The sequence below is a fragment of the Xanthomonas sp. 60 genome (assembly GCF_011761925.1).
The window spans coordinates 352,355-409,591 of record NZ_JAASQW010000003.1 but is presented as its reverse complement, the minus strand read 5'-3'; the positions used below and the strand labels follow the sequence as shown (position 1 = coordinate 409,591).

Below are 57,237 nucleotides of genomic sequence, written 5' to 3'. Positions count from 1 at the left end.
CGGAACACCTGCGCATGGACCTGAAAAGTGGCTACCCGTACTGGGCCATCCGCAACGGACTGATACAGGCCTTTCCGCCGCTGGAAACCGATCTGAAATGCGATGTGCTGATCGCCGGCGGTGGCATCACCGGGGCCCTCATCGCCGACGAACTCAGCGCCCACGGGCACCAGGTGGCGCTGGTCGAGCAGCGTGACATCGGCTGGGGCAGCACATCGGCGAGCACCGCGCTGCTGCAGTACGAGATCGACACGCATCTGATCGATCTGGCCCGCCAGTACGGCGAAGACAACGCCGCGCTCGCCTACACCGCCTGCGCCGAGGCGTTGCCCCTGTTGAAGGACGTCACCAGCGGCCTGCGCGGCGTGGATTTCAGACAGATGGACAGCCTCTACCTGGCCAGCAAGGCACGGCATGTCCCGGTCCTGCAGGCCGAAGGCGAGGCGCGCCGCCGGCACGGGCTCGGCGCCACCTGGCTTGACCGCGATGCACTGCGCGAGCGGATCGGCATCGAGGGCAGCGGCGCATTGCATACCCGCCAGGCCGCACGCGTGGATCCGTACTGCCTGACCTACCGCCTGCTGGAACGCGTGCGCCGACGGGGCGGGCACATCCACGACCGCACCGTGCTGGACACGCTGGAACCGAGTTCGCGCGGCGTGCTCGCACGCACGGCGCAGGGCGTGCAGATCCGTGCGCGGCACGTCGTGCTGGCCCAGGGCTATGCCAACCAGAACTGGCTCAAGCAACGCGTGGCGCGCAACCGCAGCAGCTACGCCCTCATCACCGATCCGCTCCATCCCGACGAACTGCAGGGGCTGTCACGGGCGATGGTCTGGGAGAGCGCGCGGCCTTACCTCTACCTGCGCAGCACCGGCGATAACCGCCTTCTCATCGGTGGGCTGGACGATGCCATCGACCTGCCGGCACGGCGCGACCGCCGCGTGGAAGGCAAGGCGGCCAAGCTGATGAAAGGGCTGCAGGCCTGGTTTCCACAGCTGCGTCCTACACCGGCCTATGCGTGGGCCGGAACCTTCGCCGAAACCGCCGATGGGCTGCCGTTCTTTGGTCCCCACCCGCAGTGGGGGCCCCGCGTGCACTTCGCCATGGCCTACGGCGGTAACGGCATCACCTACTCGGCCATCGGCGCGGGCTTGGTGCGTGCCCGGATCGAAAGGCGCCGGCATCCCCTGCAGACGCTGTTCGGGTTCGATCGGCTGGAGCGGTAGGGCCGCGGCAGGCCTGCCGACACCGGCTGCGGCCAGGACCCTGGCCGGCCCGTGCGGTGACAGGCATCATTCAAGGATCAGGTGCTAGCGTCGGTCCAAGGACCACCTGCCCTGCCCTGTCCGCTGTCGGAGCGCCACGCCATGATCCGCCCCCTGATCCTGCTCTGCCTGGCCGCGCTGCCGTCCATCGCGCTGGGGCAGAGCGCCGCCGGCGCCACGGGCCTGCAGTCGGCCACGTCGCTCGACCTCGGCCTGCCGCAGGCGCCGCTGCGCTACCTCAACGATCCCAGCCTGCAGCAGGATGCGCCGGGAACCTATTACGGCGACAAGACCGGCCCGCGTCCACGCGGCGACGGCGGCGTGGCCACGGTGACCGATGACAAGCTGCGCGTCTCCGGCAGCGTGAGTACCGGAATCGGTTATTCCGAAAACTACGGCAATTCGCATTACAACGCGGCCACGCTCAACCTGAGCAAGAACTACACCAACGACGAAGGCAAGACGCGCGGCGTGAACGTCAACATCCACGTCAGCGAAGGCAAGGGACCCGGTTTCATGGGCCCGTGGGGCGGGCCGTACGGCGGTGGCTTCGGCCCCGGCCCCGGTTACTGGGACCAGGCACCGCCGTTCGGCTGGTGACACCGGCGCTGCGTGGCGGTGCCGCCCACAGCCCGGGCGTGCGCCCGATCAATCCAGCCAGCCGTCACGCTCGCTGGTCAGGATGCGGCCATCATGGGCGCTCAGGCGCACGTCGACATCCTGATTGCGCGCGTTGCGGGCTTCCAGCTTCCAGGTCGCGCCATCGCGTTCCACGGCATGCACATCGCGCAGCCCCTGTTCCCTGGCCTTCGCCAGCAGCTGATCGAGGCTGAGCTGGGCACGGCCATCGAGCTCGTCGAAGATCTCGCCGGTCTTCGGATCAATGTAGACCTCGCGGAAACGACCATCCTCACGGGTCACGTCAGCTTCCCAGAGGCCGTCGTCGTTCTCGATCTCATGGATGCGGCTGTAGCCGGCCTCGCGCAGTTTCTGCTCGACCTGCGGCAGCCCCAGCGGGGCGGCGCTGGCGGCTACGGCGGCGGTACCGAGCACGGTGGCGAGGGCGGCACTGGCGATGAGGGACAGCTTCTTCATGGTGTTCTCCTGGAAGGTGGACCGCACTGGATCCGGCCAACACAGTCTGCCGGGGCTGACTAACAGCCCTTTAGCCCGCACTGTTAGCGGGCTGTTAGCCGGCTGCGGTATTCCTGTCCGCATGTGCCTGCGCCCCGCCCTTGTTCTTTCGCTCGCCCTGCTGCTGCCGGCCCTGCCGGTGGCTGCCGGCGATGACCCTGCGCAGCAGACCGCGCGCCGTGCCGTGCAGCAGGGCCGCTACGTGCCGCTGGAGAGCGTGGTGCGCGATGCCCTGCGCCGCCACCCCGGCACGCTGCTGGAGGTGGAACTGGACGATGGCGTGTACGAAGTGGAGGTGCTGCGCGGCGACGGCGCGGTGGTGGAGCTGGACTATGATGCGCGCAACGGCAAGCTGCTGAAGACCGAAGTGGACGAATGATGCGTATCCTGTTGGCGGAGGACGACCCGGCGCTGGTGGAACGGCTGCAGCCCCTGCTGGAGCAGTCCGGTTATGTGGTCGATGCCTTCCATGACGGGCGCCTGGCCGAAGCCCATGGGCAGGTGGAAGACGTGCAGGCAGCCATCGTGGACCTGGGCCTGCCCGGCCTGGATGGACTCAGCATCATCGAGCGCTGGCGCGGCAATGGCCGCACCTTCCCGGTGCTCGTGCTGACCGCCCGCGGGCGGTGGCACGACAAGCTGGCCGGCTTCGACGCCGGTGCCGACGACTACCTGACCAAGCCGTTCCAGCCCGACGAGCTGGTGCTGCGCCTGCGCGCGCTGATCCGGCGCAGCGTCGGCCATGCCAGCCCACGGCTGGAGTGCGGGCCCCTGCAGCTGGAGGTCAACGCCGGCCGCTTCACCCTGGACGGACAGCTGCTGGCGCTGAGTCCGCAGGAGTTCCGCACGCTCAGTTATTTCATGCACCACGCCGACACCGTGATCGGCCGCGAGCGGCTGGGCGAGCATGTCTTCGATGCAGGCTTCGACCCCGACTCCAATGCCCTGGACGTGCTGCTCGGACGGGTGCGGCGCAAGCTGGGCGGGCATGAGCTGATCCACACCGTGCGTGGGCAGGGCTGGCGCCTGTCAGCGAGCGCATGACGTCCACCGGCCTGCGGCAGGCCTCGCTGCGTGCCCGCCTGTGGCTCGCCGGCGGGCTGGGCCTGGTGCTGATCACGCTGCTGGCCACGGTGCTGCTGGGACAGCTGTTCGAACGGGCGGCGCGGCAGAGCCTGGATGCGCGGCTCACCCAGGATCTGATCGGGCTGGTAGCGCAGGTGGAGGCTGACGCGCAGGGACGCCCGGTGCTGCGCCAGGAACCCAATGATGCACGGTTCCAGCGTGTGTTCTCCGGGGCGTACTGGCAGCTGGCGCAGCCTGATGGCCGTGTGATGTACCAGTCGCGTTCGCTGTGGGACCAGGCGCTGCCGGCACCGGCCCGGGGCCTTGGGCGCACCGTGGCCGCACGCGATGCCATTGGCCCGCTGGACCAGCCGCTGCGCGTGCTGAGCCAGCAGATACGGCTGCCACGGGCCAGCGCACCGATCGTGGCGACCGTGGCGGCCGACCGCAGCGACCTTCAGCAGCAGGTGGCCGCGTTTCGCCGCCACAGCGCGCTGGCGCTGGCGCTGCTGGTGGCCGCCTGGCTGGCGGTGCTGGCCAGCCAGGTGCGCTTCGGGCTGCGCCCGCTCAAGCGCCTGGGCGCGCAGGTGGAACAGGTGCGGCGGGGACAGGCGCAGCGCATCGATACCGCCGGGCTGGGCGCAGAGATCGCCCCGCTCGGTGAAGAACTCAACGTCCTGCTCGACCACCACCAGCGCATGGTGGCGCGTGCCCGCACCAGTGCGCAGGACCTGGCGCACGCCTTGAAGACACCCCTCAGCGTGCTGGCGGCGGAGGCCGACGGCGATGGCAGACACTGGCGGCAGACACTGCACGAGCAGGGTGCGCGCATGCAGGCCAGCGTGGAGCGCTACCTGGCCGCCGGACTGGCCGTGGACCACCGCCAGCGCGTGGCCGTGGCCCCGGTGGTGCAGGCCCTGTGCCGGTTGATGGCGCGGGTGCACGGCGCACGCGGCGTCCGCTTCGACGCCGATGCGATCGATCCCGCGCTGACCTGCGCCGGCGATGCGGCGGACCTTGAAGAAATGCTGGGCAACCTGCTCGACAACGCGGGCAGATGGGCTGCGCAGCGGGTGCAGGTCAGCGCGCGCCAGGACGCCGAGGGCGTGCTGATCGAGGTGCGTGACGATGGTCCTGGGCTGGCCCCGTCACAGCTGGAGGCGGTGCTGGCGCGCGGCGTGCGGCTGGATGAACGCGAAAGCAGCAGCGGCCTGGGGCTGGCGATTGCCGGAGACATCGCCGCCAGCCATGGCGGCGCCCTGGCGCTGGAGAACGCCGGGCCAGGCCTGCGGGCAACGCTTCGCTTGCCGGCGGGGTGATCCGCCGGGCAAGCGCCCGGCGGCCTCCCGCACCGCCGTTACAGCGGCTCGTCGGACAGGTAGGTGTAGCCGGTCAGGCCGGTTTCCAGCGCCTGGCTCAGTTCCTGTGCACGCTCGTCCGACAGCCCCGCCGCCGCGACGCGCTCGGCGTAGGTGGCCCGCAGTTCGGCCAGGCTGTAGCCCACGTAATCGAGCATCACATCGGTGGTATCGCCACGACGCTGCTGGGTCACCGCATAGGCCTTTCCGTCGGCCACCACCTCGATCGCATCGGTATCGCCGAACAGGTTGTGGATGTCGCCCAGCACTTCCTGGTACGCGCCCACCATGAAGAAGGCGATGCGATAGCTCTCGCCGGGCCGCATCGAATGCAGCGGCAGCGAGCTGTCCAGGCTCTCGTTCTCCACGTAGGTTTCGACCATGCCGTCCGAATCGCAGGTCATGTCGGCGATGATGCCGCGGCGGTCCGGCCGCTCGTCCAGGCGTTCGATCGGCACGATCGGGAACACCTGGTCGATCGCCCACACATCCGGGATTGATTCGAACACGCTGAAGTTGACGAAGTACTTGTCCACCAGGCGCTCGTTCAACTCATCGAGCATCGGCCGATGGCTCTTCTCGTCGAAGCTCAGGCGTGCCCGCACCGCATGCGCGATGGCGTAGAACAGATCGTCGATGCGCGCACGCTGCGGCAGGTCGATCTGCCCCAGCGCGTAACTCGCCAGGCCTTCGGCATGGAAGTGCTGCGCTTCCTGGAACAGCTCGATGGCCGGGCGCTGGTCCAGCTCGTCGTGGATCTCGCGCAGGTGGCGGATCGAGGCCGGCTCGTCATCATGCTGGTCCGGCACGCGGCCTTCCATCGCCTGTTCCACCTCGGCCACGTTGGCGATCAACACCGCGTGGTGGGCGGTCATCGCGCGGCCACACTCGGTGACGATGCGCGGCGGCGTCAGGCCATGTTCCTTGCAGGCATCGGCCAGCGGCTGCACGATGTTGCTGGCATAGGCGTTGAGGCCGTAGTTGATCGAGCAGAAGCTGCGCGAACGGGTGCCTTCGTAATCCACGCCCAGCCCGCCGCCCACATCCACGTGGGTGATGTTCGCGCCCAGGCGCGACATTTCCACGAAATAACGGGTGGCCTCGCGCATGCCGTTGGCGATGTCGCGCACGTTGGAGATCTGCGAGCCCATGTGGAAATGCAGCAGGCTCAGGCACTGCGCATATTCGGTGTCGCGCAGTGATTTCCACAGGTCCAGCAGCTGCCGCGGGGACAGGCCGAACTTGGCCTTGTCGCCGCCGCTGTTCTGCCACTTGCCCGCACCGAGCGAGGCCAGCCGCATGCGCACGCCGAGGCCCGGCATGACATCCAGCGCCTTGGATTCCTCCAGCACCAGCTTCAGCTCGGACGGTTTCTCGATGACGATGTAGGTCTGCAGCCCGAGCTTGCGCCCGATCAGCGCCAGCCGGATGTACTCACGATCCTTGTAGCCATTGCAGACGATCAGCCCGCCCGGGCGCGAAAGGGCCAGCACGGCCATCAGCTCGGGCTTGCTGCCTGCTTCCAGACCAAAGCCCTCGCCGTGGTGGCTGGCCAGCGTGCCGGCCACCCCACGGTGCTGGTTGACCTTGATCGGGTAGACGGCGGTGTAGCCGCCCGGATACTCCCAATCGGCCTGCGCCTGGCGGAAGGCGGACTGCAGCTTGCCCAGGCGCTGTCCCAGGATGTCCGGGAAGCGCACCAGCAGCGGCAGCTTGGCCCCGTCGGCACGGGCCGCGTCGACCACCTCGGGCAGCGAGACCACCGGACCATCGGCCCCGGTCGGCCTCACCACCATGTGCCCGGCCTGATCCACGTCGAAATAACCGTCCGCCCAGTGCGGAATCGAGTAGGTCTTGCGGGCTTGGTCGAGGGACCAATCGGTCATTGCAGTCGGCCTGGTTGGTAAAAAAGGGGGTGCATGATAACCCCTGAGCGACGAAGGGTTCGTTATCATGCGCGCCCGCGCCCGATGCCGGTCCCCTGGACCTGAACGGGTGGCCCGGCGGTCCGCCACCGCCAGCCAGCGCACCCTACCCCTCGAACAGGACGGCTTTCATGACTGACAACAACAACTGGTACATCGAGCATTTCGAGCGCACCGGCTCGGCCATCGGCTACCGCATCACCGGCAAGCTGGACGAGGTGCAGTCGCCGTTCCAGAAGATCGAGATCTTCCAGACCACCGACTGGGGCAACCTGATGACCATCGATGGCGCCATCATGCTCACCAGCAAGGACAACTTCTTCTACCACGAGATGATCAGCCACCCGGTGCTGTTCACCCACGCCGCCCCCAAGCGCGTGGTGATCATCGGCGGCGGTGACTGCGGCACCCTGCGCGAAGTGCTCAAGCACAAGGGCGTGGAGAGCGTGACCCAGTGCGATATCGATGAACAGGTCACGGTGATGGCGCGCAAGCACTTCCCCGAGCTGTGCGATTCCAACGACGACCCGCGCGCGGAGCTGATGTTCGACGACGGCGTGGCCTACATGGCCAACTGCCCGGCCGGCAGCGTGGACGTGGTGATCGTCGATTCCACCGACCCGGTCGGCCCCGGCGAAGGCCTGTTCAACAAGGCGTTCTACGAAAGCTGCTTCAAGGCCCTGAAGGACGACGGCATCCTGGTGCAGCAGTCCGAATCGCCGTTGATGCAGCTGGACCTGATCAACGAAATGCGCGGCGAAATGGGCAAGGCCGGCTTCGGCTCGTTCAAGACGCTGCCGTTCCCGCAGCCGTGCTACCCCACTGGCTGGTGGAGCGTGACGCTGGCGCGCAAGGGCGACAGCAGCTTCGATTTCCGCCAGGCCGATGCGGCCGCGAAGTCCTTCGACACGCTGTACTACACCGCCGCGCTGCACACCGGCGTGCTGGTCACCCCGCCGTTCGTGCAGGCCGCGCTCGAGCGCTGAGTGATGCCAGCGTGCGGCCGCCAACGCGGCCCGCACGCTGGACGCAGGCAACGACGGCAACGAAGGCAGGTTGCCAGGCAGGAACCGTGGCGCAGCGGCTTCAGATCGCCCAGATACCCGCGATCACCGCCGCCACCAGGCCCCATTTGATCGCGTGGTAGGCAAAAGCACTCTTCGCACGCAGCGCCTTGGCCTTCAGGCGCACCTTGTACAGCCCGCCGAAGGCCTTGTTGACCCCACCGGTAGGGTCGCCCGGCAGGTTGGGCGAGGCGCCACCGGCCAGCAGCGTGGATGCCACGGCACGGTTGAACAGCGTCGGCAGCCCGAAGCGCAGCGGCCGTGCGATATCGCAGAACAGGATCACGCGGTCCTGCTCGGTGTCATTGTGGGCATGGTGGATGTAGGTCTCATCGAACATCATCCACTCGCCATCGCGCCAGCTCTTCTTCACCCCGTCCACTTCGATGTAGCAGCGGTCATCGTTGGGCGTGCTCAGGCCCAGGTGCAGACGCAGCGAGCCGGCGAAGGGGTCGCGGTGCGGGCGCAGTTCACTGCCCGGCGGCAGCTGCGCGAACATCGCCGCACGCACGTCGGGAATCGCTTCGATCAGCGCCACCGTGCGCGGGCACAGCTGCCTGGCCGACGGATGCGCCGGTCCGTACCAGCGCAGGTAGAAGCGCTTCCAGCCGCGGCGGAAGAACGAGTTGAAGCCGGCATCGTTGAAGCTGCTGGACGCGGCAATGTGCTGGGCATCGCGCAGGGCCAGCGCCTCGTCACGGATCACGCTCCAGTTCTGCCGCAGCGGCTCAAGCTGCGGGAATTCCTTGCCGGGGTCCAGGAACGGCGTGGTCGGCACCTTCGAGAACAGGTACATGATCACGTTGATCGGGGCCATGAAGCTGGAGTGGTCCAGCAACTGCCGCGACCAGCGTGCACGCACCTTGCCGCGGTAATGGATGTACAGCACGCAGGCGACGAACAGCGCGGCCAGCACGATCTTGATCATGGTCAACTCCCGGCTCGGCCGGACAGGGTCATAGGGGGGCCACGCGCCCGGGTAGGGGCAATTATCGATCAATCGCCACCACCGTGCTGGCAACAGAGCATTGCGCAGGGCCGCCCAACGCGGGGCGCGGCCGGTGCCGCACCGCCTGCGGCAGGTTACAGCGCGTCGCCGTCCAGCTCGCCGGTGCGGATGCGCACTACGCGGCCCAGGTCATAAACGAACACCTTGCCATCGCCGATCTTGCCGGTGCCGGCGGCTTTCACGATGGCTTCCACCACCAGCTCGGCCTGGTCATCGGTGACCGCCACTTCAAGCTTCACTTTGGGCAGGAAATCCACCACGTATTCGGCACCGCGGTAGAGCTCGGTGTGCCCTTTCTGGCGCCCGAAGCCTTTGACTTCGGTGACCGTGATCCCGGTAACGCCACGCTCGGCCAACGCCTCGCGCACGTCATCGAGCTTGAACGGCTTGATCACCGCCATGACCATCTTCATCGGAGCTGCTCCTTGGCGCGTCCATCGAAGCGGCACCTCCGCTTCCGGCGTCGAGGATAGCCGCTCACCAGCGCGCTGCAAGTGGGCCGTGCTGGGCGCGCAGCCGCTGCGGGCAGTATCCTTGGCGTCCACCCCTGCATGGGGCCGTGGGCCGGGGCCGCAAGCGCGCCGGCGATACGGTTCCGGAGTTCCCCATGATCGATCTCACCCAACTCGATGACCTGGCCCGTCGCCTCAGCGACCTGGTGCCCCCGGGCCTGCGCCAGTCCCGCGAGGACCTGCAGTCCACCTTCAAGAGCGCCCTGCAGGCGGGCCTGGGCAAGCTGGACCTGGTCACGCGCGAAGAGTTCGACGTGCAGCGCGCGGTGCTGCTGAAGACGCGCGAGAAGGTCGATGCACTGGAAAAAACCCTGGCCGAACTGGAAGGCCGCAACAGCGTCGGTTGATCCGCGCGGTGGCAGCACGGCGGCTGACCGCAGGCACCGGCCTGCGGGTGGCGCGCATCGAGGGGACCCATGCGCACCTGCAGAGGGCCATCGGCCGACGCGCCAACAACGTGCTCGGTAATTACTGAGAACCACGTCTCATTATCTTCGCATTGTGTCAGGAGTGCGCGTGGTGACATGCGCAGATCGCACGAATTCGCCGTAAAAAGCGTCATCAAACGACGTGGTCCGCCTGTAGACTGTGGCCCGCCCGCATGGCAGCGGAAGCCTCGGGTTGACGGGCATTGCCGGGAACAGACATCGCACGGCCTGCCTGCATGCCGGTGCGTCAACGCCCGCGCTCCACGGAATTCCGATGCCTCGTACGCTGCTGGCCACGCTTCTCGATACGTCCCAGCGGCGCGCCCGGCTGCTCGTGGCCATCACCTCCGGCCTGGGCCTGCTGGCCACGCTCTCGGTGGCGCAGTACGCGGTGGACCAGCGCGCACGCGACCGGGTGAACCAGCGCAACCTCACCGTGCTCAACCGTGCCGCGGACATCGCCGAGCGCTCCACCGATGTGCTGGCCCGCGCGCTGGCGCTGCGCGTGCGCCCGTGCAGCCGCGAGGACCTGCTGGAGCTGCGCATCATGGCGTTCGAGTCGCGGTTCGTGCGCGACGTGGCGCGCATCCAGCGCGGTGCCGTGCGCTGCACGGCGGCGTGGGGCGTGCTCGATACGCCCATGGCGCTGCCGCCGCCGCACAACGCGCGCGGTGCCTATCGCTTCTGGAAGGACATGCCGACCTCGCAGACCCCGCGCATCCGCGCCGATCTGATGGCCACCGGCGATGTGATGGTCACCACCGCGCCGGGGGCATTTGATGGCATCGACGCGGTGGGCGAAGCAGCGGCTTCGCTGGTGGTCAATGGCGAGGGCACTTACGTGTTCCAGCAGTTCGGCCAGGGCCAGGCGCTGCTGCAGCAGTGGCGCGCCCATCAGGGGGGCGGACCCGAGGCCTACACCGCCTCGCGCTGCGATGCACGGCACGACCTCTGCGCCATCTCCAGCAACCCGCGCGCGTACGTCTGGCAGGAGCCGTGGTGGCTGCTGCTGGGGCTGACCCTGCTCGGCACGCTCTCCGGTGCGGCCATCGGCCTGCTGCTGCGCGGTTACCTGGAACGGCGCCGGCTGCTGCCCGCGCAGCTGGCGCGTGCCATCCGCAGCGAAACCCTGGGCGTGGTGTACCAGCCGATCCGCCGCCTGGGCGACCGTGGGCTGGTGGGCGTGGAAGCCCTGGCACGCTGGCGCAACGAAGACGATGAGCCGGTGACACCGCTGGAGTTCATCCCCATCGCCGAGCGCAAGGGCCTGCTCGATGCCCTCACCCGGCTGGTGCTGCGCCGCGTGATGGCGGAGCTCGGGCCGCGCCTGCGCGCGCAGACCCCGTTCTACACCAGCGTCAACGTGGCCCCGGCGCAGCTGGCCGACCCGCGCTTCCGGGCCTTCCTGCTGGCGCTGGTGCAACGCCACGGCGTGGCGCCCAGCCGGATCGCGCTGGAGATCACCGAACGCTCCACCACCGAGTTTTCCACCCTGGCCGAACCGCTGGCCGACCTGCGCCGGCTCGGCTTCCGGATCATGGTGGACGACTTCGGCACCGGTTATTCCAACTTCGCCTACCTCACCGAACTGCCGCTGGATGCCATCAAGATGGACCGCGCCTTCACCCGCGCCATCGGGGCGCGCTCGGTGGCCAGCCAGGTGATCCAGGGCATCACCACGATGGCCACGGCGCTGGACGTGCAACTGATCGTGGAAGGGATCGAGACGGAAGAAGAAGGCGAGTTCATCCTGGCGCTGGCGCCTGCGGCCAATGGCCAGGGCTGGCTGCTCGGCCGGCCGGTGGCGGCGGCGGAACTGGCGCTGGACTGAGCCTGCGGCGGCCTTCAGACGTCGCGCAGGCTGAGCGGCAGCGCATCGTCCACCAGCAGCCGCGCGGCGGTGATCAGGCCCTCCACGAGGCGGTCGGCCAGCAGTGGTTCGGTTGGCGTACTGCGTTCATCCAGATGGGCGGCGTGCAGGATCTCCAGGATGCAGGCGATGGCCTCCTCGCGGCGGGTCACGCTGCAACGGCGCAGATCCCCTGCGGGCGGACAGGACGGCGCAGCGCCGTCAGCGCCGCCGGTTGCGCTCGTGAGCAGGTACAGGTGTGGTGCGCTGAAGGGAGGTTTTGGCATCGGCAGCCTCGCGGGCGTAAGAGCCACCCACGCCGGAGCGCGGGGTGGCGGGCGATGCGGGTTGGCGTACCGGCAGAAGTGTCACGGTGAAAAACCGGCGGATCGGGAGATCCCCGCGCATCGCCCGCCGTATGACCGGCAAGACGATGCATTCTCCGCCGTACCCAGAGGGCAACAACAGCGGACCGTGACACTTCAGTTCGGGACGCCAATCCCGGCTGGCGCGGGTTACGCCAGCGGGACACATGGTGGCGCGGGTGGGACGGTGCTGACCATCAGGAAAACTGCATTCAACGGGGCAGCCGGGCGCGCGTTGTCACGCCCGTGGAGTACGCCATAGGCGACATCCCCAAGCGTGCAGGGTATGCGCCAGATAGCCATTCAAAGGGCCTATCGAAACAACCATAAAGTGATGAACATCACACTTCAGGCCGTAGCCGTGGCGCCGATATCCCGGTTGACCCTTCCACGGATTCCCCCTCATGAAAACCTCGTCCGGCACGCCGGCGCGCGCCCTGAGCCTGCAGTTCAAGCTGCTCGGCGCCCTCACGCTGGGCCTGCTCGTCGTCCTGCTGTGCGCGCTGGCAGGCCTCGGCTCGGCCTGGCTCAACCTCTCCACCGAGGTCCCGGCGGAGGTCGCCCGAAACGGGCACGCCGAGGCCCTGCAGCGCGAGTTCCGCATGCAGGTGCAGGAGTGGAAGAACGTGCTCATCCGCGGCAGCGACGATGCCCTGCGCGAGCGCCATCTCACCGCGTTCGACAGCCAGGGGGCGAAGGCGCAGGCGCTGGCCAGGGAACTCGCCGGGGCCAGCGATGCCGAAACCGCGCGCCTTGCCCGGCAGTTCGCGGCCCAGCACGACACCCTCAACGCCGAATACCACGCCGCGCTGGCGGTGTTCGCCGCCGGTGGCTACCAGCCGCTGGAAGGCGACGCGCTGGTGCGCGGCAAGGACCGTGCGCTCGGCACCACGCTCGATGCCCTCGGCGCGCGCACGGCGCGGGTGGCCGAACAGGCCGTGACCGCGCGCTCGGAAGACGCGCGCCACACGCTGATGGTCAGCGCAGTGCTGACGGCCGTTTCGGCGGTGGTGCTGCTGGCGCTGCTGGCGGTGTGGCTGCGGCGCTCGGTGATCGCGCCGGTGGTGGCCGTTGAAGCCGCTGCGCGGGCGGTGGCACGGGGCGATCTGGAGCACCCGGTGCAGGTGCGCAGTCGCGATGAGATCGGGCGCCTCGGCCAGGCCATGATCGATGTGACGCAGACGTTGAAGAACGTGCTTACCGCGCAGGCCACGATGGCCGAACGCCACGAGGCCGGCCAGCTCAGCTACCGCATGGACGACAGCGCCTTCCCCGGCGGCTACGGGCAGATGGTGCGCGACAGCAACGGGCTGGTGGATGCGCACATCGGCGTGATGCTGCGTTCGGTGGACATCATGGGCCGCTACGCCACCGGCGAGCTCTCGCAGGACATGGAGCGCCTGCCCGGCGAGAAGGCGGTGATCACCGATTCGCTGGACCGGGTGAAAGCCAACCTCGGCGCCATCAACAGCGAGATCCGGCAGCTGGCCAGCGCGGCAGCGGCCGGTGACTTCAGCCAGCGCGGTGACGAGGCGCGTTACCAGCACGATTTCCGCGACATGGTCAGTGGCCTCAACCGCCTCATGCAGACCACCGAACACAACCTCGATGAAGTCTCCAACGTACTGCAGGCCATCGCCCGCGGTGACCTGAGCGCACGCATGCACGGCCAGTTCCACGGTGTGTTCGCGCGCATGCGTGACGATGTCACACTCACCACCGAACAACTGACCGCCATCGTGGGTGACATCAAGCGCGCTGCGCAGTCCATCCAGACCGCGGCCGGTGAGATCGCCGCGGGCAACAGCGATCTTTCGCAGCGCACCGAACAGCAGGCCGCCAACCTGGAAGAAACCGCCGCGTCCATGGAGGAGCTGACCTCCACCGTTTGCCAGAATGCCGACCACGCGCGCCAGGCCAACCAGCTTGCGATCCATGCCCACCAGGTGGCCTCGCAGGGCGGCCAGGTGGTGGATGAGGTGGTGCAGACAATGGGCGCGATCGAGGTGTCGTCCAAGCGCATCGGCGAGATCATTTCAGTGATTGATGGCATCGCCTTCCAGACCAACATCCTGGCGCTGAACGCGGCCGTGGAAGCGGCCCGTGCCGGCGAACAGGGCCGCGGTTTCGCCGTGGTGGCCAGTGAGGTGCGCACACTCGCGCAGCGTTCGGCCGGCGCGGCGAAGGAAATCACCGCACTGATCAGTGCTTCGGTGGCCGACGTGGCGACCGGCGCACGGCTGGTCCAACAGGCCGGCCAGACCATGGGCGAGATCGTCGAGGGGGTGCAGCAGGTCACCGACATCATGGCCGAGATTTCCGCCGCCTCGCAGGAACAGTCGGCCGGCATCGAGCAGGTGAACCAGACCGTGGTGCACATGGACGAGGCCACCCAGCAGAATGCCGCGCTGGTGGAAGAAGCCACGGCGGCGGCGCGCAGCATGGAGGATCAGTCGATCGCGCTGAACGCAGCGGTGGATGTGTTCGTGCTGGCGCCGGTGGCAGCGCGCGGGGCGGCGTGGGAGCGGGCTGCGGCGTGATGGGGGTCTGATCACTGAAATCCGTCGGCGCACGCAACGGTGTGGGGAACATGAAATCCTCACGATGATCAGGATTTCGTTCACGGACAGTGGGGAACAGGGCTAATCCTTACGACCTGAAGGAATTGACGAACCGGCCGCCGCCTGCGGGGTAATCCTCACAAACTTGAGGGTTCTGCCGTAGTCTCATGTCTTGACGTAAAAATCCGCACCACCGTAAGGATTGGCATGAAGTTCATCCTCAAAAGACCGGACGAATTGGGACCACTGGTCCGTGCCACCCGAAAACAACAGGGCATGCGTCAGGACGACACCGCAGAAGGCCTGGGTGTCAGCGAAAATTTCCTGGCCAAGGTCGAGCGCGGCGGTGGAACGGTGCAGTGGGAAAAGCTCTTCCACGTACTCACCGAACTGGGGTTGCGCGTTGAAATCGACGTGCCGGACGCCGCCGCAGCACTGCTCAGCGAACAATCAAAGAAACGAAGGGGCCGCCGATGAACCCCGACGTATTCAACACCACGCCTCCGAAAGCCCTGGAAGTTTCACTGGACGGGTTGGACTATCCAGCGCGATCGTTGCTGGCCACGATGCATGTTCAGCCGATCGGTACGCTGCAGGAACATCGCAACCTGTGGCGATTCGACTATGCAGCGGCCTGGCTTGAGCAGCCCGCAAGTTTTGATCTCTCGCCCTGGCTTCCGCGCGCCAGCGGCAGCATTCTGGATGGCAGCACATCACGTCCAGTCCAGTGGTACTTCGACAACCTGCTTCCCGAAGCGCAGCAACGGACCCGCATGGCCCAGGACGCAGGGATCCGCGGCAGCGACGACTTCGCGCTTCTGGCCTGTTACGGCGCGGAGTCCGCAGGCTCCCTTACCCTGATGCCTGAGAATGCGGCACCCAGCCCAGCCCACCGGGTACCCCTGACAGATGCTGCCTTGTCCGAGCGGATCGGGCGCCTGCCCCGTCACTCGCTGGCAGCGGGTGCGGAGAAGCGGATGTCACTGGCCGGCGCGCAGCACAAGCTGGCGGTCATTGCGGATCAGCAGACGCTGTACGAGCCGGTCGGCGAGGAGGCTTCAACCCATATTCTGAAGCCCGACAGTACCGACCCTGACTTTCCACACACGGTCATCAACGAATATTTCATCATGCGCTTGGCCGCGACGCTATGTACCCGAGCCTGTTTTTCTGATCGAACGCTTCGACCGCAAGGCAGCCCCCGATGGCACGCGACGCCTGCACGCCCTGGATGCCTGCCAGCTCCTCAACCTCCGGCCCCTCGACAAGTACGCAGCGGGAAGCATCGAAGCACTGGACACCGCAGCACGGTGCTGCCGCGAAAAGCTCAATGCGCGTAAACGCCTGCTCGATTGGCTGGTATTCAACGTCCTCACCGGCAATGACGACGCCCATCTGAAGAACCTGAGCTTCCTTGTCACTGCAGACAGCATCGATCTGGCGCCACATTACGACCTGCTCAGCACGGTGTCGGGACGAAGCCGGGCCTATAGACAGGACGGCGCAATCTGGCCGCACGCTGCCACGCTCGCCTGGCCACTGCTGGGCGTACACCAGTTCGCAGCAATCACGCCCAGCCTGCTGGTACACACCGGTGTTGCGCTGGGGCTGCCGAAGTCAATCGCACAGCGCAGGCTGTCCAAGATGGTCTCGCGCATTGTTCCGACGGCAGAGTCGGTGATGAGTGAGCTGGAGGCCGAGAACGAGCACTGGGCCGCAATCGCGGGGGTGACACTGGACGGCGAGATGCGCATGGTGCGCACGGTCCTTGAGCTGGTGATCAAGCACATGGCACAACAGCTGACCGCTTGACCTGGACGTCAACAGATCACGCGCGGGGCCTCGATAGATCACGTTGTTCAAGGATCAGCCGACGAGCTGTAGCTTCCGGCTGGGGAAGCAGCGGGCAGAATCCCGACAGACGCCGTATGCCGGCGCCCCCACACTGCTCGCCTGTCCGCTTCAAAGGCCACATCGCATGGCGCTGGCACTGGTCCACAGCCGCGCGCGTACGGGCGCCGATGCACCGCTGGTGCGCGTGGAGGTCCATCTCTCCGGCGGCCTGCCGGTCACGCAGATCGTCGGCCTGCCCGAAACCACCGTCCATGAATCCCGCGAACGCGTCCGCGCCGCATTGATGTGCGCCCGCTTCGACTACCCGCAGCGCCGCATCACCATCAACCTCGCCCCTGCCGACCTGCCCAAGGAAGGCGGCCGCTTCGACCTCGCCATCGCCCTGGGCATCCTTGCCGCAAGCGGCCAGATCGATGCGGCAGAGACCAGTCGCCATGAGTTCATCGGCGAGCTGGCCCTGACCGGGGAACTGCGCCCCGTGGAGGGCGTGCTGCCGGCCGCCATCGCGGCCGCCGAGGCCGGGCGCACGCTGATCGTGCCGCCAGCCAACGCGGCCGAAGCTGCCCTGGCCGAGAGTGCCGATGTACGCGTGGCGCGCACGCTGCTGGAAGCCTGCTCCGCCGTGGGTGATCCGCGCCGCCTGCCGCGCGCCGAACGGGTGACGGTAGAGAGCGACCCCTGCCCCGACCTGGCCGACGTGCGCGGACAGGCGCATGCGCGCCGCGCACTGGAAGTCGCCGCTGCCGGTGGGCACCACCTGCTGCTGATCGGCAGCCCCGGCTGCGGCAAGACCCTGCTGGCCTCGCGCCTGCCGGGCATCCTGCCCGAGGCCACCGAAGCGGAGGCGTTGCAGACCGCTGCGATCGCCTCCATCAGCGGCAGCGGGCTGGACGTGCGGCGCTGGCGACAGCGCGCCTTCCGGGCACCGCACCACAGCGCCAGCCCGGCCGCGCTGGCCGGTGGCGGCAACCCGCCCCACCCTGGCGAGATCTCGCTGGCGCACCACGGCGTGCTGTTCCTGGATGAGTTGCCGGAGTGGTCGCGCAACGCGCTGGAGGTCCTGCGTGAGCCGCTCGAATCCGGCCATATCCGCATCAGCCGCGCCGCGCGCAGTGCGGTGTTCCCGGCGCGCTTCCAGCTGGTCACGGCGATGAACCCCTGCCCCTGCGCACGTAACATGCTAGTGTGTTCGCGCCAACGTAACACGCTAGGATGGACGAGTGGCCGTTTTGGAGCGTGTGGGACGCCCGTCCTGCGCAGAAGCGGGACGCACTAAGACGTACTCAGGACCTCTGCCGGCGATCTTCTGGCGAGACAATACCCCCTGGCGAGAAGTCAATTTATGGATCGCCCAGAAGAATAATGTTGATGGTGCGACACTAAAGTCTTTAATCACTCATCTCCTCGCATATGCCAAGTGGCTTGAGGAGACAGATACGAGCTGGTGGCACTTTCCAGCAGAGAAGGAAAAGAGGAGCCTGTTTCTCTACCGATCATTTCTAATCCGGGAGATAGGTGCCGGCGGCATCAACCGGCGAACAGCGGCATCTAGAATTCGCGCCATCGTCCAATTCTACCGCTGAGCGAACACTCGCCGCCTCATTTCCCCTGAGTGACCAATGTGGGAAAACAGGCATATCGGTGTACGTGTCTCAACAAACTTCGGCTTTGAAAGAACTATCCTGAAGCTAAGTACGGACCTTCGTATTCCAGCTAGGCCCGCACCCTGTTCCATAGCCCTGGAAGACAACCTGGTCCCCGTTTCTGCAGACGACCAAGAATCAATCCAGGCATACGCGCGGCAGCACGGAACGGAGGAGCTCCAGCTGTTCCTGAGCCTCGGATTCCGCACAGGACTTCGGCTCGGAACAATATCGGACCTCAAGATCCAGACACTGTACAGAGCTACGCCAGATCCGAACATGACTGGATTCATGAGGATCAGCGTTGGTCCACGAGCGCAACCGCCCGTCGCGACCAAGCACGGTGCGAATGGCACCATACCCATACACAAGAGTTATCTAGATGTGCTGATCGCGTATGCGACGAGCACCAAGCGACTGAGAAGATCCGCAAGCACCAGCTCGGAACACCGCGATCTCCTTTTTCTCACTAGGTCGGGCAAGCCGTACGCGGGAAAATCCGGAGAGAAAGAGTACCGCGCAATAGAAATGGAAATATCAAGACTCCGATCTCGCGCGAGGAAAGATCACTTTGTCGCATTGAGCGATTTCAAATTCCACAGGACCCGCGCCACCTTTGGAACCAGTACTGCGCGCCTGTTTTTGAAGCACCTCAAGGTCGCTGATGCTCTATCACTACTAAGAGACTTGATGCTGCACTCAGACGTTGCCACAACACTGAAGTATGTGAAGTTTATTGAGACAGGAGACTAATATCCTCTCTCGCAGATGAGTACACGCGAAGCTATTTGAAACTCACCCATGCCCTCCAGGATGCCTAGGACAAAAGCGTCTCGAGCTGGAGGGCGCGGTGGCTGAAGATGCCCCTCTGTTTCCTCGGGCGTACGAGCCGTGGCAGGCGAGGCGGTCATCAGAGCAATCCCATTATTGGGATCTCAACATGATCAAGGACCCACAGGAACTTACGAGGGAACTGGCGAGACATCCAAAGCTCCTGCCGTCGTCTTCAATGATTATTACTGAGACGGACATGGTCGTGAGCCGACACCTAAATCCAATGGCTCTCGCTACGAGAATTGAGGCCGGGCTCCCTTGGTGCCTCGGGTGGCACCAGTTCCGCAGAACTGGTGCAGTGAACATGCTTTCGTCGGGCATGGTCAGCGATCTCAGCCTTCAGTATCAACTTAAGCACACTGGTCTTACGATGTCCCGATACTACGGAAGAGGCCACCTCCTCCTGGGTGCCAGGATGAATGATAGTGCTCGGAGTGATTATGTTCGGAATATATATTTGATCCTCGCTCATGAATTCTCCAACCTGCGAAGCGATAAGTTCGTCAGTCCTTACGGTGAGCAGCACAAGGATCGATTGATCAGTATTGTGTCCGTGCACGATCATAAGGCGTTAGTCGCCGCAGGAAAGTCAGGGAAGATCCAGTACCGACAACACCTCCTAGGCGGGTGCGCTACACCCAAACCATGCAGCTTTGGTGGCTTTGAGAATGTTGTCGCGTGTAGCCTCCTCAAACCTTGCGAGTACCTTCTGTACGACAAGACGCGCCTTGAAAAGTTTCGCCACCTCTTGGATGACGCACTGCGCAGACTCGCAGCAGCAGCTCCTGACACTCCGCTCCATGAGGCCCTGTCGGGCCAAGTGAAGGCGCTAGAGATTGCCATCAACCAATGTGATTCAATAAATGAGAACTAACCAAGCAGAAATGGCATTCATCGAGGCATTTGAGCGCCTCAAGGCAGGTGAGCCGCTGATATGCTCTATTGGTACGCCAGTTTCCCAGGCTAATGTCGCTCGAGAGGCCGGCGTCACTCCATCCGCACTGCGGAAGTCTCGTTTCCCGCAGGTGGTTGCAATGATCCAGCAGTGGATCGATGCTCACCAACTACAAGATAGGCCGACCACTGGCTCGAGACTACTCCAGCGACAGAAGGCGCGCAGCCATCGTCAGCGGATAGAAGACCTCACTCAACAACGCGATGAGATGGCAAGGCTCCTCGTGGCGGCCGACGCGCAGATAGTCCAACTCACCCTAGAGTGCGACAGACTTCGGGCTCTTGCGCCCGAAAGTAACGTGACCTTCTTTCCTCAAAAGAAATCGGCTGGCAGGGACGTCTGAGCCTCTCTTGGACCTCTTGCAGCTCCGCCTTGCGGCTACAGCTCTGCAGCATCCAACAATGTGGACGCCGACAGCCCCAGAGCGTCGGCGAGCCTGATTAGGGTTGTGAGACGGCAATCTTTCTTGCCTTGCTCTATGTGCCCTAGCTGGGTCCGGTGCATCCCCAGCCGCTCGGCAAAGTCCTCCTGAGACACCCCCAATGCCATCCGTCTCGCCTTAACGGCGGCGCCAAGGGCCAACTGGGGCGTGGGAGTGGTCACGCCCTAAGCCTTCGTTTCGCAGTACTTTTGGTCTACAGTACTTACGGTAGCATCGTGACGGGTACTGGCCGAGCTTTGAACGACCAGAACTACCTAGAGACCCTGGCAGGATCGCGAGCATGAGATTCTTCCTAGTAGATGCTGATTCTGAGTTCACCCTCGAGCTTTCACTGGGCCCAGAGTCCGAAGTGGACCTGCGTCGCCAGATTGAGAAGCTCCAACAGGGTGCTGACGCAGGCAATCTGTCGAAACGGCTTGCCACCGAGCTCTCTCGATTGATTCCCGAGCTGCTCGACTGAGACATCAAGCGACCGACCAAGGCCCAGCTCGCCTACGCCCGATGCATTTGCTACCAACAGAAGATCGAACTTCCAGAGCAAGCGATGGAGTCCCGCCACGCGATGCACCTCTTTATCGCTTCGCGCGGCCAGTGGCCTTGAGTCACCACCGACGCGGACGATGTCTGTACAGAGGGCAGTGGCCCCTCTCCCCTAGCGAGCATCAGCTCATCTCAATTGAAGCAGCAGGCGTCGGGATGGACTTGGCGGGCGCCGCCGGACCACGACGGGCGGCAGTATGAGACAGACGTCGGCTCGGGACGACTGCAACCTCTCGTTGCCGGCCCGGAAAGCGTTCACGCGTATTGCCGAGGCCTGGTGTCTGACAGGTCAGGTGCAGTCCGCGATTCTGGGGAAGCCCATTGAAGCGGCTTTCGCCTCACTCGAGCCAACAGGTGCCGATGCCTCACATCGCGAGACCCTTGAGCGATTAAGTTTCATAATCGGAATCTACGTTGCACTCCATACGATCTTTCCAACTTTTCAGCAGGCAAACAGCTGGGTTCGTCGCAAAAGTAATGCCCCGTTTTTGAACGGCGCCACTGCTCTTGAACACATGTGCAGTGGCAAGGTCAGCGCCCTTGCCTCAGTAGGCCAGCACTTAGAATCCCAACTGCTGGCCCCCTAAGCCTAGCCGCCAGAACGCAAGTGCTAGCTGGCCGGCTCTGAAATCATGTACAGACAGACTTTGCCCTTCGGTACAGCTCTGCCTTTCCAGAACCCCGGAAGACAACCGAACATGCACTCTTCAATCGCAAGAGTGACATTTTCGACAACAGGCTGCCCCTTTCCAATTCCAACGCTAAGTGTGTTGCATACCTTTTCCAGATCAACAGACTGATTGAAGTGGGCCTTCAACTTCTCGCCGATCCAGAGCCCGAGCCAGACACAGTTTTCATCCTGCAGAAAGACATTCTCCCCGTTATGACGACTTACCATGACCTGACGGACTTTTTTTCCATCCTTATCAAGGAAAGCGATCGGCTTGTTGTCAGGAGCGCCCTCTCCCCAGAGATAGAACTGTGCCGGCCATACTTCAAGCCTGGTTGTCTTTAGTGAGGCCGGTCTAGTCATATGATTGGACGTCGCAGTCAAGAACTGACTGGCAATATCGTGGCGCAATCGACCGACGACACGCCTTTCTGACTTAACTGCAAAATCCACAAAATCGGAAACAGGCATCGATATCAGAGTACCCTTCTCCCACTTCAAATCGTACTCTTTCCCGCCGAACGCAAGGCCTCGGGCAACAAGGTCGCCGTTGTCATGCTTAGGTACAGATCGATCATGCACCTCAACAGCCTTCGCGATGCAGAAAGTAGCAGACTGGGTGGAAACGCGTGACTCGTCGGCTTGTTTTGATCGGACTGCACCGTTCAGATCGCACTGTTGCGTAATGTGAATCCAACACTGCGTACCGTTTGTAATCTCATCAGGCGACAACACTGCTCCAAAAGGCACGAGTCGATTAAAGCTATTTCTTAGAGTCTCTTTGCTGACTTTAGAAAAAACCGTGGAGATCGCAAATCCAGTCCAATTATAGTGTGATACAATGTCGCGCCCTGGCTTAGAGTCAACCTGAGGGGTCATAAATCGATCGCGAATGACGAGCTTGCCGCCTCGGGAATGTAGGCAGGATCTAAATGAATCATCCAAGGCCTCAATTGCTTCGACAACTCTCGCGGTACCCTCAACGTGCCAGATGTATTCCCTTGCCACCAATTCAGTCAGATGCTCATCGTAGGGGTCATCGTCCCTTGAAGCACTCAAGTGAATCTCCTGCATTGCCGCCGCATCAAGATTCCAGAGAGTTCTACTGGCCTGAATCTTTGCAGCATCAAGAGCGGACGTCCATTCGCGAATGAAGACGCGCATCCCTTGCGCTACATCGCGCTGTTTATTCAGCTGCTGGTAGCAGAGCCGCAAGCCAGCCGCGCCAAACTCTGCGAGACGCACGTGGCGCTTCTCTAGCAACAGCAAGCCCGCTGCGCTGATGAATGACTCAGTGCTAAACCTAAGGCGCTGGTCAACCATCTCCTCTCTGCTAGAAAGCACGATGAGAAGTGGCAGCTTTTCAGGATAGGATGAGTTACCGAGATTGTGTAAGTATTTGACGAGCTCGTCGACTGCATCTGCACTATTGGTCAAAACCAGATCCAACAAGACCAGGTCGTACGCAAGGAGATCCCTGTGAGCCGCAGGACGAGTGTTTCTAAAAACAATCGAGAAATATGGCAACGGATAGGCGGCTTCGATATGCTCCCTGAGCACGCCTACCGAATCAGATCGCTCATAAAAACCTTTCAAACTTTCTGTTCCGGCGACTTTGGCGCCTCGAAAGTTCTGAGAAAGAATTACCTCACGAACAAAGGCGTCAGAAGAGAGATACTCCTGGATGATGTCGACATCGGTGTCTTCAAAGGCCTTCTCGCCGCAGTGTTTATGGATGTACGACCAAACGGCTTCAGTCGTAGGACTTGTGAGATCCTCGATGTCAGCCACGAAGTCTGCAGCCGACTCGCGAAGATGAGCAAACGACATCCCATGCAACTCGTCATCAATGACTAGCACTCTTCGAGGCTGAATCGCTGCCGCCACGCCCGCACCTGCTGCCCCAGCCACCGCGGCCGGAGACGAGAGCGTCTCATCTGTAGTTGGCACCAACTCATCGACGAGGGCTGCAGTATTTCCGGACTCCTCTGCGCCGCCCTCCCTAGCAGAGGCGAGATCTGCTGATACCACCGCGTGCTCAGCATCTTGGGAGGATTTGCAATTGTTCATTAGGCTCCATCCTTGGGTAGTTCGAGTACGAAAGTTCTAAGACGGCCGTCGTCTTCGGGAAGGGAATCTAGATACAGGCGACCACCGTGATACTCGACGAGCTCCGATGCAATGTATAAGCCCAGCCCCTTGCCCTTCTTTCTCGTTGAGTAGTATGGCCTGAAGATTTCTTTCGCATAGTGGGGGTCGATACCAGGCCCGTTGTCTGATATGTACAGCGTCAAGGCTTTAGAGTCCAAGTTGATCCGGATCTCGCGCTTGTTAGACCCCGGCTTTAGCCCCTGTTGCAACCAATACACGGAATTGGCGAGAAGGTTCTCTAGGGCTTGCGCAATCAGCCCTTTCACCATGTAAACCTCCACACTCCAATTCTCAGCAGGCTCGTCATCTACCGTTACAAAGTGATGTATGTCGTGTCGAGCGAACCTATTCTTGAAGCCACTTACAATGCCTCTCGTCTGTGCCACGGCATCGTAATGCTCTTTACGTTGACGCCCCGATGGACTCATTGCATCAACCGTGCGTATGCGCTTGTTCGTCGCCACGATCTGCGCTCGCAAGTTGTCCACGACGTCAACCACGTTACTATTACCGTCGCGTTGAAGGTCCGCGAGCAACTCTCCCGTACGCTCCGTTAGGCGGGTCAACTCATGTATGACAATTTCGACCACCAGGCCAATGTTGGCCAGCTCAAGAAGCTCAACCCTGGTCTCCCGCGCCATGTTGAGCGAGTTCTTGATTGTCTTTACGTACTCGACCTGACCCTGGAGCGTTGCGCGGATATCGGTAAGCCCTTGACGCTGCTCTTTTGGCAACAGCTTTCCAATCCGATCAACTTCCGCCAGTGTCCTCTTGAGCGCATCTTCGGACGCTTTCAGCGACGCCGCTGTGGACTCTTCAGCGATCCCAATTTTCGCCTCCGCCTCTCTGACAGTGTTGATATGCATTCGCAGATCCCCCACCAGCACTTCACCGAGCAGTTTCTTGAGAAGCTCCTGCTCTGGACAGGCAATGAGTCGCTCGCGATTTGCAGAGTCAACCAGGCGAGGATTTGTGCTGGAAGAAATGCTCACGCTTCCGATAGTCTGATAGCGATTTAGTGCATACCCCTTGTTCTTCAGAGCGCCACTGTCCCACTCGAGCCAATCATCCTCCATCCCACCAGTTTTGCCGACGCGAAAATTGTCCCGATAAACCGCGAAACCGCCGCACCACTGATTGAGCTCCTCAGCAATCTCGGCTCGCGTTCGATCCACCTCGTTGACGGCGAGCATGCTTCGATTGAACCACAGGCACGTCGCTGTAAAAGGTCCGAGCCCCTTAAAGATCGCGGGGGCGACTTCAAGTTGGCTAACTAGTTCCTTCATCGACCAACTGCGGACTTCGGACGTACTGCTAGTCCGCCACTTGATGCTACGGCGGAAGACTTGGTCGCTCCCATCAATTCCGTCAGGATCAAATTGGATATCAGCACGAAACTGCGCCGTCTGCGTCATCCATTTCGGAAGCGCTGTAATCGACAACCGCTTTGCGTTGAGATAGATGTCTACGGGATAAGGGTGCCGCTTCTTCGCGAAGGGATCCTGAAGTCGGCGCATATATCGGTGGATGAACGACTGAACCTTCTCGGTGTTCCAGTTTGCTGTTAACTCTTTGATCTCAATTCTGGTTCCGCTCTCACTTTCTGAAGATGCGCCCGCGCGTTCGACGTCGACATCAATGTCGTCCAAGAATAGAGACGGATCATTGAACTTGCTCCACATGAAGTGGATCTCGTTCCACCGAACGGATCCTAGCTGCGTTGACCTAACCGTCGCCTGATTCCCGAGCCGCATCATTGAGAGACGGCCAATCCCCTTATCACCTAGCAGGGGCTTACCATCATCATCACCGTCTTCACGCTCTTTCAGCTTTCCAGGAGTTCCAATCACTAGGAATCGATCCGAGAGATCGGTTCTCGACATCCCTTTGCCCGTGTCGATGATCGAGATGGACTGAGCTACGCGCAAGCTTTCGATGTATTCAAGAAGCTTCAGTTTTCCAAGCGATACCGCCCTATCGAACTTTGAGAGGACTGCGCTGCGATCATCTGGGCCAAGTTCGGCGGCGAATGCCCGCACAAACATCTCCCTTGCATTGCCAGAGGTGATCTCGCCTGCACGCAGGCGCTGCTCGATCACAGCAAGAACTTGGACATCTACCATCGCGTTTATGTGCACAGCCACACGAGGAGAGCGGGCGTCGAATGCATTCTTAATAAGTTCGTTTAGCGCGACGTCATCCGACGTTATCAGCTCAGCCCCTAGCTGCCGTAGAGCTCTTGCAGCGATCCTGAATCCCTTCGCCATATCGAATCCGCCCCTCGTTAAGCTATTTGCACAGCTTATTGCAAATGCCATCCGGTGGCGACAGGGGAGCGCCGCTTGGCGATACGCCTTCGGAGCGCCCGCCAAATAATTGACAGTTGCTCCTTGTGCCCCCGGCGGCGACTTAGGCGATCAAGGCTCAATGCCCCAAAGAGGCGTGTCGAGTTGCGGGCGGATACTGCGAGTAGTCGCACAGGTTCGATTCAACCGACCGCACCTGTCCGCACGTACCGTACAGGTTGCCGCAACCTTCGCTAGACGCCTTTGCTGTGCCGACATGCGCTGGGATGGACGACCGTTTTGACAAGGTCGGTTGTTGCGGGCTGTAGGGCGCTGGTATCCGGCGAGGGCGCGCAGTTGCGCAGGTAGCTGTAGACAATGCTCCGCGCGTCGATCGTGGAGCCGTATGGACTTCTCGCCACTTTAGGAGCCGAATCGGCCTCTCAATTGCAGTCCTTTCGATGCTCTGTTCAATTGAGATCCAGGACAGCACGGACCGCATTGGCTATGTGTCCAGCCGCCTGTTGTGCTTCTCGTCGAGTGGTCAAGCGACCAAAGCTCACCCTCACCCCCTCCCCAGCGCTTTCTTCATCCATGCCTAAGGCTCGAAGGACTCTTGAGGCCCGAAGCTCGCCAGACGAGCACGCAGCCCCCGTGGACAATGCGACATGTGGAGTGAGTCTTGATAGCAAATCGGGCGCAGTGGCCCCAGGGAAACGAAGGCTGAGATGCCCCGGCAATCGCTTTGTTGGATGGCCAATGATGACTGGATCTATCCCGTTCCCGTGAAGTGCCTCCAAGAACAGAGTTGTCATCGACGCAAGATGCGCCCGGGACTCATTCATTCTGACTAGCGCAAGCTTAGCTGCTGTACCAAGCCCGACGGCTAGATAGGCAGGGACGGTGCCCGAGCGAGCGCCACCTTGTTGCCCTCCCCCATGTAGCAGTGGGAGCAGCTCATCATTGAGTTGAGCATCCATCCAAAGCGCACCGATGCCCGCGGGTCCGTAGAGCTTATGGCCGGATATGCTAAGAGTGCTGATCCGCATTTCGTGCACAGATATCGGAACATGCGCCGCTGTCTGGGATGCGTCTACATGAAACAGGTGACCTCCATCCGAGATAGCTCGCCCAATCGCGGCGACCTCTTGAATCGTACCAATCTCATTGTTTCCGTGCGCAAGCGCCACAAGCGCTCGCCCCACCCCGGAAGACAAAGACGCCTTCACCGAGTCTGGAGAGACACTCCCGTACAGGTCGTGCTGCAACTGCCCACCTCGAAATTCTCCGTTATCGTTGAGGTAACGGGCCACCTCAACGATGGAGCTGTGGTCGAGAGAGCTGACGTATAGCCCTCCAAGACAGGTTCCGGCCAGGCCCTTCAGCGCCAAATTGTTCGACTCAGTTGCACCGGAGGTGAAGATCACTCCTTCCGGGTCGGCGCCGAGGAGATCACCGATTTGCTGCCGAGCATCATCGATCGCTCTTGCGGCCCGATGCCCAGGCAAGTGATCGGCATGAGGATTCGCATGGGAGCTGCCCAACCATTCCATCATTGCCTCTACCACCTCAGGGAGCGGAGGCGCGGAAGAGGAATAGTCGGCGTAGATTGGCGGAGGGAACTTCATCGAAAATCCTTCTTACTTCTGGCAGATGACGCAAGCAGTGGTCTCGCCAAAGACCTCCTCCATCTCAACGCCTGCTGGCAGGTCAACACCCTGGCGCAGTGGATTAATCCTGCCACGGCTGACAGATTTCTCCTTTCGCCGCTCGAAATCTCGCTCAATGGCGTCCATTCGCTCCGGCTGCTCAAGGTCGGTCAATGACTCTCGATCGCTCCAGGTGAAAGGCGACCCGTGTTCCAAGGCCGTCTTCTCATACTGCTTTGCCTCCTCAAACCGCTCTGGATGCTGCTGCTTGAGCCGAACCCACTCGATCTTCTGCTGGAAGAAGCAGAAGGTGCATCCACTGCGCGATCGCCACTGGTAGTACTTGGGCAGACCGACACCAGCACCGTCAAGCAGCTCCATCACCCCGGAGTGATCGATACCCGCCTCACGAAAAGGGAGATGAACGGTCAAGTTTCGATGGCCTGAGTCATAGCCCTCTCGGTGGTTCTCATCCGATCGGATTGCCACGTAACTGTGGACTTTGTCGCCGGCCTCCAGCCAGGGCTTGATCCAATTTCGGAATGGCGTCAGCTTCAGCTGCCGAGTGCACCAACGACTCCTCGGAGACGGCAGGAAGTTGTTGTACTCCCGCAGCCAGAAGTCAAAATCGCGCTGTGGATTGAGCCTCAGAATCTCCTTTCCAAGAAATCCTTCAAGGCTTCCCAAGAAGTCGTAGACCTCTGGCAGCTCTTTGCCGGTGTCGGTGAAGAAGTACTCGAGGTCCAGCTCCGGGTGATTGAGCCGCATATACACAGCAAGCGCAGCGCTATCCTTGCCGCCGGAAATCCCTAGAACGTGATGCTCAGCCATTGTGACTCTCCGACTCCATTCCTTCTTCCAGGATTACTGCTCCTGCCTCAGCCAAAGCTGCGAGGTAAAGCTCCTTCGAGAGGCCCTCTCGCTTGGCCGCAGCTAGGATTACATCGCGAACCTGTGAGATCACGTCTCGATCTTCCTCCCCCACATCGATCGTAGCGCTGACCGTTCTCTGGCTGCCAAAGGCAACAGCGAGCGCATGACGACCCGAGGGGCGCCCTTGGACCGATGCCAACAGCTCCAGCCTGCGGAACTGGAATGCCCAGTCGGCCAGCTGAATTCCCGCACGCTCAACATCTTGATCCGTGAAATCACGGGCGGCGCGATTTGTTGCCAAGGACGCCAGGCTCTCATTCTGCGTTGTGAGTCCTTCGTACTCAGCTAACCGGGATACGAATGCGTCGATTCGGAAGTCACCGGTCCTGCCTGCGATTGCTTTAGCGCGAGATCGGATTCGCGACAAGGGCCCACTGTGAGCAAGCGCAATGAGGAGCTGATCCCCAAGCCTTTTCAGCACTTGCTCATAGGCAGAGTCAAGCTCATGGACGACGCTGATGATCACCTCGACGATCTCCTTTCCGGGCTTGAGATCAAGCGCCTCGGGGAGATCCACGAAGATTGTCTTCAGCGGGTCCGATGCACGTAGCAGCACCGAGCGCACGCTTCGAGAAGCGTCGCTGACGGACGTTGTCTTTCGACTCCAGGTCGGGAGCGAGAATGCCCAGGCTACCAACGCCCTAGCCGAATCGAGGGGATCAGCCTGCACAGGCCTACCAGCAATGGGCTCCATGCGGCGAGCGAGCTGCCGGAGCATCTTACGGGAACTATCATCGATGTGAAGCCACTTCCAACCAATTCGCGAGGCATCTTGGAGCCATGCATCCGAGTCGGCGTCGCTCATCTCAGGCGTGAACATGCCATCGATATACAGAGTAATCTCACTGCGATGAGCTAGGAAGAAGGCCAGAGCGAAAATGGGAAGCAATCCATTGCGTACGCCGTAAGGTGCGCGCCGAGCCGTATCGAATAGGGACGAAAGACGAACCTCCGATCGCGACTGGACCAGTTGGGCCTTCCACTCCTGCCATAGTGCCACGATGCTTGAGCTACCCATCTCCTCTAGCTGATCTAGCGTTCGAAAGCCCGCCGCACCATCACTGACTCCATGAAGCTGAAGCGGGGCCACGATGGTGTGATACAGACCAGCTTCAGCTGGGTAGCCTTCAAAGCCGAGCTCAGCTTGGCCCGCATGCGAGAGCATGCGATGCATCAGAATGCGCTGGGCCTTCGCAGCGTTTGACGAAAGAGTGTCACGGTTCACCAGCTCACTAAACACAAGAGGCGACTTGAAGAATGCCTTGTCGCATATAGCGCTCGCGATAGGTGCGAGTCCATCATCTACAGTGCTGGTCAGCACCTCGGCTCCGATATGCCAGGTCGCTGTGGAGAATGCTTCGCGCAGATTTGCATCCAGCGTATGGCGTGCGTGCTCCAATCGCGCCGACACTTCGCGCCTGGCAACAGTATCGCCATCAAGCTTCGGGGTTGCCTTTGCGACTTGTTCCAGTGCAGCAAGCTCGGTAGCTTGCTCAGCCAAGCCGAGATGAAGCTTCGGTACGCCAATGGCATTAATCGAGTCCAAGCACCGCGCAGCCAGGGCTACTGCTGCCTGGCGAAGAGCTTGCGGTGATGTGTCGTCGTCGGGAACAAGAAGGATGAAGCGTCCGGCGGTCGTCTCCCGGGATGCATCAAGCAGCGCTTCGGCGGCCTTGGGAGTGGAGACAACACGCTCAAACCAGCGCAGCGTGCCGGTGAGAAAGTAGTGCTTGCGCGCGCTCAGTGCGGGCAGTGCGCCGACCTGCTTAAACTGCTGATCGATGGATAGGGTGCGCTTGGCTTTGGCAAGCTCAACTGCCGCCTCAATGTCGAAGTCGCTACCGGCGTAGACCGCCCAAGCCGAAAGGTGCTTCCGATAGACAGCGACGCTCGATTTCACAAGATCAGACAGAGCTGCCGCGATCTCTTTGGCACCGTGACCAGGAACGCTCTGCTGCAGAACATCATTGGTTGCCGCAACGCCAGACCCGTTCCTGAACATGTCGATCAATGCGATCGTCTTGATCAGAGCAACGTGGGGCTCCTGGAAGCGCGCCTCCACCCGTTCAATTGCATCGCTGGCGACCGCCCACCGATGGCCATCAGCCGAAGCAAGAATCGCCGGCTCAAAGTTAACTCGCAGGTAGTCCCAGAAGCGAGCAGGGCTGTAGACCGCAGAGATCTCGCCCGCCTGGCCTCGCAAGAACTCCTGAAATCCCATCGGCTCAGCTGAGCTCAGGAAGCCAAAAACGCTGCGCTCGTTCTGGCCGAAACGCCTGCGCGAGCAGGGACCGAGCAGGGCCGCAGTCACGGGATGAAGCGGCCAGCACGCATCCAGGGAGGCGGCAAGTGTCGGGGGGGAGGAGGGGCGCCGCAGCCGGATCTGATCTGCGATTAGTCGACTGACTTTGAGGGACTTGGGATGCTCCTGTGCGGACTCGATTGCGCCACCAATCAGCCCAATCACTTCGTCCGTACCAGCGACGACCGGGATGTCAACAAAGCGGCCCTGCACCTTGGCCCATTCGGCTTGAATGCCTCGGTGCGACCTGCCTACGTACTGCTCAAAGGCCTGATGCAGTACGCCCACAATGACCAGACGCCCTTCACAGCGACTCGCAGCCTCGGCGAGCTCCTGCAAAAGGTAGATGTCCTCGCCGGCAGCGGCAGCGGCTTCGAGCAATTTGCCCATTTCATCAAGCAGGACCAAGACCCCGCCAACGTCAGGGTTCTCGGCACGCTTTGTCAGCTCGCCAATGACGTCACGCACGCCGTCGCGCATACGCTTAGCTCCGCGCATGGGAGCGTATTTGTCGATTGCCTGGCCCAGAGTAGACTCTAGCGACTGCCGCCTTCCCACGAGCGGAATCACGGTCCACGGCTTGCGGCCGCCGAATGTGCGAGCAACGTCGCCGGCTCCATCGAGCCTCAGCACCGCCTTCGCGCGCTTACGTGCGCTTGGTGAACCACCAGCAAGTTGTGCCAGCGCCAATGCAAGGGTCGACTTACCCCCGCCATATGGCCCGGTCCAAGTGAAGGCGCGCTGCTGAGATGTACCCACATAGCGCGCTGTCGTCTCAAGAGCGAGCTGACCGCTGCCATGAAGTACATACCCGTCCAGAGCATCCTCTCGGCCTAGATCGGACTCCAGCTGCACAGAGCGCTGGAAGCGCGAGGCAACCTGAACCGACGGACGCACATTACTTGCCATAAGCCTTCCTGAAAAGGTCGACATGAAGCTCGTCTTGAGCTCCACGAATCTGCCGGCTGACCTGTCGTACGCCGGCAGTATCAGTCCACCGAAGCTGACCATCTGTCAGCGATTCAAGCCCAGAGAGTCGATCCTCGATCCCCCTTTCATCGAGCTTGAATACTCTTCCAGGAGATCCGTACTCGTGCGCAATCGCCTCAAATGAAAGTGTGGCTTGCCCGGTGCTCAGGCGAGCCTCACGCTCCGTCCAGAACTCCATCAGAGCCATCGCGAAGATTCCTTCAGGTAGTGAGCTCTGAGGGCCTCGCAAGAAGGAGAATGTCGCTCCGCTTCCTTCGTTCAGAAGACCCAATTCAGACAAAAGCGGCTCAGCCGCATCATCTCCACCTCGACCATCACGCTTGGCCGCGTAGCAACGGACGCAGACCTCAACATCACGCTTCAAGGTCACTCTGGAGGTTTTGTGCCCAGCCAGCTCAACGGCGGCTTTGAGCGAGTCCGTCAGCAGTTCCACGTCAAATGACTGTTGAGCACCCTGATTGAAGACCCACCACCACGAAGTCGAGCGTCGCGCTCTCCCTGCTAGCAGCCAATGAATCCACCAAGCGGATGCAGGACGCTCGAGGAATGGGTCTAGTCCAACATTACCGAACAGGGCCTTGCCGGTAGGAGCGATGGAAATGCGTCCATCGCGGGACTCCGAGATGATGTCGCACGCCATCGCCCAATGGCGAATGGCTGCGACCATGTTCTTTCCCACTCCAAAGCGGCGAATGCCTACTTCTGGCGCAAAGACTTCCTTGGCGGGCCGCCCCACGCCGTCGGCGGCAGCATCGTAAGCCTTTCGCAGCCATAGTTGACGCAGAGGGAAGGTTTCGTGGCCTGAAAACTGAACAGGGGCTGGAAGCGAGATCGAGGTCATAGAGGGGAGTCTACTGGCGACACCCACCAGTTCAAAGTTGCTGCTGGCAACAGTCGCCAGCCACCGCAGGCCCCACAGAAGATTCGTGCCATAACCTATTGATTGTACTGCTATTTTTGAAATGGCTGTCGGACGATGTCCTATGCCTATCTCGCTAGATGCCCTGTCTAAGTTACAAATTCCCCCCGAAATGCCGCAGAGGGGGGTGACCGTAGGGTCTGCGAGGAGGCTTTCTAGCCACGCGCTGCACCTGCCCATGAGAACGTATCGCCCCCTTGACGCAGTCATTCGCCCGCCCTAGTCGCCGCCACATGTAGCGCCAACCGTGCGAGCAGGTCCTCAAGCAGCATCGACAGTGCCCGGAAGGGCTCAGGGCACGGGCTGCGCTGAGAACACGTCGCATGCCTGGCTCAGGATGTCACGTACGTCCACAGCAATTTTTCATTAAGGATTCTGCCCCGCCACGCATTACGGATGCTCCAAGCGAGTCCACACGCCTTGTCATATGCGGTGCACGGCGACCCCAGCGGGCTCTGTCCCTCATCAACCACTTCGCCTTTATGCGGCGGGATCAACCCCCAGCCCCGTCGCGTACCCACGATGTATCCCCATGGGTGCATTACAGCTAAAGGCGCCCTGCTAGGTACGCAAGCAGGGCACCTCTGGTTCGTCAGGCGGTGTGCTCAACCTCGCGGGTGTAGCGCGCCCGGGTGACCTCGAGTAGCTTCTTCGGAGCAAGCTTCCAGCTTACAAAGCCAACCTGGAGAGACCCAAAGTCATAACCATAGTTGCTCGGAACCAGCGACTCAAAATAGTCAGCCAGCAGCCCATCATTTCCAAGGTAGCGATCGAGGTCTGAAGTCGAGATCTGATCGCCATCCCAAACGCGATAGTTGGTCTCATCCGCTGAGACTACGCCTCGAAGCAGTACGTTGATGAACTCATGAGCTTGGCGAACAGGATGGCCCTCAACGGTTGCACCGGTAAACACGCGGTTGGCAATGAGAATTCCTGTACGGATAGCGGTGGGCGCCGGCACGGTCCAGCCAAGCCTCGCCCAGATCTGGTCGCGATGGGAGTCCTCTGCGAACTTCTTCATGCGCAGGGTCAGCTGCTTCGCTCCCTTCTCAATATGCATGTAGCTGTTGCGCATCTCATGCACGTTACAAGGGACATAGGCGTTCTTGCACTCAAAGAGATAGAGCACACCATCCTTGTATGCAACGATGTCCGTATCGCCAATTTTACTAGCCTGGGAACTGACCACCTCTTCCTCAACCAGGAAGCCAGCCTCTCGCAGTGCACCGGCAACGGCTGTCTGCATGGGATCCTTGCCTTTGATCCGAGTTGCGTTCAGTCCATTAAGCACGGCGAGATTGCGAACCAAGTTGGAGTGTGCAATCAACGATGGCGTAAGCAGGTAGGAGTCACCCGCCTTGATAAAGGGGGTGTACTGAAGGTCTACAACCGCTCTCGACTCGTTCATCTCCAACAGCTCTAACACCTTCTCTGCCTTGTCGCGTGGCAGAACGAATCCTAGGATCAAAAGCAGCTGCTCTCGCTTCAGCGGGAAGACCGAAGAGTGAACGATGACGCGCTGCCGCTCTTGGGCATCCTCGATCTTGGCGAACTCCCGCCTGAAGACGTAAGAGATGAGCGCGAACAGACGATTAACCTTCAAGACGTCAAAGGCGAGCAGACCAGGAGCGACCTCGACAGGATCTGCACCTGCGTCTCCGTAGTGCTCTACGCTCAGCTGCGCAAGAAAGAGACGGTCCTCTTTGAAGAGACGCTCTTGCGCGAGTGTCGCGAAATCATCGTGGTTGCCCGTCAGCGTGAAGGTTACACGCCGGTTCACTCCCCCCTTGATTTCAGCGAAATCCGAGAACTTCTCGTCATAGTATTGCTCAAACAGCTCAAAGATCGAAGGCGGCGATAGGTCACCATCCGCCCAGCTACTCAAAAGGTGATGCTGACGGAGAGCGACCTGCGACTCCATTTGGATGTACCCAAGTCGAACAGATTTTTCCAGATCGGGGTCAATTGAGCTTATAACCACCCCACCGACATGATCCTCCGCGCGATAAGGCAGGCCGTCGATCATTGTCTCCGCGGTATGCAGCACCTCAATGCAGCGAGCGTCCTCATAGGCTCGCTCGTATGTCCCGTTGAACTTGCTAACAACATCCGAGTCAGCCAGCCTGAGATCTTGCGGTCGAAGCCCGCCCTCTTCCTGGACCAGCGAGATGATCCGCGAGACGATCGTAGCCTGATCTGATGCACCATTTCCTAGTGCACAAGTGTCGGAACTGTCCATTATCCCACTTGCGAAGGCGTCGTCCACCACCGCCAGCAGGCTCTTTAGGGCCTTGCCTCGGCGATCTTCCAGGCGGGTAAGTAATGAGTTCCTCATACGCTTGGCTTCGGGCGCAAGCTTGTAGAGAGCAGCAACGGAGGCCAGGTATTCTGACCACGTCTTCTCAAGCCCGAGATCATCTCGAAGCGCCTGCAGGACGCTGACAAGCTCCCGGATTGGTCCCACGTTGAAGCCATAGCGTGAGCTGCGGAAGTATCCGAGTCGTCGCAACTCGACTACGAGCTCGTTCACCCCACTAGTTACAGCCATAGCAAGTGCAAGAGCGAATGCCGGCTGCCTCTGCTTGCTCTTGAGCAAGTCATGCAGTCGAGCGGCATCTGCTTTGGAGATCGCAAGCTTCGGACCCGCACTTGCTTGCGTGCGAACCCAAGCGACCTTTGCTGCGGTGGTGACATACGACTGTAGTTGTTGCTCTACTGCTTCCACGCTCATGCTTGTGACTCCGTTCTTTGAATTTATAGAGTTGGGACGGCATAGCTTAGATCAGGACCTTGACTGCTCCGACGATGGTTGAAGGACTGAGATTGCCGTCAGACTGACTCGACAATCTGATCGATTCATGATTGGCAGAAATTCTCGAGAGAGTTCATGCCAGTCCGATAGCGAAACCTATGCCTGTCGTTTAGTCGTTCCCACAGACTCTTCTTCAGGAGCCTTGAGTTGCCGCGTATAGCAAAAGACCCGCTGCGCTGCAGCTTACGCACTCAGAACTTCCGCTTGGAACCACCACCGCGCCATCCAATGAGCTCGCAAGGTCGCCATCGCCTCACCTGGCCGGAGACCGTACCAGTAGGCTCACACCTTCACCGGTAGTAGGCGTACCAGTAGGGTCACGATGTAGACAAAGTCAATTCCTGCGAGCAAGGTATGTGCTCTTCTCCAGTCGTCGAGTTTTCCCCGTGCGTCCAACCATCCTTGCATTGGATCTTGAGGGAACGCTGATCTCCAATGCCATCAGCCAGATCCCAAGGCCTGGACTCAAGACTTTTCTAGAGGACATGCGAGCCAGAGAGCCACTCGCGCTGCGCTGCGGCGTCTATCAGGATCTGCTGGCTTGGGCCAACGTTCTCTATCCTAGCTAAGCCTGTGCGGACAGCAGCGCCTGGATCCATATGCGCAACCTTCAATGCTCCATCGCGGCGCAGAATATGGTTGGCCAAGCCGTCGCGCAAACGGATATAGGACGGTTCAATGTCGGGAGCATTCGCAGTCGCCGCTGCCGGCGGCGGACCTTGTAGCTCAATCAATACACACTCCTCATTAGTCCCACTCCTCTGCAGCCAAACTGCGAAGCTTTCGGTAAGCGAGAGACCCTCTAGCCTTTGCAGAGCTCCCTCCTGCCACAGTGCTACTGAGGGGCCAGGCACACCTTGCTCTTCGCTGTTGCGGCACTTTGCGAGCTGCTCGAAGCTGGACAGAACCACAAGTTGCAGGAGCGCTCGGACGCTTGGTGGCACACTAGACACACCATTGCCGGTCTGCGCGAACAAACGGCAGCAAATCACTTCCCCTTTCGTGGATCGAAGCGGCCACGCAGTTGCCTCGGCGAAAGTGACGACAACTAGCTGCTCCAGAACGTCGCTGTTGGCATGCTGGGTCAACTCAAGCAGGGCTATTGCCATGGCATCCTCCGGCTCTGAGGAAAAGTTCTTGCGTCATGCTCCTCGCATGATATTCCCCTGAAAGGATCATGGGGAACAAATAGCCGCCGCGCCCCTGTTGAGCAGAGCATCCGGAAGGACCGCTGACACGGGGGAAGCGGGCCTGTACGGCACCGTATGCAGAGTGGATCCACCAAGAGACGCTTCCGACAACGCTCCAACCTGTTGCCACGTCGGAAGGAGTAAGTGTGGCTTCCTATGGAACTGTCGGTAGCCAGCAGAGATACTAGCCGCTCACAGGGGGCAGAGAGAATAATATGAATATGGCATGGCAATTGGTGATGGGACTGGCGCTCTCAAGTTCACCAGCGCTACATGCTTCCGGCGGGCACGCGCTAGCGTCTGACCGCTTGAGCACATCAGAAACAGAAGCACCTACTGTAGCAACAGCAATTATCCGTCGCGGCACACCGGCGCTGCAGGCCGGGTTGCCCGAAGCCAGCAGAACGTTGACTACAACGGATGTCAGCGCCAGCGAACTCAGGTTGATGCAGGCGATTCGTGACAACAAGCCCAGTTGGCTGGAGAGGCTCTTACCAGCAATACTGGGATTTGCAGGTGTCTTCGTTGGTAGTGCGATAAATGCTCGATCCCAGAGCAAGCTACGTGCTTCAGCAGAAAGGGCGAATCGGGCCGATGCTGCATTTGGAGCGCAGACAAAGATCATTGAGTATCGATCCCAACAGGCCCATGAGTTCTATTACCCACTATTTCTAAGCCTACAGAGAAGTTCTGGCATCCGGCGCCAGCTCTGTGATCACCTGAACGCCAAGGACCCTCTTCGCTTTGACTTTCGACACGAAGACGATGGAAAGGATCATCTTTTCATTTACGATGCCGGGTCATCATCACCGATCCGGTTCAGGCTGATTGAGGCAATGCACGAGCTTGCCACACAACACCCAGAAACCCTGCCGATGGTCAATGACATCGTTGATATTGGCGAACAGATGTCCACGCTAATTCATGAGAAAGGCGGGCTAGTTCTCGCTACGAGCGAGACGCTCACTCAGGTCTTAGGACGCTATCTGGCGCACTTCAGCATTCTTCGAGAAGTATCAAAGAAGGCAAAGGTTCCGCATACATTGGTCGGCATACGATACAACGTTCTATACCCAAATAATCTTGAAGAGCTTTTACAAACGGATATCGCATTTCTTCAGATGAGCATCGCGCGGTGGTCTGAATTTTCCGCTGAGCTCTGGGACGCAAATATGCCCGACGTTAAGATGCCAGTTCTAACGCCATCTCCGAACCTACCTCCACAGAGTTGACGAATGCACGACACCAAGAGCAGGTGCTGCTTTGTCGTGCGCACCCTGGCGGCAACGGACGTGCCCTTGGCCTGACTGCCTCTGCCCAGTGGCCATGCCCACGGCTGGAACACCTGCGGCTGCCGGATCAGTTGCTCGTGCCGCTTGGCCAAGGCATCAGGCTGCTATCTGGCAACCAGAGATGCTGGCGCCCACAGCAGCCGAACGCCCGACTCAGACGTCTGAAACTCCGCAGACGCTGTCCATCCTCGAAAGTCATCGACAATGGACTGGGCGCGAGTAGCTAACGCATTGAATTTTATGAATATTCCTGGATGTCCACAGCGATGATGTTACATGTGCACTAGCGGCTGGGCGGGCGATCGCAGCAACCGCTGCCTGTGCACGAGCGAGCGCATCCAGCGCTATCGGGGGCGGGTGTCAGGGCCGTTGCTGGACCGGATCGATCTGCATGTAACCGTGCCGCGGCTATAGCCGGAGGAACTGCGTGACAACACACCGCTCGGCGAGCGCAGCGAGGCGGTGCGGGCACGGGTGATCGCCGCGCGGGACCGGCATTTGCAACGCGGTACGCTCAATGCACACCTGGACAGCAAGGCGTTGCGGGCGTGCACGAGGCTGTGTGAGAGCGACCAGGCGCTGCTTGCACAGGCGATCGAGCGGTTGCAGCTTTCGGCGCGGGCCATGCATCGGATCCTGCGCGTGGCCAGGACGATTGCGGATCTGGCGGGATGCGAGGCGATCGAAACGGCGCATCTCGGTGAGGCGATCGGGTATCGGCAGTTGGATCGTGGTGCGGCGGGATTGTGAGGGTGATTGACGAGTCGCTGATCCCTCGGTGACGCTCAGTCTGCGATATGCCACTGGACTGCGTACAGATGCGTGTCTTTGCAGTGTCACGGCCCCGGCAACATTCGGATCACCCGAATTAATCTTTCACAATGATCCAGTCACGACAAGAGAAAAGAAACGGACCGTTTGCTTGAGCTCTCGCTTATCGCAGATCATTGAGGGACCACGATACACATTCATGGAGAAAGACTTGAAAGGGCTCCTGCTCAACATCGCCATTTCGCTGACAGCGACCACCGTCTCCCTTGTCGCCCTGCACAAGGCAGGGCAAGCGAATGATCCATCACGCGTTGTTGAAGCCCGGGGCCTGATCGTTCGGGACGCGTCGGGTGTGCCGCGCGTTGAAATAGGCGCGCCCGTGAACGGGCCGATGATCCTTGGTAAACGCGAAGCGCGCATTGCGCCTGCAGCCGGCATTCTGCTCAATGGTCCGGACGGTAATGAGCGTGGCGGCTACCTGACCGTCGACACAGGCGATGAGGCCGTGCTGACGCTGGATGGTGCAGGTGACGGCAGTGAAGTATTCAAAGTGGTGGCCAATGAGAAAGCCGGTGCGTCTCTGTTTGTCATTCATCAGAACGGATCGGTCGCAATGCTGACGACCTACCAAGGGCATCCAGAGCTACGGTTCATCGAGCAGGACGGCGAGGTGAGCTACTCGCAGGGCGCCAAGAGATAGGGCGTACGCCAGCGTTACTGCCATGATCTATTTTGGGAGCAGCATTGGGACAGAGCTGCGTGGTTCACTGACGGCGTGCTCGAATGAAGCCGCTTGGTAATCATGCCAATGATTTGTTTAGCCGGAACGTGTTGCAAGTGCAGCATGCATTTACCCTCGGTCTGAGACATCGGACGTCTGGGTCAGTGCCCGGTGTTCCCCTGCCCCACGGCAACGGATGCCCGTCGGGCTGTGCCGATCAACGGTGTTCGCCACCGTGCCCGCGTTCCACCGTAAGCGACAGTTGGCCATTGCCTGCACTAAGCAAACCGGTGAAGCATGCGGGCTTGAAGCATCAGGCAACTACCACCGGGCCTCGAAATGAGATCTGTATCGAACCAGGAGAGATATGACTTGGCGCCCGATGATTGGCACTACGGGGACTGCTCATACGGACACTAAAGCCATGCTGAGCAAGAACGGCCAGCTCCCGTAGCGACTCAACACGAACATACTCCTGCTCGAAGCGGGTCATGCTAGCTACGTACTTGCCGTCCTCATGCAGATTCGGAGCGAGGACTGCGCCGGGCCCCGTACCCCGCGACACTGTGTAAGTCATGGATGTAACTTCTGCCACTATTGCGACTTCCTCAGAATGGGTGAAAAGCCAATATCAATCGACCCCTTTACGCGGTGACGGCTTGGGTATTGCGCGGGTTCAGAATTGGATGCTGATGTTATCTTTTTTCGCCGCCACGTGCGCCGCGTATTTGGGTGAGGTTAGGTTACAAAACGCTCGCTTGGGTACCTATCGTGATGCTCGCGCCGTCAGCTTTTGATGATGGTGCGAGCGCAACGTAGTGTGGGAAATCGCCCCTCATCTGCGCATTCGTCGCGCCGCCGTCCGTTTAAGGGTACGAGGTGCGCTTCGATTCTGTTTCGTCGCAATCGATGGCCTCGGGGCAAACCCATGGCATTCCACCCACTGGGCGCAGGTATAGTCCCGACAGACGCCGTATGCCGGCGCCCCCACACTGCTCGCCTGTCCGCTTCAAAGGCCACATCGCATGGCGCTGGCACTGGTCCACAGCCGCGCGCGTACGGGCGCCGATGCACCGCTGGTGCGCGTGGAGGTCCATCTCTCCGGCGGCCTGCCGGTCACGCAGATCGTCGGCCTGCCCGAAACCACCGTCCGTGAATCCCGCGAACGCGTCCGCGCCGCATTGATGTGCGCCCGCTTCGACTACCCGCAGCGCCGCATCACCATCAACCTCGCCCCTGCCGACCTGCCCAAGGAAGGCGGCCGCTTCGACCTCGCCATCGCCCTGGGCATCCTTGCCGCAAGCGGCCAGATCGATGCGGCGGAGACCAGTCGCCATGAGTTCATCGGCGAGCTGGCCCTGACCGGGGAACTGCGCCCCGTGGAGGGCGTGCTGCCGGCCGCCATCGCGGCCGCCGAGGCCGGGCGCACGCTGATCGTGCCGCCAGCCAACGCGGCCGAAGCTGCCCTGGCCGAAAGTGCCGATGTACGCGTGGCGCGCACGCTGCTGGAAGCCTGCTCCGCCGTGGGTGATCCGCGCCGCCTGCCGCGCGCCGAACGGGTGGCGGTAGAGAGCGACCCCTGCCCCGACCTGGCCGACGTGCGCGGACAGGCGCATGCGCGCCGCGCATTGGAAGTCGCGGCTGCCGGTGGGCACCACCTGCTGCTGATCGGCAGCCCCGGCTGCGGCAAGACCCTGCTGGCCTCACGCCTGCCGGGCATCCTGCCCGAGGCCACCGAAGCGGAGGCGTTGCAGACCGCTGCGATCGCCTCCATCAGCGGCAGCGGGCTGGACGTGCGGCGCTGGCGACAGCGCGCCTTCCGGGCACCGCACCACAGCGCCAGCCCGGCCGCGCTGGCCGGTGGCGGCAACCCGCCGCACCCCGGCGAGATCTCGCTGGCGCACCACGGTGTGCTGTTCCTGGATGAGTTGCCGGAGTGGTCGCGCAATGCGCTGGAGGTGCTGCGTGAGCCGCTCGAATCCGGCCATATCCGCATCAGCCGCGCCGCGCGCAGTGCGGTGTTCCCGGCGCGCTTCCAGCTGGTCACGGCGATGAACCCCTGCCCGTGCGGCTGGGCGGGTGATCGCAGCAACCGCTGCCTGTGCACGAGCGAGCGCATCCAGCGCTATCGGGGGCGGGTGTCAGGGCCGTTGTTGGATCGGATCGATCTGCATGTGACCGTGCCGCGGCTATCGCCGGAGGAACTGCGCGATGACACGCCGCTCGGCGAACGCAGCGAGTTGGTTCGGGCACGGGTGATCGCCGCGCGGGACCGGCAGCTGGAACGCGGCGCGCTCAATGCACACTTGGACAGCAAGGCACTGCGTGCGTGTACGCGGCTGTGTGAGAGCGATCAGGCGCTGCTTGAACAGGCGATCGAGCGGTTGCAGCTTTCGGCGCGGGCGATGCATCGGATCCTGCGCGTGGCCAGGACGATTGCGGATCTGGCGGGATGCGAGGCGATCGAGACAGCGCATCTGGGTGAGGCGATCGGGTATCGCCAGCTGGATCGCGGTGCGGGTGGAATGATGGACAGATAGGTGTCAGAACAGATAGTGGAAAATGGGGGTCATCCCGCGCCTGTGCGTGCATAGTCGGCTTTCGGGCATAGACAGGCGTAACAAGCGGCGCCCTTAAACACCGTACCGCTTGTTTCCTCCGGAGGTAATGCAGTAGCGGCCACCTCGGGGACCAATACAGATGCGGGAGCCCGAGCATGGACACCCCGCATCAACAGGGTTGCTCCGAACAGGCCGAGACCTTTCGCGTGAACGCGCCGATTTGGCAGATGGTTGGTAGCAGCCACTTCCATTGCACAGCAGCTTCGAGCTTACCCATCTGGGAGAGGTTCCCTCCGGCGAAACCCGTGTCCACTCTCCTTGACGTTCGTACACGACAACAGGGTCGCCGCCCGCCAGTTTTCCAACGACCTTTCCATTGGGAGTGGATCGCTGGTTGAGCACATTTGTTGACACAAATTTGGTCTGTGACATCTCCACAGGAGGTGTTTCACTCGGAGTTGGCATCAAACTTGGCGAGTGGACAGTGAGGGAGCGCTGCGGGCCGTGCTGCGTGTCCACGCTGCACATTGTGACAAACAGCACTAACAATCCCAGTACAACCAGCCCACCTGCTCCGGATGACTTCCCAGCCATGTTGCCTCCCTCTCCCTGTGGATTGGCTTCAACTTTTTCCGGACTTTATCAGATGGCTGCTTCAGCGAGATTCGTACTCGGCAATCGTCGGGCGCGACTCACTCATCAGTACTGAGCTTCGTGGTTTTGCGCTTCTGAACGACAATCTAGACCGTGCAGAGGTCTACTTGGCGCCATAGGTCCCACCCACACTCTCCTCACGTTACTTCCGGCATTCGCCCCGCCCTTTCTCAAGCGTCATCGTTCGCACTCCTGTACGCCAGAGGATGGCCGGTGTCTCGCAACGCGCTGTGGTCGATGCTGCTTCTGATCTCACTCTTCATGGCCACGGCATCGGAAGCGACGCCGCGCCCCTGCGCGGATGGCGCCGCCGCTCCCCTGCTGGAGGGCTCCCTGTGCGCCACGGTGAATGTGCCGCTGCGCCACGCCGACCCTGCCGGCGAGTCGCTCTCGCTGTTCGTGCGCCGCATCCCTGCCAGCCCTGCCGCAGCGCGAAAAGGCGAGGTCTGGGTGCTGTCCGGTGGCCCAGGTGAGGCCGGCGCCTCTCTGTATCCGATGATCCGGACCTACCAGCGTGCCTTTCCCGGGTTCGATCTGGTGATTCCGGATCACCGCGGCACGGGCCGTTCCTCTCGGATCTGCCCCACGCAGGAGTCACCCGGGAGTCCCGGTGGCACCGGGCTGGCAGGGCCGGAGTGGGGCCCCTGCATCGGTGCGATGTACGCCAACCTGCCACGCACTTCGGCGTTCTCCATCACCGAGGGCGCACAGGACCTGGCCGTTCTGATGTCGGGTGCGGACAAGCGCGGCCGGGTGCTGCTGTATGGCGTTTCCTACGGCACGCAGTTGGCGCTGCGTGCGCTGCAGATCAACGACCTCCCGATCGAGGCGCTGATCCTCGATGGCCTGGTACCACCGGAGGCCACCGAAAAGTGGGACCTCAGCCGACGCACCGCGCTCGTCGATGAAGTCGGTCGGCAGAGCGTGGATGCACATACCCTCGAGCGCTATCGGGCACTGTTGGCGGACGAAGACGCGGCGTGGCACCGTGAGGTGCCCGGTGGCGATCTGCGCCGGTTCTTCAGCGCTTTGCTGAGCTTCCCGGCCCTGCGTGATCGCATGCCAACGATCGTGGAAGACCTTTCCAAGGGCGACGCCCGTTCGCTGGCCGCTGCGGCAGGTGACTGGAAGACAGCAATCGGCCAGCTCGGGCAGGAGGGAAACAACCAGCCGGCCTTGCCGCTGGTCATGCTGATTGCCGCATCCGAGAACAATGCACGCCCGGAGCTCACGCTTTCGACGGTGGAAGACGAGGCCAGGGACGCGCTGTTCGTGAGCCCGATCCCCGGCCTGCTCACCGGTGGTTCGGTCCCTCGCTATGCCCGTGATGCGTGGTTCGGGAAGAGTCCGGACACGCTGCCCCGGACACTGATCCTGCAGGGCACGCTGGACCCCAACACGGCGTATGAGGGTGCGAGAGAACACGCGGCCATGCTGGGCGAGGCGGGGGACGTGACATTCCACACGGTGGATCGCGGTGCGCATCTGCTGGCGTTGGTGGCACCCACGTGCTTTGTCACGGCGGTGGGCACGTTCGTCAGCGGGGGCGGCGTAACACGGAACTGCGCGGAGCCGCCGGCTGAGTAATTGCACGGTCACCGCTCAAACGGTGGCCAGCGCTTGACGCCACGCGCACAACCTCGCCAAGCTCCCGCGCTCTTGCCGGAGGCTCGCTTGGACACACCGTTGACCGTCACGCTGGAAGCCGCCTTCGCCGGGCTCACCGTCCTTCCCTGGTTTGCCTGGGCGCACAACAGCCTCAGCCCGACGCTGGTCCTGCACGCGGACCACGTGGAGTACCGCGTCCTGCGCACCCACACCCGGGCCTACCGTGACATCGCCCGGGTGGACTACCGCAGAACGCGCGGCACCGAAAACATCGTGCTGGAATTCCATGGCACGAAGGCCACGTTCATCGCCAACACCGGCCTGGTGCGGCGAACGCGCGAAGCCATTGCCCTGCTGCACGCGCGCGGCTGCCCGCTCTCCGTACGCGCGCAGTCACTGCTGGCCTCCTCGCCGGACTGATCGGCCGAGCGCCATTCTCCGGCGCATTGCTGCCGCCCCCGGATCTCACCCGGCACTCCGGCGCGATCGATACGCCGCCACCTTCATGCGGTTGCCGCACTGGGCCATGCTGCACCAGCGCCGCTTTCGTGATTTGGTGGTGTCGTGGAAGACCAGCGAGCAATCATGCGCTTCGCACTGCCGGACATCGCCGAGATCTGCACCGGAAAGCAGCTGGGCCACGGCCGCCGCGACAGGTTCGAGCAGACTCTCGGCACTGTCGTTGCGACGGCTTTGCACAACGCGCGGGGCGGCGGTGCCGGGAGATGCGACCAACTGCAGGCGCGGCCGCCCCTCCTCCAGCACGCGGTTGACCACCGGCGCCTGGAACGCTCCACCCGCCTGCGCGGCTGAAAGCAGGTCCCGGACTTCATCACGCAAGGCCACCGCGAGCTGTGCAAGCCCTCGCGGCACATGCGTGGGCGCCGCCTCCAGCGCCCCGGCCGCCACCAGCCAATGGATCACCGAGGCATCGTCCACCAGCACCTCCACCGGGGCTGCCGGCGGCCCGTAGGCAGTATTGATGAAGTCCAGGCCCAGGTCGTGGGCGACGAACTGTGGAGCGCCAGCGATGGGATGCGTCACGTGTAACCTCCAATTATATGTTTGACAGGTTACCACGCAGGTGCGTAACCTTCAAAAACACTCTTGAACGGTTACAGGCGATCCTTATGACACTTCGCACTTCTCTTGCCTCCCTCGGGCTGACCACCGCTGCCCTGGTCAGCGGTGCGCAGGCCGCCCCGGCGGACACCACCGTGCACCATCGGTACGAACAGGTCGGCGACGTCAGGGTGTTCTATCGCGAGGCAGGTCCCCGCGCCGCCCCTACCGTCCTGCTGCTGCATGGCTTCGCCGCGTCGTCCTACATGTACCGCGACGTCATTGCCGGCCTCGCCGATACCTATCATGTGATCGCGCCCGACCTGCCCGCTTTCGGCCATACCGAAGCGCCCGGCCGCGATGCCTACCCCTACACGTTCGACACGCTGACCCGCACGATTGATCAGTTCACCCAGCAACTGAAGCTGGAGCGCTATGCGCTGATGGTGCATGACTACGGCGCGCCGGTTGGATGGCGCCTGGCCATTGCGCATCCGGAGCGTGTCACCGCGCTGATCTCGCAGAACGGAAACGCGTACGAGGAAGGGCTGGCCAAAGGCTGGGATCCCATCCGTCGGTACTGGCAGCACCCGAGTGCGGAAAACCGTGCCGCCCTGGCGGACTTCCCGACTGCCGCGTCCGTCAAATGGCAGTACCTCGAAGGTGTCAGCGACCCCACCCGCGTGGCCCCGGATGGCTACACGCTGGAAGGCCTGCGGGTCGCACAGCCGGGCAACGCGGATATCCAGCTGGATCTGCTGCTGGATTACGCCTCCAACGTGAAGCTGTACCCGGCCTTCCAGTCGTATTTCCGTGCGCACCAGCCGCCCCTGCTGGCGGTGTGGGGGCGCAACGATCCCTACTTCCTTCCCGCCGGTGCGCAGGCCTGGAAGCGCGATCTTCCCAGCGCCGAGATCCATTTCTACGACACGGGGCACTTCGCCCTGGAAACCCATTCGGCGCAGATCGTTCCGGTGGTCCGAGCGTTCCTGGACACTCACCTCCGTGGCGCCGCAGTCGAAAGCTCCGACTGACGGCCCAAGAGGCCAGGCCGCGTCAGTGCGTCCCGGTGCCCCACAGGCGCATGACCTGGGTGATCGCAGCATCCAGCGTATCGAGGCCCAGTCCATCGCGGGCAAGCGTGGTGAGACCGAGCAGGAAGCTGTCGAACATGCAGGCCAGGGCGGCGGCATCGGTCTGCGCGGGGAGCTCTCCGTTGGCAATTCCACGATCAACGCAGGCGCGCAGGCCGGCGCGCGTGCGCTCCCGGGAGCGTGTCAGCGGCGCGGTGAGGTCCAGCAGCTCGGGCGAAGGGGCGCTCATCACCCCCAGGGCCACCATGCAGCCCCGGGGGTGGCCGTCATCGCACTGCATCTTCGCCGAGCCACGCAGCGCGCGTTCCACCGCTTGCCGCGGCGCCAGCGTGGTGTCCCATAGGCATTGGGTTACCTGACCATAGGTGGACAGGTAGCGCTCCATGCATTCCCGGTAGAGCGCTTCCTTCGAGCCGAACGCGGCATAGAAGCTGGGCGCGGTGATGCCTTTGCCGATGGCGGCCTTCAGCTGGTTCAGCGATGTGGATTCATAGCCCTGTGCCCAGAAAAGGTGCAGCGCTTGTTCGACCGCCGCGTCGCGGTCGAAGCTGCGTGGCCTGCCCATCTGCGCCATGAGATCCTCCTGAGCCCACTTGAATACTAATTGATACAGAAATCATTGACAACGCGGTGTTGCCGCATAAATATACCGAACGGTACACAATGTCTCCGTGGGGGCCGTCCGAACGGTGCCTTCTTCCGCCCACTTATGTACCGAACGATATATATCACGCCATGGATGGCGTCGACCCCCGAGGACTCTCCATGCGTGCCCCCATGCCGTCTGTGCCTGCTTCGTCCACCACGCCGCTCCCCATCGCCGCCCTGCTGGCACTGGCGATGACCGGTTTCATCTGTATCGTCACCGAAACTCTGCCGGCCGGCCTGCTTCCGTTAATGTCCGATGGGCTCGGCGTCAGTCCGGCGTTGGCAGGGCAGACGGTGACCGCCTATGCCCTGGGCTCGGTGCTGGCCGCCATACCCCTGACCCTCGCCTCCCAGCACTGGCGGCGACGCAATGTGCTGCTGCTCACCATCGTCGGCTTCCTGGTGTTCAACACGGTCACGGCGCTCTCCCACGATTACACCCTCACGCTGGTTGCGCGGTTCTTCGCCGGCGCGGTGGCCGGCCTGGCGTGGAGCCTGCTGGCCGGCTATGCGCGGCGCATGGTGCAGCCGGATCAACAAGGCAAGGCCATGGCGATCGCCATGGTGGGCACGCCCGTCGCGCTGTCCCTCGGGGTGCCCTTGGGCACGTGGATGGGCAGCCTGCTCGGCTGGCGCACGGCGTTCGCGGCCATGTCGGCGCTGACGGTGGTGTTGATCGTGTGGGTGCTGCTCAAAGTGCCTGACTACGCAGGCCAGTCGGCGGCCCAGCGCGTGCCGTTGCGCCGGGTGCTCACGACGCCGGGCGTACGGCCCGTCCTGGCCACGGTGATGGCGTGGATGCTTGCACACAACATCCTCTATACGTATGTGGCGCCCTTCGCGGAGCAAGCCGGGCTCGGCCACCGTGTGGATGTGCTGCTGTTGCTTTTCGGGGCAACCGCACTGGTCGGCATCGCCGTGGCAGCCAAGCAGGTGGACCACCATCTGCGTCGCGCCGTGCTGATGTCACTGGCCATCTTTCTGATGGTTTCGGTGGTGCTGGCCCTGTTCCCGGCACAGCCCATCCTGGTGTATGCGTGTGTGGCGATATGGGGCCTGACCTTCGGCGGCGCGGCGACCCTGCTGCAGACGGCCCTGGCAGACAGTGCAGGAGACGGTGCGAACGTGGCGCTCTCGCTCAATGTCGTGGCCTGGAACAGCGTCATTGCCGGCGGCGGGATCCTCGGTGGGGTCCTGCTGGACCAATGGGGCGCGCAGACCTTCCCCATCGCCATGGCGGCCCTGCTGGCCCTCGGCCTGTCCATCGCCTGGCGCGCGCGCGCCCAGGGTTTCACCCCGGGCGCACGCCAGGGTCCAGCCGTGTCCCCGCACTGACGGCGTCCTCCGCACGCCCTGCACCGCCCCTGTGCCACCCTGCCCCCATGCGCATTCTCGAACTCACCCTTCCCGTCGCCGACGTACCCGCTGTAGCGGCCTACTTCCGCGACGTCCTGCAGCTTCCCGTCGAAGACGACCGCGTGCGGATCGGCTGGAGCACGCTCCACCTCACCGCTGCGCACGGCGCGCAGGCCGGCGGCGTGCACCTGGCCTTCAACGTGCCGGACAACCGCTTCCCCGCGGCCGAAGCGTGGCTGCGCGCGCGTGCCCCGTTGCAGCAGGACAGTGACGGCAGGACGTATTTCGCGCTTGAAAGCAGCTGGCAATCGCAATCGCTGTACTTCACCGGGCCGGACGAGCTGGTGTTGGAGCTGATCGGTCGCAGGCGCTTGCCGGCTTCTTCGCGCGAGGGGGATTTCCATGGCAGCGAACTCACCTGCCTGAGCGAAGTCGGCCTGCCGAGTACGGACGTGCCGGCCACGCAGGCGGCGGTGGAGGCCTGCTTCGGTCTGCAGCCCTTGTCTGCCCCATCGCCGCAGTTCGCGCCGATGGGCGATGACGAAGGCCTGCTGATCCTGGTGGATGCGGCCCGGCGCTGGTTCCCCGAGGGCCGCGTGCTGCCTGCCGTGGCGGGCGTGCGCGTGCGCCTGGGCAATGTGGCCACCGGTGCGGTACTGGACGCCCCTGCGCAGGGCTGGCACGTCGCCAGCCGCTGAATCAGCGCCTTGCAGCAGAAACCCCGCCGGAGCGGGGTTTCAGTTCATCTCACACCACGGCGCACGACTCACTCTTCTTCTTCGTTGCCGCCCTGCTGCTGGTTCTTCTGATCGCGCTGCTGATCCTGCTGCTGTTGCTGCTGCTGATCGCGGCCACGATCCTGCTGCTGACCGCGCTGGTTGTCCTGCTGCTGGTTCTGCTGGTTCTGATTGGCCATTTCCGTTCTCCGGTGCCGCTCGCGAAATGCGGCGGTCCGGATCAGATTCCACAGCGGCGGGTTAACACGCCGTGCGGACACGCGCAGTGCCGCGTCAAGATCATCCCCGGTGTGCCCCTAAAGGCTTGCGGCACAGGCACCTTAAGGATTAAGGAGCGATCTCATCAAGTCATCGCCGATCTGCATGATCGCTATTCAGCCACCTGACGCGGGGGGCCAACCTTCAATCGCCGCCGAACAGGTCGCGGCTGTACACCTTGTCCAGTACGTCGGAGAGCTCGTCGGTGAGCCGGTTGGCCACGATGAGATCGGCCTCGGCCTTGAACGCCCCCAGATCGTTGACCACGCGTGAATTGAAGAACTCCGCCTCGCGCAGCACCGGTTCGTACACGATGACCTGGATGCCCTTGGCCTTGATCCGTTTCATCACGCCCTGGATGGCCGAGGCGCGGAAGTTGTCCGAGCCGGCCTTCATCACCAGGCGGTAGATGCCCACCACGCGCGGTCGCCGCTTGATGACTTCATCGGCGATGAAATCCTTGCGCGTGCGGTTGGCCTCCACGATGGCGTGGATCAGGCTCTGCGGCACGTTGCTGTAGTTGGCCAGCAGCTGCTTGGTGTCCTTGGGCAGGCAGTAGCCGCCGTAGCCGAAGGACGGGTTGTTGTAGTGCCCGCCGATGCGCGGATCCAGGCTTACGCCTTCGATGATCTGCCGCGTATCAAGCCCATGCGAGGCGGCGTAGGTATCGAGCTCGTTGAAGTACGCCACGCGCATGGCCAGGTAGGTGTTGGCGAACAGCTTGATGGCCTCGGCTTCGGTGGCATCGGTGAACAGGGTCGGCACGTCCTTTTTGATGGCACCCTCCTTCAGCAGATCGGCGAACGCCTCGGCCCGGGCGGAACGTTCGCCCACGATGATGCGGCTCGGGTGCAGGTTGTCATGCAGCGCCTTGCCCTCGCGCAGGAACTCCGGCGAGAAGATGATGTTCTGGGTGCCGTACTTCTCGCGCAGGGCATTGGTGCAGCCCACCGGCACCGTGGACTTGATGACCATCACCGCCTCGGGGTTGATGGCCATGACATCGCCGATCACCGACTCGACGGAGGTAGTGTTGAAATAGTTCGACTGCGGATCGTAATCGGTCGGGGTGGCGATGATCACGAACGCCGCGCCCGCGTACGCCTGCCGCGGGTCCAGCGTGGCCACCAGGTTCAAGCGGCGCTGCGCCAGGAACTGCTCGATCTCACGATCTTCGATCGGCGCCTGGTGGGCATTGATCCCGTCCACGCGGGCTGCATCGATGTCCAGCGCCACCACCTCGTGGTTCTGGGCAAGCAGCACGGCATTGGACAGGCCCACATACCCGGTTCCGGCAACGGCGATCTTCATGCTCGACATCCTTCGTTTCAGGCACCGCGCGGCTGTGCGGACGGGCGTCTGCGGCCGGCGCGCCCGGTCCGCCGGATTCTACCGCACCGCGCCGACCGCCATCCCTGCCCTCGCGCAGGAGCAGGCTTGCCCCGTGCAGGCGGTATCCTTGGCAGATGGCATACGAACGTTTTTCCGCGCCGGTGAAACCGGCCGTACCGCGCTGGCGGCAGTACTGGTCCCTGATGCGCGCCGACCGTCCCATCGGCACGTTGCTGCTGCTCTGGCCGACCTGGTGGGCGCTGTGGCTGGCAGCCGGCGGCCTGCCGCCGTGGTGGACGCTGTTCGTGTTCACCGCAGGGGTGTGGCTGACCCGCTCGGCTGGCTGCGTCATCAACGACTACGCCGACCGCTGGCTGGATCCGCACGTGGAGCGCACCCGGGACCGTCCGCTGGCCAGCGGTGCGATCCGTGGGCGGCACGCCCTGCTGCTGTTCGCCGTGCTGATGGTGGTGGCCTTCGCGCTGGTGTTGACCTTGAATGGCCTGACGGTGGCACTGAGCGTCGTCGGCATCTTCCTGGCAGCCAGTTACCCCTACCTCAAGCGCTATACCCACCTGCCTCAGGTCTACCTCGGCATGGCGTTCGGCTGGGGCATCCCGATGGCCTTCGCCGCCGTGCAGGGCGAAGTGCCGATGCTGGCCTGGCTGTTGTATGCGGGCAACATCCTGTGGTCTACCGCGTACGACACCTGGTACGCCATGGTCGACCGCGAGGATGACCTCAAGATGGGATCGCATTCCACCGCGATCCTCTTCGGCGATCTGGACCTGGTGATCCAGGGCATCCTGTACACCCTGTTCCTGGCCACGATGGCGCTGGTAGGACTCCGCGCCGGGCTTGGCGCGTCCTACTTCGGTGGCGTGGCCGTGGCGGCGGTGCTGGTGGCCTACGAGTTCTGGCTGTGCCGCAACCGTGAGCGCGGGCCGTGTTTCAAGGCCTTCCTGCACAACAACTGGGTCGGGGCGGCGCTGTTCGCCGGCCTCGCCGTGGACCTGGCGCTGCGCTGAGCGCGGTCCGGTCCGCGCCCGCCACGTCGGGGGAGATTTATCGTCCGAAAGTGGATAGAATGCGGGTCCGCTCCCCGGCCGCTGCCGGTGGCGGGGAGACTGCACAACGCGCTCGTAGCTCAGCCGGATAGAGTAGTGGCTTCCGAAGCCATTGGTCGGGGGTTCGAATCCCTCCGGGCGCACCATCTCCAGCAGGCCTGCCGCCCAGGTGGCCACGCACGTCGGGACGCCCGATCGCCGCCCTCCGGATCACCTCGCTGTTCATCACCTGCGCCTGCGTTTCATTGAACCGTGCCTGCACGATCTTCGATGGCCGTGCGGTGGACCTGGCCGTGGCTGAGGCCTTGCTCACGACGATCAAGGGTCAATCCGGACACGTGAGCCCGTCGTTGACCTTTGGTTGAGACAGATGACGGCCCCATCAATTCATCGTCACCTGCGGTAGATCCCACCTGTTCCAAGGTGGGGCCGTACAGCGACACGACGAACGCGACGCTGACCTACGAGACCACAGGAGCACACACCATGAGCACCGATTCCAAGACCGAGCACAACCTCAACGACCTGATCGAGATCGCCCGCGACGGCCAGGACTTCTACAACGAAGCCGCCGGCAAGGTCCAGGATGCCGAGCTGAAGGCGCTGTTCACCCGCATCGCCGGCGTCAAGGGCCGCATCATCGCCTCGCTGAGCAGCACCGTTGCCGCCACCGGTGGCGAGCCGGCCCAGCACGGCACCCTGCGCGGCAAGATGCAGACGATGTACGGCAAAGTCCGCGCCGCCTTCGGTGACACCAACTACGGCTACGTGGCCGAGCTGGAAGAGTCGGAAGATCGCCTGCTGGCCGCCTTCAAGGACGCCCTGCAGGACGCCGACCTGACCCCGGCTGCCCGCCAGGAAGTCACCCAGCTGTTCCCGGAAGTGCAGGAATGCCACAACATCATGCGTGCCCGCAAGCACGCCATGAAGGGCTGATCTCCGCACCTTCGCGGTACATCGGAGCCGGCGCTGAGTCTTCAGCGCCGGCTTTTTCATGCGCGTGTCTTCCGGGCCCGTGCCGCAGCGGGCGCTCAGGGCACCCGCGCGCAGACCCAAGCGCGGACCTCACGACAGCCGGCGGCGTGCAGGGCCTCGGCCGCCGCCGCGAGCGTGCTGCCGGTCGTCATGACATCGTCCACCAGGATCACGGCCGGGGGCACGCGCCCCACCACGGCGAATGCATCGACCAGGTTGCGCCGACGATCAGCCGCGTTGCGTTCCGACTGCGGCGCGGTGGCCCGTATGCGGCGCAGCCCGTCCCAGCGCGGTGCCCCCAGCAACCGCACCAGCTCACCGGCCTGGTTGTAGCCGCGGCGGCGCAGGCGCTGGACATGCAGCGGCACCGCGCACAGCACCGGCACGTCCCACGGCGGCGGAGACGCCTGCATGAGCTGCGCGCACAGACGCCCCGCCGGGAGGTCTTCATGGAACTTGAAGCGCCGCAGCAGCATCGGCAGGGCGCCCTCGTAACGCAGGCTGGCCCAGCACGCCTGCAGCGGTGGCGGTGCTTCCTGGCAGTCGAAGCAGAGGTCATCGGCCTCGTCGGGCAGCGGCGCGGCGCAGCGGGGGCAGGCATCGGTGTGCCAGGCAAGCGCCAGGCTGCAGGCCACGCACAGTTCACGGTCCAGCGCGCCGCGGTCGCCGCAGATCTGGCAGCGCGAGGGAAACAACTGGCGTGCGAGCGCGCGGGCGCAGCGTTGGAGCGGCAAGCGGAGCATCAGCGGAACCTTTCGCGGCGCGGGCCATCCAGCGTGCGCGCAAGCGGGCCCCATGGCTGTCGGGGCACCGCGGCGGCGCGGGTCAGCGGTGCCCCAGCCAGCGTGCGCGGCGCTCGGCGCCGCCGCGCACGCATCGGCACGACGCGCTACGCTAGCCGCCCCTCCCTGACCACCCCGCCACCGTCATGGCCCGTCCCGAACTGTCCGCGCGCGTCCACGCCCAGCGTTCCCTGCACGCCGTGCCACTGCAGGGCTCGGCGGCGCCGGTCGTGGGCCGGCGCGACGGTGTTCGGGTGGAGATCGAGGGCCGCTGGCTGACCGCGTTCAACAGCACCGATCACCTCGGCCTTGGCCAGCAGTTCGGCGTGATCAACGCGCTGCAGGATGCCGCCGCGCGCGATGGCATCGGCGCACAGGGCGCGTTCGCCGGCGCCGGGCGCCACGCGCTGCACGAGGCACTCGAGCGCGAGGTCGCCCAATGGCTGGACGTTCCCGATGCCGTGCTGTTCGAAAGCCGCCATGCCGCCAACCTCGCCGTGCAGCAGGTGCTGCTGTGCGAAGAGGACGACCTCTGTGTGCAGGACACCGGCAACCACCGCAGCCTGCTGGACGCCACCCGCCTGGCCGGCGCGCGCCTGCGCCGCTATCCCCACCAGGATGCCGAGGGCGCGATGCGCCAGCTTCGCAGTGCGCCCGATCAGGTGGCGATGGTGGTCAGCGAAGGTGTGTTCAGCGGCGATGGCGAGCTCGCGCCGCTGCGCTCGCTGGCGCTGCTGGCGCGCCTGCAGTCCGCGCTGCTGTACGTGGACGATGCGCAGGGCTGTGGCCTGCTCGGTGAGCAGGGCCGTGGCAGCATCGCCGCCGCCGGCCTGGACGTGGCCGACGTGCCGCTGCGGCTGGTCGCGCTCGACGGTGCGCTGGGCAGCCACGGCGCGCTGATCGCCGGCGATGCCACGCTGGTGCAGCACATCGCGGTGACCGCAGGCGTGCAGACCGATGGCATGGCGATGCCGCCTGCGCTGGCGGCGGCGGCGCTGGCATCGCTGCGGTTGGCGCGTCGCGATGACTGGCGCCGCGAAAAAGTCGGCGAACGCGTGCAGCAGTTCCGTGCACAGGCGCGACGCCTCGGCCTGGTCCTGGGCGCGTCGGAAACGCCGATCCAGCCGGTGCTGTGCGAGAGCGATGCGCAGGCGCACGCGCTGGCCACCGCCCTGGAACACGCAGGCTGGTGGGTGGATGCGGTGCCCGCGCGCGCCGCCGCGCCGGCCCATCTGCGGGTGCTGTTGTCCGCCCTGCATTCGCACGGGCAGGTGGCGCACCTGCTGGACGCGCTCGCCTTCGCGCGCGACGGCGTGCAGGACAGCGGTGTGTCCGTCACCGCGCTGCAGGCCTGAGGGAAGACAATGCATATCCGTATCACCGGCAGCGGGCCGGACCTGGTGCTGATCCATGGCTGGGGCCTGCAGGGCGAGGTGTTCGCGCCGCTGGCCGAACGCCTCGCCGACCACCTGACCCTGCACATCGTTGATCTGCCCGGCCATGGCCACAGCTTCGAGGACACCACGCCGCTGCGCCTGCCGTATGTGGTCAATGCCGTCGCGCGCAGCACGCCGCCTGCGGTGTGGTGTGGCTGGTCGCTGGGCAGCCTGTTCGCGCTGCACGCGGCGGCCACGCTTCCGGGTGTCCGCGGCCTGGTGATGATCGCCGGCTCGGCGCGCTTCCAGCGCAGCGCCGATTGGCCCCATGGCGGTGAGCCGGCGGTGCTGCCACATCTCGCGCACGACCTGGCCACAAAGTTTCCGGCCACGCTGGACAGGTTCCTGGCGCTGGACCTGATGGCCGCCAAGGGACCGCCCGAGCCGTTGCAGGCACTGCGCGAGCGCCTGCTCGCCAGCGGTCCGCCGGCGCCGCGTGCACTGACCGAAGGGCTGGCCCTGCTGCAGGGCACCGACCTGCGCGGCGCGCTCCCGGGCCTGCCGTGTCCGAGCCTGTGGCTGGCCGGGCAGCGTGACCGGCTCGCCTCCCCGGCGGCGCTGCAGGCCTGCGCAGCGCTGGCCCCCCGCGCCCGCGTGGTCACCGTGGCCCAGGGCGGCCACGCACCGTTCCTGGGACAGCCGGACGAGGTCGCCAGCCTCATGAAACAGTTCGTTGCCACGCTGTCCTGAGCAGATCGGCGAGAATGCAGCCTTCGCTGCACGGGAGACACGCAACATGGATCTGGGAATCGCCGGTCGCTGGGCACTGGTCTGCGGGGCCAGCAAAGGCCTGGGCCTGGGCTGCGCGCGTGCCCTCGCCGCCGAGGGCGTCCACCTGGTCATCGTCAGCCGCGGTGAGACCGCGCTGCAGCAGGCCGCCGAGCAGCTGCGCGCCCTGCCCGGTGCCGGCCAGGTACAGGGCGTGGCCGCCGACATCACCACCGAAGCCGGTCGTGCGGCCGCACTCGCCGCCTGCCCGCAGGTGGACATCCTGGTCACCAACGCCGGCGGTCCGCCGGTGGGTGACTTCCGCGATTTCGAGCGCGAGGACTGGATCGCCGCGCTGGATGCCAACATGCTCGCGCCGATCGCCCTGATCCGCGCTACCGTGGATGCGATGATCGAGCGCCGTTTCGGCCGCATCGTCAACATCACCTCCTCTGCGGTGAAGGCACCGATCGACATCCTGGCCCTGTCCAACGGCGCGCGCTCCGGGCTGACCGGCTTCGTTGCCGGACTGGCGCGGCGCACCGTGCAGGCCAACGTCACCCTCAACAACCTGCTGCCGGGCCAGTTCGACACCGACCGCCTGCGTGGCAACTTCGCCTACACCGCGCGCCAGCAGGGGCTGCCTGCCGAGGCCATCGCCGAGCAGAAGCAGCGTGCCATTCCCGCCGGGCGCTTCGGCCAGCCCGATGAGTTCGGGGCGGCGTGCGCGTTCCTGTGCAGCGCGCACGCCGGCTACATCACCGGGCAGAACCTGCTGATCGACGGCGGCGCCTACCCGGGCACGTTCTGACGCTGGCCTGCTGAAACGAGATGTCCATGGACCCCCGCCACGATCCTTCGCATGTCCGCCGTGCCCACGCGCGGGCCGCCGCCACCTTCGATGGCGCTGCCGCCCTGCACCGCGAGGTGCGCACCCGCCTGATGGAATCGCTGGACTACCTGGAGTCACGCACGCCGGAGGTCATCCTGGACGTCGGCGCGAGCACCGGACACGGTGCGGCCGCCTTGAAAAAGCGCTGGCCGAAGGCCCAGGTGATCGCCCTCGATGCAGCCCCGGCGATGCTGCGCCAGGCACGGCGCCAGGCCGGCTGGTGGAAGCCCTTCCAGCGCGTGGCCGCCGATGCGGCCGCGCTGCCGCTGGCCGACAACAGCGTGGATCTGATCTTCAGCAACCTGTGCCTGCACTGGGTGGAGGACCTGCCGGCCGTGTTCGCCGGCTTCCGCCGCGTGCTCCGGCCCGGCGGCCTGCTGTTGAGCTCCAGCTTCGGCCCGGAGACGCTCATCGAACTCAACGAGGCCTTCGCCAGCACGGACAACGTGCCGCACGTCAGCCGCTTCGCGCCGATCGCGCAGTTCGGCGACGCGCTGATGATGGCCGGCTTCCGTGATCCGGTCCTGGACCGCGACCTGTTCACCCTGACCTACCCGGACCTGCCCGCCCTGATGC

47 protein-coding genes, 1 tRNA gene and 3 pseudogenes (1 of these 51 running past the window's edge) are annotated in these 57,237 nt (G+C 63.2%); 31 read left to right on the top strand and 20 right to left on the bottom strand.

Annotated elements, in window-relative coordinates; genetic code table 11:
- Positions 1-14: 14 nt before the first annotated feature.
- Positions 15-1,229 (top strand): FAD-dependent oxidoreductase, encoded by a 1,215-nt coding sequence (locus FHY09_RS08775; protein ID WP_166926201.1) that lies wholly within the window; start codon positions 15-17, stop codon positions 1,227-1,229.
- A 141-nt stretch (positions 1,230-1,370) separates the two neighbouring features.
- The gene (locus FHY09_RS08770) at positions 1,371-1,868 is read left to right on the top strand and encodes a hypothetical protein (protein ID WP_166926199.1); all 498 of its coding nucleotides are present in this window, start codon (positions 1,371-1,373) and stop codon (positions 1,866-1,868) included.
- 48 nt (positions 1,869-1,916) lie between these two features.
- Here the strand turns inward: FHY09_RS08770 and FHY09_RS08765 are convergent, their stop codons facing one another.
- On the bottom strand, positions 1,917-2,363 hold the full coding sequence (locus FHY09_RS08765) for a PepSY domain-containing protein (RefSeq protein ID WP_166926197.1): 447 nt from the start codon (positions 2,361-2,363) through the stop codon (positions 1,917-1,919).
- A gap of 121 nt (positions 2,364-2,484) precedes the next feature.
- On the opposite strand from FHY09_RS08765, the gene FHY09_RS08760 reads away from it, so the two are divergent.
- Genes FHY09_RS08760 through FHY09_RS08750 form a run of 3 tightly spaced genes read left to right on the top strand, consistent with a single transcriptional unit; the run spans position 2,485 to position 4,786 of the window.
- On the top strand, positions 2,485-2,781 hold the full coding sequence (locus tag FHY09_RS08760) for a PepSY domain-containing protein (RefSeq protein ID WP_166926194.1): 297 nt from the start codon (positions 2,485-2,487) through the stop codon (positions 2,779-2,781).
- Positions 2,781-3,446: a response regulator transcription factor gene (locus tag FHY09_RS08755; RefSeq protein ID WP_166926192.1), complete on the top strand. Its 666-nt coding sequence runs from the start codon at positions 2,781-2,783 to the stop codon at positions 3,444-3,446. Before FHY09_RS08760 ends, FHY09_RS08755 begins: the two co-directional genes overlap by 1 nt.
- Positions 3,443-4,786: a sensor histidine kinase gene (locus FHY09_RS08750; protein ID WP_166926190.1), complete on the top strand. Its 1,344-nt coding sequence runs from the start codon at positions 3,443-3,445 to the stop codon at positions 4,784-4,786. Before FHY09_RS08755 ends, FHY09_RS08750 begins: the two co-directional genes overlap by 4 nt.
- A 38-nt stretch (positions 4,787-4,824) precedes the next feature.
- On the opposite strand, the gene speA is transcribed toward FHY09_RS08750, so the two are convergent.
- The gene (gene speA, locus FHY09_RS08745) at positions 4,825-6,711 is read right to left on the bottom strand and encodes an arginine decarboxylase (RefSeq protein WP_166926189.1); all 1,887 of its coding nucleotides are present in this window, start codon (positions 6,709-6,711) and stop codon (positions 4,825-4,827) included.
- Between the two features lie 170 nt (positions 6,712-6,881).
- On the opposite strand from speA, the gene speE reads away from it, so the two are divergent.
- Entirely contained in the window at positions 6,882-7,736 is an 855-nt protein-coding gene (gene speE, locus FHY09_RS08740; protein ID WP_166926188.1) for a polyamine aminopropyltransferase, read from the top strand.
- 100 nt (positions 7,737-7,836) lie between these two features.
- Here the strand turns inward: speE and FHY09_RS08735 are convergent, their stop codons facing one another.
- Entirely contained in the window at positions 7,837-8,742 is a 906-nt protein-coding gene (locus tag FHY09_RS08735) for an aspartyl/asparaginyl beta-hydroxylase domain-containing protein (RefSeq protein ID WP_166926187.1), read from the bottom strand.
- A gap of 155 nt (positions 8,743-8,897) precedes the next feature.
- On the bottom strand, positions 8,898-9,236 hold the full coding sequence (locus FHY09_RS08730) for a P-II family nitrogen regulator (protein WP_166926186.1): 339 nt from the start codon (positions 9,234-9,236) through the stop codon (positions 8,898-8,900).
- Positions 9,237-9,430: 194 nt separating this feature from the next.
- Between FHY09_RS08730 and ubiK the strand changes: the two genes are divergently transcribed.
- Positions 9,431-9,682, top strand: coding sequence for a ubiquinone biosynthesis accessory factor UbiK (gene ubiK, locus FHY09_RS08725; RefSeq protein WP_166926185.1), 252 nt, complete (start codon positions 9,431-9,433; stop codon positions 9,680-9,682).
- Positions 9,683-10,037: 355 nt separating this feature from the next.
- Positions 10,038-11,594, top strand: coding sequence for an EAL domain-containing protein (locus FHY09_RS08720; protein WP_166926184.1), 1,557 nt, complete (start codon positions 10,038-10,040; stop codon positions 11,592-11,594).
- Positions 11,595-11,608: 14 nt separating this feature from the next.
- Here the strand turns inward: FHY09_RS08720 and FHY09_RS08715 are convergent, their stop codons facing one another.
- Positions 11,609-11,899, bottom strand: coding sequence for a hypothetical protein (locus tag FHY09_RS08715; RefSeq protein ID WP_166926183.1), 291 nt, complete (start codon positions 11,897-11,899; stop codon positions 11,609-11,611).
- A gap of 482 nt (positions 11,900-12,381) precedes the next feature.
- Between FHY09_RS08715 and FHY09_RS08710 the strand changes: the two genes are divergently transcribed.
- The 6 genes and pseudogenes from FHY09_RS08710 to FHY09_RS08685 all read left to right on the top strand — a co-directional run bounded on the left by FHY09_RS08710 (position 12,382) and on the right by FHY09_RS08685 (position 20,167).
- Positions 12,382-14,517, top strand: coding sequence for a methyl-accepting chemotaxis protein (locus FHY09_RS08710; protein WP_166926181.1), 2,136 nt, complete (start codon positions 12,382-12,384; stop codon positions 14,515-14,517).
- Between the two features lie 228 nt (positions 14,518-14,745).
- Positions 14,746-15,015 carry a helix-turn-helix domain-containing protein gene (locus tag FHY09_RS08705; protein WP_166926179.1) on the top strand — a complete coding sequence of 90 codons (270 nt, stop codon included), beginning with the start codon at positions 14,746-14,748 and terminating at the stop codon, positions 15,013-15,015.
- Positions 15,012-15,629: pseudogene (locus FHY09_RS16430) on the top strand (HipA N-terminal domain-containing protein); the annotation flags it as partial. The gene FHY09_RS08705 and the pseudogene FHY09_RS16430, both read left to right, overlap by 4 nt.
- A gap of 1 nt (position 15,630) precedes the next feature.
- Positions 15,631-16,350 carry a HipA domain-containing protein gene (locus FHY09_RS16425; RefSeq protein WP_456362765.1) on the top strand — a complete coding sequence of 240 codons (720 nt, stop codon included), beginning with the start codon at positions 15,631-15,633 and terminating at the stop codon, positions 16,348-16,350.
- 166 nt (positions 16,351-16,516) lie between these two features.
- Positions 16,517-17,632 (top strand): annotated as a pseudogene (locus tag FHY09_RS08695) (YifB family Mg chelatase-like AAA ATPase); the annotation flags it as partial.
- A 2,121-nt stretch (positions 17,633-19,753) separates the two neighbouring features.
- Positions 19,754-20,167, top strand: a complete 414-nt coding sequence (locus FHY09_RS08685) for a hypothetical protein (protein WP_166926175.1) — start codon at positions 19,754-19,756, stop codon at positions 20,165-20,167.
- A 35-nt stretch (positions 20,168-20,202) separates the two neighbouring features.
- On the opposite strand, the gene FHY09_RS08680 is transcribed toward FHY09_RS08685, so the two are convergent.
- Positions 20,203-20,427: a helix-turn-helix domain-containing protein gene (locus tag FHY09_RS08680; RefSeq protein ID WP_208407675.1), complete on the bottom strand. Its 225-nt coding sequence runs from the start codon at positions 20,425-20,427 to the stop codon at positions 20,203-20,205.
- Positions 20,428-20,546: 119 nt separating this feature from the next.
- On the opposite strand from FHY09_RS08680, the gene FHY09_RS08675 reads away from it, so the two are divergent.
- A complete protein-coding gene (locus FHY09_RS08675; protein ID WP_166926173.1) occupies positions 20,547-20,726 on the top strand; it encodes a hypothetical protein in 180 nt (59 codons plus the stop codon).
- 690 nt (positions 20,727-21,416) lie between these two features.
- Here the strand turns inward: FHY09_RS08675 and FHY09_RS08670 are convergent.
- From FHY09_RS08670 to FHY09_RS08635, 8 genes are all read right to left on the bottom strand, one after another.
- Entirely contained in the window at positions 21,417-23,546 is a 2,130-nt protein-coding gene (locus FHY09_RS08670) for a hypothetical protein (protein ID WP_166926171.1), read from the bottom strand.
- Complete coding sequence (locus FHY09_RS08665) at positions 23,546-25,894, bottom strand: ATP-binding protein (protein ID WP_166926168.1); 2,349 nt, start codon at positions 25,892-25,894, stop codon at positions 23,546-23,548. The genes FHY09_RS08670 and FHY09_RS08665 overlap by 1 nt, the downstream gene beginning before the upstream one ends.
- Positions 25,895-26,382: 488 nt before the next feature.
- On the bottom strand, positions 26,383-27,540 hold the full coding sequence (locus FHY09_RS08660) for a cysteine desulfurase family protein (RefSeq protein ID WP_166926166.1): 1,158 nt from the start codon (positions 27,538-27,540) through the stop codon (positions 26,383-26,385).
- Between the two features lie 12 nt (positions 27,541-27,552).
- Positions 27,553-28,392 (bottom strand): phosphoadenosine phosphosulfate reductase family protein, encoded by an 840-nt coding sequence (locus FHY09_RS08655; protein WP_166926164.1) that lies wholly within the window; start codon positions 28,390-28,392, stop codon positions 27,553-27,555.
- Positions 28,385-31,750: an ATP-binding protein gene (locus tag FHY09_RS08650; RefSeq protein ID WP_166926162.1), complete on the bottom strand. Its 3,366-nt coding sequence runs from the start codon at positions 31,748-31,750 to the stop codon at positions 28,385-28,387. The genes FHY09_RS08655 and FHY09_RS08650 overlap by 8 nt, the downstream gene beginning before the upstream one ends.
- Positions 31,695-32,627 carry a DUF4007 family protein gene (locus FHY09_RS08645; protein ID WP_166926160.1) on the bottom strand — a complete coding sequence of 311 codons (933 nt, stop codon included), beginning with the start codon at positions 32,625-32,627 and terminating at the stop codon, positions 31,695-31,697. The genes FHY09_RS08650 and FHY09_RS08645 overlap by 56 nt, the downstream gene beginning before the upstream one ends.
- 670 nt (positions 32,628-33,297) lie before the next feature.
- The gene (locus FHY09_RS08640; RefSeq protein WP_166926158.1) at positions 33,298-35,436 is read right to left on the bottom strand and encodes a hypothetical protein; all 2,139 of its coding nucleotides are present in this window, start codon (positions 35,434-35,436) and stop codon (positions 33,298-33,300) included.
- 557 nt (positions 35,437-35,993) lie between these two features.
- Positions 35,994-36,626 (bottom strand): hypothetical protein, encoded by a 633-nt coding sequence (locus FHY09_RS08635; protein WP_166925555.1) that lies wholly within the window; start codon positions 36,624-36,626, stop codon positions 35,994-35,996.
- A gap of 296 nt (positions 36,627-36,922) precedes the next feature.
- Between FHY09_RS08635 and FHY09_RS08630 the strand changes: the two genes are divergently transcribed.
- The 4 genes and pseudogenes from FHY09_RS08630 (at position 36,923) to FHY09_RS08615 (ending at position 42,031) form a co-directional block, all read left to right on the top strand.
- Positions 36,923-37,939, top strand: a complete 1,017-nt coding sequence (locus FHY09_RS08630; protein ID WP_166926156.1) for a hypothetical protein — start codon at positions 36,923-36,925, stop codon at positions 37,937-37,939.
- A 339-nt stretch (positions 37,940-38,278) separates the two neighbouring features.
- A pseudogene (locus FHY09_RS08625) lies at positions 38,279-38,749 on the top strand (magnesium chelatase subunit ChlI family protein); the annotation flags it as partial.
- A gap of 220 nt (positions 38,750-38,969) precedes the next feature.
- Entirely contained in the window at positions 38,970-39,470 is a 501-nt protein-coding gene (locus FHY09_RS08620) for a hypothetical protein (RefSeq protein ID WP_166926154.1), read from the top strand.
- 1,046 nt (positions 39,471-40,516) lie between these two features.
- Entirely contained in the window at positions 40,517-42,031 is a 1,515-nt protein-coding gene (locus FHY09_RS08615) for a YifB family Mg chelatase-like AAA ATPase (protein ID WP_166926152.1), read from the top strand.
- A 93-nt stretch (positions 42,032-42,124) separates the two neighbouring features.
- Here FHY09_RS08615 and FHY09_RS08610 read toward each other — a convergent pair whose 3' ends face one another.
- Positions 42,125-42,484: an SH3 domain-containing protein gene (locus FHY09_RS08610; RefSeq protein ID WP_456362764.1), complete on the bottom strand. Its 360-nt coding sequence runs from the start codon at positions 42,482-42,484 to the stop codon at positions 42,125-42,127.
- Positions 42,485-42,919: 435 nt separating this feature from the next.
- On the opposite strand from FHY09_RS08610, the gene FHY09_RS08605 reads away from it, so the two are divergent.
- Positions 42,920-44,293 carry an alpha/beta fold hydrolase gene (locus tag FHY09_RS08605; RefSeq protein WP_456362748.1) on the top strand — a complete coding sequence of 458 codons (1,374 nt, stop codon included), beginning with the start codon at positions 42,920-42,922 and terminating at the stop codon, positions 44,291-44,293.
- Positions 44,294-44,380: 87 nt separating this feature from the next.
- On the top strand, positions 44,381-44,734 hold the full coding sequence (locus tag FHY09_RS08600; RefSeq protein ID WP_456362747.1) for a hypothetical protein: 354 nt from the start codon (positions 44,381-44,383) through the stop codon (positions 44,732-44,734).
- A 45-nt stretch (positions 44,735-44,779) separates the two neighbouring features.
- On the opposite strand, the gene FHY09_RS08595 is transcribed toward FHY09_RS08600, so the two are convergent.
- Positions 44,780-45,358, bottom strand: a complete 579-nt coding sequence (locus FHY09_RS08595; protein ID WP_456362746.1) for a CGNR zinc finger domain-containing protein — start codon at positions 45,356-45,358, stop codon at positions 44,780-44,782.
- Between the two features lie 86 nt (positions 45,359-45,444).
- Here FHY09_RS08595 and FHY09_RS08590 point away from each other — a divergent pair, with 86 nt between their 5' ends.
- On the top strand, positions 45,445-46,410 hold the full coding sequence (locus FHY09_RS08590; protein ID WP_166926148.1) for an alpha/beta hydrolase: 966 nt from the start codon (positions 45,445-45,447) through the stop codon (positions 46,408-46,410).
- Positions 46,411-46,432: 22 nt separating this feature from the next.
- On the opposite strand, the gene FHY09_RS08585 is transcribed toward FHY09_RS08590, so the two are convergent.
- On the bottom strand, positions 46,433-47,044 hold the full coding sequence (locus FHY09_RS08585; RefSeq protein WP_166926146.1) for a TetR/AcrR family transcriptional regulator: 612 nt from the start codon (positions 47,042-47,044) through the stop codon (positions 46,433-46,435).
- A 203-nt stretch (positions 47,045-47,247) separates the two neighbouring features.
- Between FHY09_RS08585 and FHY09_RS08580 the strand changes: the two genes are divergently transcribed.
- Together FHY09_RS08580 and FHY09_RS08575 are read left to right on the top strand one after the other, a co-directional pair.
- Complete coding sequence (locus tag FHY09_RS08580; protein WP_166926144.1) at positions 47,248-48,453, top strand: MFS transporter; 1,206 nt, start codon at positions 47,248-47,250, stop codon at positions 48,451-48,453.
- Between the two features lie 47 nt (positions 48,454-48,500).
- A complete protein-coding gene (locus tag FHY09_RS08575) occupies positions 48,501-49,172 on the top strand; it encodes a VOC family protein (RefSeq protein WP_166926142.1) in 672 nt (223 codons plus the stop codon).
- A 68-nt stretch (positions 49,173-49,240) separates the two neighbouring features.
- Here the strand turns inward: FHY09_RS08575 and FHY09_RS08570 are convergent, their stop codons facing one another.
- Positions 49,241-49,390, bottom strand: coding sequence for a hypothetical protein (locus FHY09_RS08570; RefSeq protein WP_166926140.1), 150 nt, complete (start codon positions 49,388-49,390; stop codon positions 49,241-49,243).
- A 223-nt stretch (positions 49,391-49,613) separates the two neighbouring features.
- A complete protein-coding gene (locus FHY09_RS08565; protein ID WP_166926138.1) occupies positions 49,614-50,780 on the bottom strand; it encodes a nucleotide sugar dehydrogenase in 1,167 nt (388 codons plus the stop codon).
- Between the two features lie 155 nt (positions 50,781-50,935).
- Between FHY09_RS08565 and ubiA the strand changes: the two genes are divergently transcribed.
- The 3 genes from ubiA to FHY09_RS08550 all read left to right on the top strand — a co-directional run bounded on the left by ubiA (position 50,936) and on the right by FHY09_RS08550 (position 52,804).
- Positions 50,936-51,829: a 4-hydroxybenzoate octaprenyltransferase gene (gene ubiA, locus FHY09_RS08560; RefSeq protein ID WP_166926136.1), complete on the top strand. Its 894-nt coding sequence runs from the start codon at positions 50,936-50,938 to the stop codon at positions 51,827-51,829.
- A gap of 108 nt (positions 51,830-51,937) precedes the next feature.
- Positions 51,938-52,014, top strand: a tRNA-Arg gene (locus tag FHY09_RS08555).
- 340 nt (positions 52,015-52,354) lie between these two features.
- Positions 52,355-52,804, top strand: a complete 450-nt coding sequence (locus tag FHY09_RS08550; RefSeq protein ID WP_166926134.1) for a PA2169 family four-helix-bundle protein — start codon at positions 52,355-52,357, stop codon at positions 52,802-52,804.
- Positions 52,805-52,899: 95 nt separating this feature from the next.
- On the opposite strand, the gene FHY09_RS08545 is transcribed toward FHY09_RS08550, so the two are convergent.
- Positions 52,900-53,586, bottom strand: a complete 687-nt coding sequence (locus tag FHY09_RS08545; protein WP_166926132.1) for a double zinc ribbon domain-containing protein — start codon at positions 53,584-53,586, stop codon at positions 52,900-52,902.
- A 185-nt stretch (positions 53,587-53,771) separates the two neighbouring features.
- Between FHY09_RS08545 and FHY09_RS08540 the strand changes: the two genes are divergently transcribed.
- The 4 genes in view from FHY09_RS08540 to bioC are tightly spaced (at most 46 nt apart) and all read left to right on the top strand, a layout consistent with a single transcriptional unit that may run on beyond the window.
- Entirely contained in the window at positions 53,772-54,980 is a 1,209-nt protein-coding gene (locus FHY09_RS08540; RefSeq protein WP_166926130.1) for an aminotransferase class I/II-fold pyridoxal phosphate-dependent enzyme, read from the top strand.
- Between the two features lie 9 nt (positions 54,981-54,989).
- A complete protein-coding gene (gene bioH, locus FHY09_RS08535; protein ID WP_166926128.1) occupies positions 54,990-55,751 on the top strand; it encodes a pimeloyl-ACP methyl ester esterase BioH in 762 nt (253 codons plus the stop codon).
- Between the two features lie 46 nt (positions 55,752-55,797).
- Positions 55,798-56,580 carry an SDR family oxidoreductase gene (locus FHY09_RS08530; protein ID WP_166926126.1) on the top strand — a complete coding sequence of 261 codons (783 nt, stop codon included), beginning with the start codon at positions 55,798-55,800 and terminating at the stop codon, positions 56,578-56,580.
- A gap of 26 nt (positions 56,581-56,606) precedes the next feature.
- On the top strand, positions 56,607-57,237 hold the 5' portion of the coding sequence (gene bioC, locus FHY09_RS08525) for a malonyl-ACP O-methyltransferase BioC (RefSeq protein ID WP_166926125.1). Its footprint extends 254 nt past the window's final position; only the first 631 of its 885 coding nucleotides appear in the window; the start codon lies at positions 56,607-56,609; its stop codon lies off the right edge, out of view.

Excerpts from the sequence above, each read along its gene's own strand:
- FHY09_RS08775 (WP_166926201.1), top strand. The coding sequence starts at position 15 with ATGGACCTGAAAAGTGGCTACCCGTACTGGGCCATCCGCAACGGACTG.
- FHY09_RS08770 (WP_166926199.1), top strand. The coding sequence starts at position 1,371 with ATGATCCGCCCCCTGATCCTGCTCTGCCTGGCCGCGCTGCCGTCCATC.
- FHY09_RS08765 (WP_166926197.1), bottom strand. The coding sequence starts at position 2,363 with ATGAAGAAGCTGTCCCTCATCGCCAGTGCCGCCCTCGCCACCGTGCTC.
- FHY09_RS08760 (WP_166926194.1), top strand. The coding sequence starts at position 2,485 with ATGTGCCTGCGCCCCGCCCTTGTTCTTTCGCTCGCCCTGCTGCTGCCG.
- FHY09_RS08755 (WP_166926192.1), top strand. The coding sequence starts at position 2,781 with ATGCGTATCCTGTTGGCGGAGGACGACCCGGCGCTGGTGGAACGGCTG.
- FHY09_RS08750 (WP_166926190.1), top strand. The coding sequence starts at position 3,443 with ATGACGTCCACCGGCCTGCGGCAGGCCTCGCTGCGTGCCCGCCTGTGG.
- speA (WP_166926189.1), bottom strand. The coding sequence starts at position 6,711 with ATGACCGATTGGTCCCTCGACCAAGCCCGCAAGACCTACTCGATTCCG.
- speE (WP_166926188.1), top strand. The coding sequence starts at position 6,882 with ATGACTGACAACAACAACTGGTACATCGAGCATTTCGAGCGCACCGGC.
- FHY09_RS08735 (WP_166926187.1), bottom strand. The coding sequence starts at position 8,742 with ATGATCAAGATCGTGCTGGCCGCGCTGTTCGTCGCCTGCGTGCTGTAC.
- FHY09_RS08730 (WP_166926186.1), bottom strand. The coding sequence starts at position 9,236 with ATGAAGATGGTCATGGCGGTGATCAAGCCGTTCAAGCTCGATGACGTG.
- ubiK (WP_166926185.1), top strand. The coding sequence starts at position 9,431 with ATGATCGATCTCACCCAACTCGATGACCTGGCCCGTCGCCTCAGCGAC.
- FHY09_RS08720 (WP_166926184.1), top strand. The coding sequence starts at position 10,038 with ATGCCTCGTACGCTGCTGGCCACGCTTCTCGATACGTCCCAGCGGCGC.
- FHY09_RS08715 (WP_166926183.1), bottom strand. The coding sequence starts at position 11,899 with ATGCCAAAACCTCCCTTCAGCGCACCACACCTGTACCTGCTCACGAGC.
- FHY09_RS08710 (WP_166926181.1), top strand. The coding sequence starts at position 12,382 with ATGAAAACCTCGTCCGGCACGCCGGCGCGCGCCCTGAGCCTGCAGTTC.
- FHY09_RS08705 (WP_166926179.1), top strand. The coding sequence starts at position 14,746 with ATGAAGTTCATCCTCAAAAGACCGGACGAATTGGGACCACTGGTCCGT.
- FHY09_RS08685 (WP_166926175.1), top strand. The coding sequence starts at position 19,754 with ATGGCATTCATCGAGGCATTTGAGCGCCTCAAGGCAGGTGAGCCGCTG.
- FHY09_RS08675 (WP_166926173.1), top strand. The coding sequence starts at position 20,547 with ATGAGATTCTTCCTAGTAGATGCTGATTCTGAGTTCACCCTCGAGCTT.
- FHY09_RS08670 (WP_166926171.1), bottom strand. The coding sequence starts at position 23,546 with ATGAACAATTGCAAATCCTCCCAAGATGCTGAGCACGCGGTGGTATCA.
- FHY09_RS08665 (WP_166926168.1), bottom strand. The coding sequence starts at position 25,894 with ATGGCGAAGGGATTCAGGATCGCTGCAAGAGCTCTACGGCAGCTAGGG.
- FHY09_RS08660 (WP_166926166.1), bottom strand. The coding sequence starts at position 27,540 with ATGAAGTTCCCTCCGCCAATCTACGCCGACTATTCCTCTTCCGCGCCT.
- FHY09_RS08655 (WP_166926164.1), bottom strand. The coding sequence starts at position 28,392 with ATGGCTGAGCATCACGTTCTAGGGATTTCCGGCGGCAAGGATAGCGCT.
- FHY09_RS08645 (WP_166926160.1), bottom strand. The coding sequence starts at position 32,627 with ATGACCTCGATCTCGCTTCCAGCCCCTGTTCAGTTTTCAGGCCACGAA.
- FHY09_RS08640 (WP_166926158.1), bottom strand. The coding sequence starts at position 35,436 with ATGAGCGTGGAAGCAGTAGAGCAACAACTACAGTCGTATGTCACCACC.
- FHY09_RS08635 (WP_166925555.1), bottom strand. The coding sequence starts at position 36,626 with ATGGCAATAGCCCTGCTTGAGTTGACCCAGCATGCCAACAGCGACGTT.
- FHY09_RS08630 (WP_166926156.1), top strand. The coding sequence starts at position 36,923 with ATGAATATGGCATGGCAATTGGTGATGGGACTGGCGCTCTCAAGTTCA.
- FHY09_RS08620 (WP_166926154.1), top strand. The coding sequence starts at position 38,970 with ATGGAGAAAGACTTGAAAGGGCTCCTGCTCAACATCGCCATTTCGCTG.
- FHY09_RS08615 (WP_166926152.1), top strand. The coding sequence starts at position 40,517 with ATGGCGCTGGCACTGGTCCACAGCCGCGCGCGTACGGGCGCCGATGCA.
- FHY09_RS08610 (WP_456362764.1), bottom strand. The coding sequence starts at position 42,484 with ATGTCACAGACCAAATTTGTGTCAACAAATGTGCTCAACCAGCGATCC.
- FHY09_RS08590 (WP_166926148.1), top strand. The coding sequence starts at position 45,445 with ATGACACTTCGCACTTCTCTTGCCTCCCTCGGGCTGACCACCGCTGCC.
- FHY09_RS08585 (WP_166926146.1), bottom strand. The coding sequence starts at position 47,044 with ATGGCGCAGATGGGCAGGCCACGCAGCTTCGACCGCGACGCGGCGGTC.
- FHY09_RS08580 (WP_166926144.1), top strand. The coding sequence starts at position 47,248 with ATGCCGTCTGTGCCTGCTTCGTCCACCACGCCGCTCCCCATCGCCGCC.
- FHY09_RS08575 (WP_166926142.1), top strand. The coding sequence starts at position 48,501 with ATGCGCATTCTCGAACTCACCCTTCCCGTCGCCGACGTACCCGCTGTA.
- FHY09_RS08570 (WP_166926140.1), bottom strand. The coding sequence starts at position 49,390 with ATGGCCAATCAGAACCAGCAGAACCAGCAGCAGGACAACCAGCGCGGT.
- FHY09_RS08565 (WP_166926138.1), bottom strand. The coding sequence starts at position 50,780 with ATGAAGATCGCCGTTGCCGGAACCGGGTATGTGGGCCTGTCCAATGCC.
- ubiA (WP_166926136.1), top strand. The coding sequence starts at position 50,936 with ATGGCATACGAACGTTTTTCCGCGCCGGTGAAACCGGCCGTACCGCGC.
- FHY09_RS08550 (WP_166926134.1), top strand. The coding sequence starts at position 52,355 with ATGAGCACCGATTCCAAGACCGAGCACAACCTCAACGACCTGATCGAG.
- FHY09_RS08545 (WP_166926132.1), bottom strand. The coding sequence starts at position 53,586 with ATGCTCCGCTTGCCGCTCCAACGCTGCGCCCGCGCGCTCGCACGCCAG.
- FHY09_RS08540 (WP_166926130.1), top strand. The coding sequence starts at position 53,772 with ATGGCCCGTCCCGAACTGTCCGCGCGCGTCCACGCCCAGCGTTCCCTG.
- bioH (WP_166926128.1), top strand. The coding sequence starts at position 54,990 with ATGCATATCCGTATCACCGGCAGCGGGCCGGACCTGGTGCTGATCCAT.
- FHY09_RS08530 (WP_166926126.1), top strand. The coding sequence starts at position 55,798 with ATGGATCTGGGAATCGCCGGTCGCTGGGCACTGGTCTGCGGGGCCAGC.